The organism is Marinithermus hydrothermalis DSM 14884 (genome assembly GCF_000195335.1).
GTDB classification, from domain to species: Bacteria; Deinococcota; Deinococci; order Deinococcales; family Marinithermaceae; genus Marinithermus; species Marinithermus hydrothermalis.
In genome coordinates, this window is sequence record NC_015387.1 from 364,027 (window position 1) to 417,495 (window position 53,469).

56 protein-coding genes and 2 tRNA genes (1 of these 58 only partly in view) are annotated in these 53,469 nt (G+C 68.9%); 45 read left to right on the forward strand and 13 right to left on the reverse strand.

Annotated elements, in window-relative coordinates:
• The first annotated feature begins 33 nt into the window (after window positions 1-33).
• From MARKY_RS01925 to MARKY_RS01955, 7 genes are read left to right on the forward strand one after another with little or no spacing between them, the layout of a single operon-like run.
• A complete protein-coding gene (locus MARKY_RS01925; protein ID WP_013703187.1) occupies window positions 34-597 on the forward strand; it encodes a DJ-1/PfpI family protein in 564 nt (187 codons plus the stop codon).
• Window positions 598-606: 9 nt separating this feature from the next.
• A complete protein-coding gene (locus MARKY_RS01930) occupies window positions 607-1,224 on the forward strand; it encodes an MOSC domain-containing protein (RefSeq protein WP_013703188.1) in 618 nt (205 codons plus the stop codon).
• A gap of 26 nt (window positions 1,225-1,250) precedes the next feature.
• Window positions 1,251-2,378 carry a redox-regulated ATPase YchF gene (gene ychF / locus MARKY_RS01935; protein ID WP_013703189.1) on the forward strand — a complete coding sequence of 376 codons (1,128 nt, stop codon included), beginning with the start codon at window positions 1,251-1,253 and terminating at the stop codon, window positions 2,376-2,378.
• Between the two features lie 16 nt (window positions 2,379-2,394).
• Complete coding sequence (gene murI / locus MARKY_RS01940; RefSeq protein ID WP_013703190.1) at window positions 2,395-3,189, forward strand: glutamate racemase; 795 nt, start codon at window positions 2,395-2,397, stop codon at window positions 3,187-3,189.
• A 28-nt stretch (window positions 3,190-3,217) separates the two neighbouring features.
• A complete protein-coding gene (gene rph / locus MARKY_RS01945) occupies window positions 3,218-3,940 on the forward strand; it encodes a ribonuclease PH (protein ID WP_013703191.1) in 723 nt (240 codons plus the stop codon).
• A gap of 21 nt (window positions 3,941-3,961) precedes the next feature.
• Window positions 3,962-4,573: an XTP/dITP diphosphatase gene (locus MARKY_RS01950; RefSeq protein WP_013703192.1), complete on the forward strand. Its 612-nt coding sequence runs from the start codon at window positions 3,962-3,964 to the stop codon at window positions 4,571-4,573.
• Complete coding sequence (locus tag MARKY_RS01955; RefSeq protein WP_013703193.1) at window positions 4,570-5,616, forward strand: RMD1 family protein; 1,047 nt, start codon at window positions 4,570-4,572, stop codon at window positions 5,614-5,616. Before MARKY_RS01950 ends, MARKY_RS01955 begins: the two co-directional genes overlap by 4 nt.
• Here the strand turns inward: MARKY_RS01955 and MARKY_RS01960 are convergent.
• Complete coding sequence (locus MARKY_RS01960) at window positions 5,613-6,140, reverse strand: LOG family protein (RefSeq protein ID WP_013703194.1); 528 nt, start codon at window positions 6,138-6,140, stop codon at window positions 5,613-5,615. The two genes, MARKY_RS01955 and MARKY_RS01960, sit on opposite strands and share 4 nt — an antisense overlap.
• 49 nt (window positions 6,141-6,189) lie before the next feature.
• Here MARKY_RS01960 and MARKY_RS01965 point away from each other — a divergent pair, with 49 nt between their 5' ends.
• The 13 genes from MARKY_RS01965 (at window position 6,190) to MARKY_RS02025 (ending at window position 18,775) form a co-directional block, all read left to right on the forward strand.
• A complete protein-coding gene (locus MARKY_RS01965; protein WP_013703195.1) occupies window positions 6,190-7,074 on the forward strand; it encodes a pseudouridine-5'-phosphate glycosidase in 885 nt (294 codons plus the stop codon).
• Between the two features lie 26 nt (window positions 7,075-7,100).
• Entirely contained in the window at window positions 7,101-7,982 is an 882-nt protein-coding gene (locus tag MARKY_RS01970) for a helix-turn-helix domain-containing protein (RefSeq protein WP_013703196.1), read from the forward strand.
• A 48-nt stretch (window positions 7,983-8,030) separates the two neighbouring features.
• Window positions 8,031-9,386, forward strand: coding sequence for a 30S ribosomal protein S12 methylthiotransferase RimO (rimO, locus tag MARKY_RS01975; RefSeq protein ID WP_013703197.1), 1,356 nt, complete (start codon window positions 8,031-8,033; stop codon window positions 9,384-9,386).
• 1 nt (window position 9,387) lies between these two features.
• On the forward strand, window positions 9,388-10,734 hold the full coding sequence (gene trkA / locus MARKY_RS01980) for a Trk system potassium transporter TrkA (RefSeq protein ID WP_013703198.1): 1,347 nt from the start codon (window positions 9,388-9,390) through the stop codon (window positions 10,732-10,734).
• Window positions 10,731-12,179 carry a TrkH family potassium uptake protein gene (locus MARKY_RS01985; RefSeq protein WP_013703199.1) on the forward strand — a complete coding sequence of 483 codons (1,449 nt, stop codon included), beginning with the start codon at window positions 10,731-10,733 and terminating at the stop codon, window positions 12,177-12,179. The genes trkA and MARKY_RS01985 overlap by 4 nt, the downstream gene beginning before the upstream one ends.
• A 176-nt stretch (window positions 12,180-12,355) precedes the next feature.
• On the forward strand, window positions 12,356-13,615 hold the full coding sequence (ahcY, locus tag MARKY_RS01990; RefSeq protein WP_013703200.1) for an adenosylhomocysteinase: 1,260 nt from the start codon (window positions 12,356-12,358) through the stop codon (window positions 13,613-13,615).
• A gap of 110 nt (window positions 13,616-13,725) precedes the next feature.
• Complete coding sequence (locus tag MARKY_RS01995) at window positions 13,726-14,190, forward strand: S-ribosylhomocysteine lyase (protein ID WP_013703201.1); 465 nt, start codon at window positions 13,726-13,728, stop codon at window positions 14,188-14,190.
• The gene (locus tag MARKY_RS02000) at window positions 14,187-14,882 is read left to right on the forward strand and encodes a 5'-methylthioadenosine/adenosylhomocysteine nucleosidase (RefSeq protein ID WP_013703202.1); all 696 of its coding nucleotides are present in this window, start codon (window positions 14,187-14,189) and stop codon (window positions 14,880-14,882) included. The genes MARKY_RS01995 and MARKY_RS02000 overlap by 4 nt, the downstream gene beginning before the upstream one ends.
• Window positions 14,883-14,914: 32 nt before the next feature.
• Window positions 14,915-15,841 (forward strand): ribose-phosphate diphosphokinase, encoded by a 927-nt coding sequence (locus tag MARKY_RS02005; RefSeq protein WP_013703203.1) that lies wholly within the window; start codon window positions 14,915-14,917, stop codon window positions 15,839-15,841.
• A 27-nt stretch (window positions 15,842-15,868) separates the two neighbouring features.
• Complete coding sequence (locus MARKY_RS02010; RefSeq protein ID WP_013703204.1) at window positions 15,869-16,498, forward strand: 50S ribosomal protein L25; 630 nt, start codon at window positions 15,869-15,871, stop codon at window positions 16,496-16,498.
• 64 nt (window positions 16,499-16,562) lie between these two features.
• Window positions 16,563-17,147 (forward strand): aminoacyl-tRNA hydrolase, encoded by a 585-nt coding sequence (gene pth / locus MARKY_RS02015; RefSeq protein ID WP_013703205.1) that lies wholly within the window; start codon window positions 16,563-16,565, stop codon window positions 17,145-17,147.
• A 13-nt stretch (window positions 17,148-17,160) separates the two neighbouring features.
• Window positions 17,161-18,135 (forward strand): D-alanine--D-alanine ligase family protein, encoded by a 975-nt coding sequence (locus tag MARKY_RS02020; protein ID WP_013703206.1) that lies wholly within the window; start codon window positions 17,161-17,163, stop codon window positions 18,133-18,135.
• A 328-nt stretch (window positions 18,136-18,463) separates the two neighbouring features.
• The gene (locus MARKY_RS02025) at window positions 18,464-18,775 is read left to right on the forward strand and encodes an antibiotic biosynthesis monooxygenase family protein (protein WP_013703207.1); all 312 of its coding nucleotides are present in this window, start codon (window positions 18,464-18,466) and stop codon (window positions 18,773-18,775) included.
• A gap of 55 nt (window positions 18,776-18,830) precedes the next feature.
• Here MARKY_RS02025 and ftsH (MARKY_RS02030) read toward each other — a convergent pair whose 3' ends face one another.
• A complete protein-coding gene (gene ftsH, locus MARKY_RS02030; protein ID WP_052297193.1) occupies window positions 18,831-20,693 on the reverse strand; it encodes an ATP-dependent zinc metalloprotease FtsH in 1,863 nt (620 codons plus the stop codon).
• Between the two features lie 88 nt (window positions 20,694-20,781).
• Here ftsH (MARKY_RS02030) and MARKY_RS02035 point away from each other — a divergent pair, with 88 nt between their 5' ends.
• Together MARKY_RS02035 and MARKY_RS02040 are read left to right on the forward strand one after the other, a co-directional pair.
• A complete protein-coding gene (locus tag MARKY_RS02035) occupies window positions 20,782-22,140 on the forward strand; it encodes a tetratricopeptide repeat protein (protein ID WP_013703209.1) in 1,359 nt (452 codons plus the stop codon).
• Between the two features lie 36 nt (window positions 22,141-22,176).
• Window positions 22,177-22,253, forward strand: a tRNA-Pro gene (locus tag MARKY_RS02040).
• Window positions 22,254-22,305: 52 nt separating this feature from the next.
• Here the strand turns inward: MARKY_RS02040 and MARKY_RS02045 are convergent.
• Window positions 22,306-24,396, reverse strand: coding sequence for a heavy metal translocating P-type ATPase (locus MARKY_RS02045; protein ID WP_013703210.1), 2,091 nt, complete (start codon window positions 24,394-24,396; stop codon window positions 22,306-22,308).
• A gap of 74 nt (window positions 24,397-24,470) precedes the next feature.
• A complete protein-coding gene (locus MARKY_RS02050) occupies window positions 24,471-24,827 on the reverse strand; it encodes an ArsR/SmtB family transcription factor (RefSeq protein WP_013703211.1) in 357 nt (118 codons plus the stop codon).
• Between the two features lie 93 nt (window positions 24,828-24,920).
• On the opposite strand from MARKY_RS02050, the gene MARKY_RS02055 reads away from it, so the two are divergent.
• From MARKY_RS02055 to MARKY_RS02090, 7 genes are all read left to right on the forward strand, one after another.
• Window positions 24,921-24,997, forward strand: a tRNA-Arg gene (locus MARKY_RS02055).
• A 65-nt stretch (window positions 24,998-25,062) separates the two neighbouring features.
• Window positions 25,063-26,070 (forward strand): LptF/LptG family permease, encoded by a 1,008-nt coding sequence (locus tag MARKY_RS02060; protein WP_013703212.1) that lies wholly within the window; start codon window positions 25,063-25,065, stop codon window positions 26,068-26,070.
• Window positions 26,067-27,107: an LptF/LptG family permease gene (locus MARKY_RS02065; protein WP_013703213.1), complete on the forward strand. Its 1,041-nt coding sequence runs from the start codon at window positions 26,067-26,069 to the stop codon at window positions 27,105-27,107. The genes MARKY_RS02060 and MARKY_RS02065 overlap by 4 nt, the downstream gene beginning before the upstream one ends.
• Window positions 27,104-29,620, forward strand: a complete 2,517-nt coding sequence (locus tag MARKY_RS02070; protein WP_013703214.1) for an LPS-assembly protein LptD — start codon at window positions 27,104-27,106, stop codon at window positions 29,618-29,620. The genes MARKY_RS02065 and MARKY_RS02070 overlap by 4 nt, the downstream gene beginning before the upstream one ends.
• Entirely contained in the window at window positions 29,617-30,606 is a 990-nt protein-coding gene (locus tag MARKY_RS02080; protein WP_013703215.1) for a hypothetical protein, read from the forward strand. Before MARKY_RS02070 ends, MARKY_RS02080 begins: the two co-directional genes overlap by 4 nt.
• A gap of 4 nt (window positions 30,607-30,610) precedes the next feature.
• Window positions 30,611-31,000 carry a methylmalonyl-CoA epimerase gene (gene mce / locus MARKY_RS02085; RefSeq protein WP_013703216.1) on the forward strand — a complete coding sequence of 130 codons (390 nt, stop codon included), beginning with the start codon at window positions 30,611-30,613 and terminating at the stop codon, window positions 30,998-31,000.
• 4 nt (window positions 31,001-31,004) lie between these two features.
• A complete protein-coding gene (locus MARKY_RS02090) occupies window positions 31,005-31,328 on the forward strand; it encodes a VanZ family protein (RefSeq protein ID WP_013703217.1) in 324 nt (107 codons plus the stop codon).
• On the opposite strand, the gene MARKY_RS02095 is transcribed toward MARKY_RS02090, so the two are convergent.
• Window positions 31,309-32,310: an asparaginase gene (locus MARKY_RS02095; RefSeq protein ID WP_013703218.1), complete on the reverse strand. Its 1,002-nt coding sequence runs from the start codon at window positions 32,308-32,310 to the stop codon at window positions 31,309-31,311. The genes MARKY_RS02090 and MARKY_RS02095 overlap by 20 nt on opposite strands.
• A complete protein-coding gene (locus MARKY_RS02100) occupies window positions 32,307-32,648 on the reverse strand; it encodes a DUF309 domain-containing protein (protein ID WP_013703219.1) in 342 nt (113 codons plus the stop codon). The genes MARKY_RS02095 and MARKY_RS02100 overlap by 4 nt, the downstream gene beginning before the upstream one ends.
• A gap of 66 nt (window positions 32,649-32,714) precedes the next feature.
• Between MARKY_RS02100 and trxA the strand changes: the two genes are divergently transcribed.
• From trxA to MARKY_RS02125, 5 genes are read left to right on the forward strand one after another with little or no spacing between them, the layout of a single operon-like run.
• The gene (trxA, locus tag MARKY_RS02105; RefSeq protein WP_013703220.1) at window positions 32,715-33,044 is read left to right on the forward strand and encodes a thioredoxin; all 330 of its coding nucleotides are present in this window, start codon (window positions 32,715-32,717) and stop codon (window positions 33,042-33,044) included.
• The gene (gene plsX / locus MARKY_RS02110; RefSeq protein ID WP_013703221.1) at window positions 33,041-34,024 is read left to right on the forward strand and encodes a phosphate acyltransferase PlsX; all 984 of its coding nucleotides are present in this window, start codon (window positions 33,041-33,043) and stop codon (window positions 34,022-34,024) included. The genes trxA and plsX overlap by 4 nt, the downstream gene beginning before the upstream one ends.
• A gap of 59 nt (window positions 34,025-34,083) precedes the next feature.
• A complete protein-coding gene (locus tag MARKY_RS02115) occupies window positions 34,084-35,202 on the forward strand; it encodes a mechanosensitive ion channel family protein (protein ID WP_013703222.1) in 1,119 nt (372 codons plus the stop codon).
• Entirely contained in the window at window positions 35,199-36,749 is a 1,551-nt protein-coding gene (locus MARKY_RS02120; RefSeq protein ID WP_013703223.1) for a carboxylesterase/lipase family protein, read from the forward strand. Before MARKY_RS02115 ends, MARKY_RS02120 begins: the two co-directional genes overlap by 4 nt.
• A gap of 9 nt (window positions 36,750-36,758) precedes the next feature.
• Window positions 36,759-37,421 (forward strand): DUF5639 domain-containing protein, encoded by a 663-nt coding sequence (locus MARKY_RS02125; protein WP_013703224.1) that lies wholly within the window; start codon window positions 36,759-36,761, stop codon window positions 37,419-37,421.
• Here the strand turns inward: MARKY_RS02125 and MARKY_RS02130 are convergent.
• On the reverse strand, window positions 37,418-38,305 hold the full coding sequence (locus MARKY_RS02130; RefSeq protein WP_041657770.1) for a diacylglycerol/lipid kinase family protein: 888 nt from the start codon (window positions 38,303-38,305) through the stop codon (window positions 37,418-37,420). The two genes, MARKY_RS02125 and MARKY_RS02130, sit on opposite strands and share 4 nt — an antisense overlap.
• An 18-nt stretch (window positions 38,306-38,323) precedes the next feature.
• On the opposite strand from MARKY_RS02130, the gene MARKY_RS02135 reads away from it, so the two are divergent.
• On the forward strand, window positions 38,324-38,956 hold the full coding sequence (locus MARKY_RS02135) for a histidine phosphatase family protein (RefSeq protein WP_041657771.1): 633 nt from the start codon (window positions 38,324-38,326) through the stop codon (window positions 38,954-38,956).
• 18 nt (window positions 38,957-38,974) lie between these two features.
• Window positions 38,975-39,829 (forward strand): GNAT family N-acetyltransferase, encoded by an 855-nt coding sequence (locus MARKY_RS02140; RefSeq protein ID WP_013703227.1) that lies wholly within the window; start codon window positions 38,975-38,977, stop codon window positions 39,827-39,829.
• Here the strand turns inward: MARKY_RS02140 and MARKY_RS02145 are convergent.
• A complete protein-coding gene (locus MARKY_RS02145) occupies window positions 39,777-40,400 on the reverse strand; it encodes a hypothetical protein (protein WP_013703228.1) in 624 nt (207 codons plus the stop codon). The two genes, MARKY_RS02140 and MARKY_RS02145, sit on opposite strands and share 53 nt — an antisense overlap.
• 35 nt (window positions 40,401-40,435) lie before the next feature.
• On the reverse strand, window positions 40,436-41,320 hold the full coding sequence (locus MARKY_RS02150) for a histone deacetylase family protein (RefSeq protein ID WP_013703229.1): 885 nt from the start codon (window positions 41,318-41,320) through the stop codon (window positions 40,436-40,438).
• A 19-nt stretch (window positions 41,321-41,339) separates the two neighbouring features.
• Here MARKY_RS02150 and MARKY_RS02155 point away from each other — a divergent pair, with 19 nt between their 5' ends.
• The 4 genes from MARKY_RS02155 to MARKY_RS02170 are packed head-to-tail and all read left to right on the forward strand — an operon-like array spanning window position 41,340 to window position 44,525.
• Window positions 41,340-42,164 carry a phosphatase PAP2 family protein gene (locus tag MARKY_RS02155; RefSeq protein ID WP_013703230.1) on the forward strand — a complete coding sequence of 275 codons (825 nt, stop codon included), beginning with the start codon at window positions 41,340-41,342 and terminating at the stop codon, window positions 42,162-42,164.
• Between the two features lie 45 nt (window positions 42,165-42,209).
• Window positions 42,210-43,097 carry an SIS domain-containing protein gene (locus MARKY_RS02160; RefSeq protein WP_013703231.1) on the forward strand — a complete coding sequence of 296 codons (888 nt, stop codon included), beginning with the start codon at window positions 42,210-42,212 and terminating at the stop codon, window positions 43,095-43,097.
• Window positions 43,098-43,802 carry an endonuclease V gene (locus tag MARKY_RS02165; protein WP_013703232.1) on the forward strand — a complete coding sequence of 235 codons (705 nt, stop codon included), beginning with the start codon at window positions 43,098-43,100 and terminating at the stop codon, window positions 43,800-43,802. It abuts the gene before it with no gap.
• A 15-nt stretch (window positions 43,803-43,817) separates the two neighbouring features.
• Window positions 43,818-44,525, forward strand: a complete 708-nt coding sequence (locus MARKY_RS02170; RefSeq protein WP_013703233.1) for a lysophospholipid acyltransferase family protein — start codon at window positions 43,818-43,820, stop codon at window positions 44,523-44,525.
• A 1,100-nt stretch (window positions 44,526-45,625) separates the two neighbouring features.
• On the opposite strand, the gene MARKY_RS02180 is transcribed toward MARKY_RS02170, so the two are convergent.
• Window positions 45,626-46,726, reverse strand: a complete 1,101-nt coding sequence (locus tag MARKY_RS02180; protein WP_013703168.1) for a transposase — start codon at window positions 46,724-46,726, stop codon at window positions 45,626-45,628.
• Window positions 46,727-46,919: 193 nt separating this feature from the next.
• On the opposite strand from MARKY_RS02180, the gene MARKY_RS02185 reads away from it, so the two are divergent.
• Window positions 46,920-47,213, forward strand: coding sequence for an HU family DNA-binding protein (locus MARKY_RS02185; RefSeq protein ID WP_013703234.1), 294 nt, complete (start codon window positions 46,920-46,922; stop codon window positions 47,211-47,213).
• Between the two features lie 51 nt (window positions 47,214-47,264).
• Here MARKY_RS02185 and ftsH (MARKY_RS02190) read toward each other — a convergent pair whose 3' ends face one another.
• A complete protein-coding gene (ftsH, locus tag MARKY_RS02190) occupies window positions 47,265-49,157 on the reverse strand; it encodes an ATP-dependent zinc metalloprotease FtsH (RefSeq protein ID WP_013703235.1) in 1,893 nt (630 codons plus the stop codon).
• Window positions 49,158-49,311: 154 nt separating this feature from the next.
• On the opposite strand from ftsH (MARKY_RS02190), the gene dnaK reads away from it, so the two are divergent.
• Genes dnaK through MARKY_RS02210 form a run of 4 tightly spaced genes read left to right on the forward strand, consistent with a single transcriptional unit; the run spans window position 49,312 to window position 52,935 of the window.
• Window positions 49,312-51,183 (forward strand): molecular chaperone DnaK, encoded by a 1,872-nt coding sequence (dnaK, locus tag MARKY_RS02195; protein ID WP_013703236.1) that lies wholly within the window; start codon window positions 49,312-49,314, stop codon window positions 51,181-51,183.
• 51 nt (window positions 51,184-51,234) lie between these two features.
• The gene (locus tag MARKY_RS02200) at window positions 51,235-51,783 is read left to right on the forward strand and encodes a nucleotide exchange factor GrpE (RefSeq protein ID WP_013703237.1); all 549 of its coding nucleotides are present in this window, start codon (window positions 51,235-51,237) and stop codon (window positions 51,781-51,783) included.
• A 34-nt stretch (window positions 51,784-51,817) separates the two neighbouring features.
• Entirely contained in the window at window positions 51,818-52,693 is an 876-nt protein-coding gene (locus tag MARKY_RS02205) for a DnaJ C-terminal domain-containing protein (protein ID WP_013703238.1), read from the forward strand.
• On the forward strand, window positions 52,693-52,935 hold the full coding sequence (locus MARKY_RS02210; RefSeq protein ID WP_013703239.1) for a chaperone modulator CbpM: 243 nt from the start codon (window positions 52,693-52,695) through the stop codon (window positions 52,933-52,935). Before MARKY_RS02205 ends, MARKY_RS02210 begins: the two co-directional genes overlap by 1 nt.
• On the opposite strand, the gene MARKY_RS02215 is transcribed toward MARKY_RS02210, so the two are convergent.
• Together MARKY_RS02215 and MARKY_RS02220 are read right to left on the reverse strand one after the other, a co-directional pair.
• A complete protein-coding gene (locus MARKY_RS02215; RefSeq protein WP_052297194.1) occupies window positions 52,932-53,327 on the reverse strand; it encodes a carboxymuconolactone decarboxylase family protein in 396 nt (131 codons plus the stop codon). The two genes, MARKY_RS02210 and MARKY_RS02215, sit on opposite strands and share 4 nt — an antisense overlap.
• A 43-nt stretch (window positions 53,328-53,370) precedes the next feature.
• On the reverse strand, window positions 53,371-53,469 hold the 3' portion of the coding sequence (locus MARKY_RS02220) for an HAD family hydrolase (RefSeq protein WP_013703241.1). 564 nt of this gene lie beyond the right edge of the window; 99 of the gene's 663 nt are visible here — the last part of the coding sequence; the start codon falls outside the window, past its right edge — the gene reads right to left on this strand; it ends in the stop codon at window positions 53,371-53,373.

Below are 53,469 nucleotides of genomic sequence, written 5' to 3' on the forward strand. Positions count from 1 at the left end.
CTTGGGCCTCCCCGCGTAGGGGAGGCGTTTTTCATGCGGCATACTAAAAGCGTGCGGATCGGAGTGCTGCTCACGATGGGATTCCTCGAGGTCGAGGCCGCCGGCGTGCTCGAGCTCGTGCGGCTCGTGCGCCGCGCGGGCGGGGCGGTGGAGGCCGTGACCGTGGCGAAGGGACGGCCGGGCCTCGAGGGCGCGGCCGGGGCGGTCTGGACACCCCGGTACGCGGTGGTGGTCCGGCCCGAGCTCGAGGCGCTCGTCATCCCCGGCGGCCAAGGCATGGCCAAGGCCGGGCGGGATCCGGTGCTGGCCGCGTGGCTGCGCGAAGCCTGGCCGGCGTTGGACGCGGTTTTCCTCGGCGCGAACGCGGCGGTGCTCCTCGCGGAGGCGGGCCTCGCGCCCTCCGCGGTGGCCGCCCACCCCCGCGCGCGCCCCGCCCTCGAGGCCCAGCACCTCCGCGTGGTGGAAGCCCCCATTCACCGGGAGGGCCGGGTGGTGAGCACGCGGGGGTACGCCCACCTCCTCCGGGCCCTCGCGGAGTACCTGGAGGCGCGGGGCTTGCCCGCTCGTGAGGCGCTTGTGCACCTGGACCTCCAGTAAACTGAGGCCATGCGTCTCGTTTCGCTGAACGTGGGGCGCGCCCGGTGGTTGGACGGGGTGCGCACCGCGGTTCAGAAACGCCCGGTTTCGGGGCGGGTTTGGCTGGGGCCGGAGGGGCTCGAGGGGGACGAGCAGGCGGACCGCCACCACCACGGGGGAGCGGACCAGGCGGTCTGCGTCCACCCTCTGGAGCACTACGCCTACTGGCGCGAGCGGCTCCTGCGGCCCCTGTACCCCGGGGAGATGGGGGAGAACTTCACCACCATGGGCCTGCTCGAGCCCGAGGTGGTGGTGGGGGAGGTCTGGCGGGTGGGCACGGCCCGCCTTCAGGTCTCGGGCCCGCGTGCCCCGTGCGGCAAGCCCGGAAAGCTCCACGGCGAGCCGCGCCTTGGCGCCTGGATGGAGGCCACCGGGTACACGGGCTGGTATCTTCGCCTGCTCGAGCCGGGCTGGGTGTGGGCCGGCTGCCCCGTGGAGCGTTTGGAGGTGCCCACGCACGGCGTGACGGTGGCCGAGGTGGTGCGCGTGGCCTACCGGGACCGGGAGGACGCCGAGGCCCGCGCGCGGATCGCGCAGCTCCCGGAGCTCGCCGCGCGCTGGCGGGCCCGCCTTGGGGACGGGGGGTAATCCCTGGGTGTATACTGGTCCCTCGTATGGCGGGGCTTGGCATTGGCATCGTGGGGCTTCCCAACGTCGGGAAGTCCACCTTGTTTAACGCGATCACTAAGGCCGGGGCGCTCGCGGCGAACTACCCCTTCGCCACCATCGACAAGAACGTCGGGGTGGTGACCGTGCCCGACGAGCGACTACCCGCACTGCAGCGCGTCTTCGCCAAGGGGGAGCGCGTGCCGCCCGTTGTGCCCACGTACGTGGAGTTCGTGGACATCGCGGGGCTGGTGAAAGGCGCGCACAAAGGGGAGGGGCTCGGCAACCAGTTCCTCGCGAACATCCGCGAGGTCGCCGCGATCGCGCACGTGGTGCGCTGCTTCGAGGACCCGAACGTGGTGCACGTCGCGGGGCGCGTGGACCCCCTGGACGATATCGAGACGATCAACACCGAACTCGCCCTGGCCGACCTCGAGGTCCTCGGCCGCCGCTTGGAGAAGCTTAGCCGGAGCGCGCGGGTGCACAAGGAGGACCGGGCGCTCCTCGAGCTGCTCGAGCCACTCCACGCGCACCTCGCCGAGGGGCGGCCCGTGCGCGCGTACGATCCGGGGGATGAGGAGGCCCTGGCGCGCCTCAAGCGGGCCTACCGGGAGATGGGGCTGATCACCGCGAAGCCCGTGATCTACGTGGCGAACGTGGGGGAGGAGGACCTGCCTGATGGGGCGGGGAACCCGCACGTAGAGGCGGTGCGGGCCTACGCCGCGCGGGAGGGGGCGGAGGTCGTGGTGATCTCCGCGCGGATCGAGGCGGAGCTCTCCGAACTGCCGGAGGCGGAGGCGCGGGAGCTGCTGCAGGAGCTCGGCCTTACGGAGTCCGGGCTGGACCGGCTGGTCAAGACCGGGTACCGCGCCTTGGGCTTGATCACCTTCTTCACCGCGGGGGAGAAGGAGGTGCGCGCCTGGACGATCCGGGAAGGCACCCGGGCGCCCCAGGCCGCGGGCGAGATCCACTCGGACATGGAGCGGGGCTTCATCCGCGCGGAGGTCATCGAGTGGCACAAGCTCGTGGAGGCCGGAGGCTGGGCCCCTGCCCGAGAGAAGGGCTGGGTGCGCACCGAGGGCAAGGAGTACGTGGTGCAGGACGGGGACGTGATGTACATCCTCTTCAACGTCTAGGAAAGGCCCCTTGGCGATGACGTCCCCCGATGCAACGCTACCCATCGGCGTGTTCGACTCCGGCGTGGGCGGCCTGACCGTCCTGCGCGCCCTAAGGGCCGCCCTTCCCGGGGAGGACTTCCTATATTTTGGGGATACCGCGCGCGTACCCTACGGCTCCAAACCGCCCGCGCTGGTGCGGCAGTTCGCCTGGGAGATCAGCGGGTTTTTGCTGCGAAAAGGGGTCAAGGCCATCGTCGTGGCCTGCAACACCGCCTCCAGCGTGGCCCTACCGGACCTCGCGGCGAGCCTCTCGGTTCCGGTCTACGGGGTGCTCGAGCCCGCGGTCGCGGCTGCCCTCCGGGTCGAGGGGCGCGTCGGCCTGATCGGCACCGAGACCACCGTACAAAGCGGGGCTTACCAGGCGCGCCTCGCGCGGGCAGGCCGGGCGGTGTGGGCCAGGCCCTGCCCGCTCTTCGTGCCGCTCGTGGAGGAGGGGTTGTGGGAGGACGGGGTGGCGCGGCTGGTCGTGGCGCACTACCTGAAGGACGCGCCAAAGGACCTTTCCGCCCTGATCCTGGGGTGCACCCACTACCCGTACCTAAAACCCGTGATCGCCGAGGTGCTGCCGGGCGTGCAGCTCATCGACTCGGCCGAGGTGACCGCACGCGTGGTGGCGGAAGGGCTCGAGGCCCGAGGCCTCCGGAACCCGGAGGGCGCGGGCCGGGTGGTGCACTTCGTGACGGGCGACCCGGGGACCTACCGGGTGCTGGCGAACCGGTTGGGGGAGGCCGCGGGCGAGGTGCACAAGGTGGAGCTGGGGGAGTTGTGAGCATGCCGAACGAGGAAGGGGTACACCCATGAACCGGAAGGATGGGCGGGGCCCGCTGGAGATGCGGCCCCTGGTGATCACGCCGAACTACAACGCTTTCGCCGAGGGTTCAGCCCTGGTGGAGCTGGGCCAGACCCGGGTATTGGCCACGGTGAGCATCACCGACGGGGTGCCGCGGCACGTGCACCCGCGCCGCTCGGGCTGGCTGATGTGCGAGTACAGCCTGTTGCCGCGCGCCACCCCCACGCGCACCCAGCGCGAGCGGTTCAAGCTCGGGGGGCGCACGCAGGAGGTGCAGCGGTTTTTGGGGCGCGCCTTCCGCGCCGCGCTGGACCTCAAGGCCCTGGCGGGCAAGACCGTCATCGTGGACGCGGACGTCCTGCAGGCGGACGGCGGCACGCGCGTCGCCTCGATCCTGGGGGGGTACGCGGCCCTCTTCTTGGCCCTCGACCGCATGGTGCGGGACGGCACCCTGGACGACTGGCCCCTCCTCGAGTTCGGGGCGGTCTCCCTGGGGTGGTTTGGCGAGGACCGCGTGCTGCTCGACCTGACCGCGATCGAGGACGAGAACGCCTGGGCGGACCTCACCGTCGTCGCGACGCGCGACGGGGAGCTGATCGAGATTCACGGGGGCGGGGAGGGGCGGCCGGTGCCGCGCGCCGTGTACGAGCGCATGGTCGCGGCGGGCCTCGAGGTCATCCCGAGCCTGGTGGCCGCGGTGCACCGCGCGGTCTCAAAACCGCTATCCTAGTTTTTAGAGGCAGGGTGGAAGATGCGTGTGCTGATAGCGACCTCAAACCCCGGCAAGTTCCAAGAGCTCCGGCAGGGGCTGGAGCCCCTCGGGTGGGCGTGCGTTTCCCTCCTGGACTACCCCTTGAAGATGCCGAAGGAGGAAGGCGCGACTTTCGAGGACAACGCGCTCCTCAAAGCCGCGTTCGCCGCGAAGGAGACCGGCCTCGCGGCCCTCGCGGACGATTCGGGCCTCGAGGTGGACGCGCTGGACGGCGAGCCGGGGGTGTACTCCGCGCGGTATGGCGGGAAGACCACCGATACCGAGCGGAACATCTACCTTCTGGAGCGGCTGCGGGGCGTGCCGCCGGAGCAGCGCACCGCGCGGTTCGTGTGCGTGCTCGCGCTTGCCTACCCGGACGGGCACGTCGAGACCTACCGCGGGGAGGTCGAGGGCCGGATCCTCGAGGCCCCGCGGGGAAGCGGCGGGTTCGGGTACGACCCGCTCTTTTACCTCCCGGAGGCCGGACGCACCTTCGCTGAGATGCCCCCTGAGGAAAAGGCGCGCTACTCGCATCGGGGGCGCGCGCTGCGCGCGCTCATCGAGGCCTACAAGGACGGCCCCCCACCGCGTGAGGTGACCGAGTTGGAATGAAGGTCCTCCGCCCCCATATCGCCGTGTACCGCCTCTTTGACCTGGCCGACGAGATCGCCCTCGAGCGCCTCTCTTCCCCCCGCCTAAAGCTCTCCCGCCCCCGCAGCGGGGCGGTTCACTTCGAGAACCCCCCCACCCAGCTCGACTTGGGCCTGCGCACCCTCGAAGGGTACTCGGGCCCGCTCGTCGCGCGGCTGTATGATTTCGGGGTGGCCGCGCTGAGCTGGCGGGTGTTTCTGGGGGAGGAGGTCGAGTGGGACGCGCTCGTTGAGCAGGCGCTGCGCTTACCGGAGCACCCGGCCCTGGACGGGTTCTTCCTCGCGGAGCTCGAGGGGCTCGAGCGCTACATCGCGCCCGCCTTGCTCCGGCCGCAGGAGGAGCGGATCGAGGAAGAGTTCACCGTCATTCACCTCCTGGGGGTGCGCCCCGCGCGCCCGGCGGGCGAGCTGGTGGCGGCGTTGGACCTGGCCCCGGTGGTGCTGGGGGAGCGCGAGGCGTTCGCGCCTGAGGTGCGGAAGGAACTCTTCCGGTACACCTTCAGCTACTCGGAGGAGGACCTGGCGGTCCTCGGGTTCGACCGGGTGCTGATCGTGGACTCCGAGGGGATCTGGGACGTGGCGGAGCTCGTGGAGTTCGCGCACGCGGAGCTCGTCGAGCTCTCCTACTACGACCGGGTCCTCACCAAGGAGCTCGAGGCGGTCCCGGAGGTTTTGCGCCAGCGCGGGTGGCGGCACTTCGCGCGCTTCGATCGGCTTCGGCGCCGCCTGATGGCCCGCCACGCGGAGATCGCGGACGTGCGGGCCCGCATGGACAGCGCGCTTCGGGTCACGGAGGACCTGTACTACGCCAAGATCTACCGCGCGGCCCTCGAGCTCTACGGTGCGCACGAGATCGAACGCGCGGTCGCGGAGAAGCTCGAGGTCCTCTCCGAAACCTACTCGATGCTCACCGAGGAGATCCACAACATCCGCAGCCAGATCCTGGAGGTCGGGATCCTCACCTTGATCCTGATCGAGGTCATCCGCGCCTTCGTGGCGGACTAGGCGAGGCGGGTGAGGAACGCCTCGAGCGCGGCTTCGTCCGGCACGGGCTGGATGAGGGCCAGGTGCTCCGGTTGAATCTCGAGGCCGGGGCGCAGCCACTCGAGCCACGCCGGGTGCGCGCCGAGGGGTTTCGGGGCTTGCCCTTGGAGCCAGCGGATGTACGCGAGGTTCCACGCGACGGCCAGCTCGGTCAGGGTGCCCACGCCGCCCGGAAGCGCCAGGTACGCGCACCCCAGGTCCACAAGCCGCTCGATGCGCGCGGGCAGGCTCGGGGCGGGGAGCTCCACGTCCACGTGCGGGTTGGGGCCGCCGCGCTCCTTGAAGAGGGCCGGCGCGGTCACGCCGACCACCACCCCACCGGCCTCCTTGACCCCGCGCGACACCGCCTCCATCGCGCCGCCGTACCCCCCGGTCGCCACGCCGAACCCCAGCGTCCCGATCCGGCGGCCCCAGGCGTACGCGACCGCGTACCCGGGATCGCTAGGGGTGAGTTTAGAGGAACCGAACACCGTAACCAATCGCATCGCCTGGATTCTATACGACGCTCCGGCGCGTCCGGGGTAGGCTAGGGGCATGCGCGTGCACCCGAAGGTACGGCAAGCTCTGGATCAAGGCCGGCCGGTCGTGGCCCTCGAGTCCACCGTGATTACGCACGGCCTGCCCCGCCCCGCCAACCTCGAGACCGCCCGCCGCCTTGAGGCGGCGGTGCGCGAGGAGGGCGCGGTGCCCGCCACGATCGGGGTGCTTGCAGGGGAGGTGGTGGTGGGGCTCGAGCCTCGGGAGCTCGAGGCGCTCGCGGCACGCGAGGAGGTGGAGAAGGCGAGCGTGTGGAACCTGCCCGCCCTGTTGGCTCAGGGGCGCTGGGCCGGCACGACCGTCGCGGCGACGAGCCTGCTGGCCTACCGCGCGGGGGTGCGAGTCTTCGCTACTGGAGGGATCGGGGGGGTGCACCCGCACCCTTACGACGAGTCCGCGGACCTTACGGTCCTGAGCCGCACCCCGATCGTGGTGGTGTGCAGTGGCCCCAAGAGCATCCTCGATCTCGGCGCGACCCTGGAGCGGCTCGAGTCGTACGGGGTGGTGGTGGGCGGGTACCGCACGGACCGCCTGCCGGCCTTCCACAGTCCCGACTCGCCGTACGGGCTTCCGGCGCGGTTCGAGGCGGAGATCGAGGTGGCCCGCGCGTTTCGCGCGGCGGCGGCCCTGGGGCTTGGGGGGGCGCTCGTGGTGTTCAACCCCGTATCGGAAGGCATCCCCTTCCCGAAGGTGCTCGCCTGGGTGGAGCGGGCCAACCGCGAGGCGCGCGAGGCGGGGATCGCGGGTAAAGCCCTCACCCCCTTCTTGCTTCGGCGGCTTTCGGAGCTAAGCGGCGGAGAGACGGACCGGGTGAACCTCCGCCTTTTGGAGGAGAACGCGCGCCTCGCAGCGCGGATCGCCCGCACCTTGACCGGCGCGTAGGGCGGGGCCGTTAAAATGGGTAAGTCATGTGCGAACTGGGTGATCGGCTAAGGGCTGCACGCGAGGCGCTGGGGAAGGATCTGGGGGAGTTCTCCCGCGCCTTGGGAATAAAACGGGCGTACCTCGAAGCCCTCGAGGCGTGCCGTTTCGAGGAGTTACCTGAACCAATCCTAGCCAAAGGGTACCTCAGGCGTTACGCGCAGGCGTTGGGGTTGGATCCCGAGGAGCTGGTGGCGCTGTACCCAGCACAGGCCGCGCCGGAACCCTTCCCGCCCGCTTCGCGGCGGCGGAGGGGGTGGGGGGTGGTGCTGGCGCTCGTGCTTTTCGTGGGCGGCGCGGGGGCGGCGCTGTGGTGGTGGCAGGCTTCCCGCGCCACGCCGTCAGGCGAGCCGCAGGTGATCGTGGTGGAGCCCCTTCCCGCACCGGAGCCGGTGCGCTTGCGCGTTTTGGCCCAACCCCCGGACGCGAAGGTCTACCTGGATGGGTTTGCGCTAGGCGCGGCACCGATCGAGCTCGAGGTGGAACCGGGCAAACGGGTGCTTCGGGTGGAGGCCGAGGGGTTCCGTCCCTTTGAGGAGACGGTCGACCTCACGGAGGATCGGGAGCTGGTCGTGAACCTCGAGCCGCTCGCCCCGCCGGAGGAGGTGGTGGAGGCGACCTCCGTGGCTGCGCAGGAGGTTGTGCTGCGTTTCGAGGGGCGCAGCTGGGTGCGGGTCACGACCCCGGAGGGCGAGCGCTTGTTTGAGGGGATCCTCGAGGCAGGCGATGAGCTGAAGTACCCGCTTCCGGTGGTGGTGCGCGTGGGGAACGCCGGAGCCGTGCGGGCGGTGGTGGCTGGCGAGGACCAGGGCTTGATGGGGCGGCGCGGCGAGGTCGTCGAACGCACCTTTGCGCGCCCCAACCCTTAGGCGTATACTTCTCTGGAGTTTGGGAGCGTCCCTGGGAGGGGACCCTAGATGCCGGGAAAGATTGGCTTTGTTAGCTTGGGTTGTCCAAAAGCTTTGGTGGACTCGGAGCAGATCCTGACGCGGCTTCGCGCGGAAGGGTACGAGGTCGCGCCCACGTACGAGGAAGCGGACCTGGTGGTCGTCAACACCTGCGGCTTCATCACGCCGGCGGTAGAGGAGTCCCTGGACGCGATCGGCGAGGCCCTGCGGGAGAACGGGAAGGTCGTGGTGACCGGGTGTTTGGGGGCCCGGCCCGAGGTCATCCAGGCGCGGCACCCCGAGGTCCTCGAGGTGACCGGTCCGGGTGAGGTGGACCGGGTGCTCGAGGCGGTGCACCGCGTCCTGCCGCCGGACGAGAACCCCTTCACCGCCCTGGTACCGCGCGGGGTGAAGCTCACGCCGCGGCACTACGCGTACCTGAAGATCGCCGAGGGGTGCAACCACCGGTGCAGCTTCTGCATCATCCCCAAGCTGCGCGGCCGGCAGCGCTCGCGGGACGCGGGGGAGGTGCTGTACGAGGCGTACCGGCTCGTGAGCACCGGGACGAAGGAGTTGCTGGTGATCGCGCAGGACACCTCGGCGTACGGGGTGGACCTGCAGCACCGCACCTCTGAGTTCCAGGGACGCGCGGTGCGGGCGCACCTCACGGACCTCGTGACCGAACTCGCGGAGATGGGGGCCTGGGTGCGGCTCCACTACGTGTACCCGTACCCTCACGTGGCCGACCTGGTGGCCCTCATGGCCGAGGGCAAGCTCCTGCCGTACCTGGACGTTCCGCTGCAGCACGCGAGCCCGCGCATCCTGCGGGCGATGCGCCGCCCGGGCGGGCCGGAGGCGCATCTCGAAACGATCCGCGCTTGGCGGGAGGTTTGCCCTGAGCTCACGATCCGCTCGACCTTCATCGTGGGCTTCCCGGGAGAGACCGAGGCGGAGTTCGAGCTCCTCTTGGAGTTCCTCGCCGAGGCCCGGCTCGACCGCGTGGGGGCCTTCACCTACTCCGAGGTCGAGGGAGCCGAGGCGAACGCGCTGCCCGGCCGGGTGCCGGAGGAGGTGAAGGCCGAGCGTCTCGAGCGGTTGATGGCCCTGCAGGCCGAGATCAGCCTGGAGAAGAACCGAAAGAAGATCGGGCAGGTCCTTGAGGTGATCGTGGACGAGTACGGGGAGGAGCCCGGCCAGGTGATCGGGCGGACCAAAGGGGACGCGCCCGGGATCGACGGCCGAGTGTACGCCATGACCGACGGCACCGTAAAGATCGGGGATATCATCCGAGTGAAGGTGACGGACGCCAGCACGTACGACCTGTACGGGGACGCGGTGGGGCAGGTGTCCTGGCGGCCCAACGTGCTGATGGTGCAGGGGGCGTGAGGTGTACATCGTCGTTGCTGGTGGTGGGGAGATCGGCTCCTTGATCGCTCGAGCCTTCCACCAAAACCACGACGTGGTCATCATCGACCGCAACCCCGAGGCGCAGGAGCGTTTAAGCACGCTGGATGTTCGTGTGCTGGTAGGGAACGCCACCGACCCCGAGGTGCTACGCGAAGCGGGCGTGGACCACGCGGACGCGTTCATCGCCTGCACCGACGTGGACGAGATCAACCTGATCTCCACGATGCTCGCCAAAGGGCTTGGGGCGGCCCAGGTATTGTGCTTCGTGGGGCGCGCGTACTACGCTGAGGTGCTCACCGACCCGCGCACGATGGAGATCCTCGGCACGCGCATCGACCGGGTGCTCTGGCCCCAGCGTTCCCTCGCCGAGGAGATCCTCGAGGTCATCCTGATTCCCAAGGCGATCGACACCGAGGTCCTCGCGGGCGGGCGGTTGCGCCTCATCGAGTACCTGATCGAGGCGGACGGTCCCTACGCCCACCGTTTCCTGGCCGACATCGAGTGGCCCGAAGGGGTGCTCCTCGTGGGGGTGGTGCGCGGCACGGAGTTCTTCACCCCCGCAGAGGACAGCTTCCGCGACCTGGTGCTCGAGCCGGGCGACCACCTGCTCTTCGTCGCGACGCAGGCGAGCTTCCCCATCCTGCACGCCTACTTCGCCCAGCGCGAGCAGGTGCGCCGCGTGATGATCGTGGGGGGTGGTGCGGTCGGGTACATGATCGCCCGTTCCCTCGAGCGCACCAACGTCGAGATCGTCCTGATCGACCACAACCCCGAGCGTTGCGAGTGGCTCTCGCAGAACCTGTCGAGTTCGCGCGTGCTGGTCCTTCAAGGGGATGGCACGGACCTGAGCCTTCTCGAGTCCGAGGGGATCGAGGAGGTGGACGTGCTCGTGGCGGTGACGGACAACGACGAGAAGAACCTGTTGGTTTCGCTGCTCGCGAAGCAGATGGGGGTGGAGAAGGTCATCACTCGGGTCGGGCGGAGCGAGACGCGCAACCTGTTCGAGCGCGTGGGGGTGGATATCCCTCTCACGCCCCGTCAGGCCGCGGTGCGCGAGGTGATCAACTGGCTGAGCCCCGAGGGGATCGAGCACCTCGCGGTCATCGAGGACAAGCTCGAGCTGCTGGAGGTGACCGTTCCCGAGGCCTTTCACGGCAAGCAGATTCACGAGTGCCAGCTGCCTTTGAAGGCGGTGGTGGTCGCGGTGTTGCGCGGGGTGCAGGTGATCCTTCCGGATGAGATGACCTCGCTCCAGGCGGGGGACCACCTGTTGGTGCTGGTCTCGCGCGAGGCGTCGGAGCGGGTGGGTGAACTGATGCGGTCATGAGCGGCTTCGTCCTGTACGTCCTGGGGGTTTCGTACATCTCGGTGGCGTTGGTCCTGCTAGGGTTCGCGGGGCTGGCGCTTCTTTGGGGGGAGGACCCCCGGGGGTTTGCGTTGGCGGCCGGGGTGGGGCTCGCGTTGGGGGGGGTGTTGCGGGCGCGCGGCACCCCCAAGGCCGAACCCCGGCGGGCGGAGGGGCTGTTCACCGTTGGAGTTCTGTGGATCCTGGTGCCCTTACTGGGAGCAATCCCTTACTGGGTAAGCGGGCACCTCAACTTTCTGGATGCCTTGTTCGAGTCCGTCTCCGGGTTCACCACGACCGGCGCGACGATCCTCGACGATTTCGGGAAGTTCAACAAGAGCCTCTTCCTCTGGCGGGGCCTCACGCAGTGGTTCGGGGGCATCGGGATCATCGTCCTCTTCATCGCGGTGCTGCCGCACTTTGCCGTGGCTGGACGACAGCTGTTTTTTGCGGAGGCCACGGGCGTGCAAAAGGACAAGCTCACCCCGCGCCTCAGGCACACGGCGGAAGCCGTGCTCCGCGTTTACCTGCTGCTCACAGCCCTGGCTGTGCTCGGGTACGCTCTCGCGGGCATGCCGCTCTACGACGCCCTAGCGAACGCGCTCGCGACCGTTCCGGCGGGGGGATTCAGCCCCAGCCCCACGAGTTTTGCGGCCTACCCCGCGGCGGCCCAGTGGGTGGCGGTCCTCTTCATGTACTTTGCCGGGGCGAACTTCCTGCTGATGTACAAGCTGATCTTCGGGCGGGAGATCCGACCGCTGTTGAAAGATCCGGAGTTTAAGGTCTACACCCTCGTGGTCCTGGCGGCCTCCGCCGGGTTTGGGTTTTACCACTTCGTACACCACGATTACGACCTCGAGGCGTCGTTCCGCCACTCCTTCTTCCAGGCCACCTCGATCCTGACCAGTACCGGCTTCGCTTCGGTGGATTACGAGACCTGGGTGGTGCCCGCCCAGATCATCCTCTTCTTCCTGATGTTCATCTCCGGCAGCGCGGGTTCTGCCGCTGGGGGACCTAAGCTCATCCGTTGGCTCGTGGTGTTTGCGCATATGAGCCGGGAGCTTAGGCGGACGCTGCACCCGAACGCGGTGCTACCGCTCCGGACCGGAGGGAAGACGGTCGGGGAGGAGGTGCTGCGCTCGGTTTTCGCTTTCATGGCCTTTTACTTCCTCCTCTTCGGTTTGGGGGTCTTGCTCATCACCACGGCGGAGGGGGATTTCATCGTGGGGTTCACGGCCTCCGCGGCAGCCATCGGAAACGTGGGGCCGGGGCTTGGGTCGGTCGGGCCCATGGGGTCTTACGCAGCCCTCGCGCCGGTGAGCAAACTCGTAATGATCTTCCAGATGTGGGCGGGCCGGATCGAGCTCATCCCGGTGCTGCTCCTCTTTAATCCCGAAACCTGGCGGGCGGTGCGGCGCGGCCGGTAGCCTGTTGGGTGGACACCCGGCGGGGGAACGGTGCGGTAAGCTAGAAGAGTACCCGTGGCGTTGCTTGGTTCGGGAGGGTTGCGTGTGGCGTGAACCCGGTGCGGGAGTCGGGCAGGACACGCCCTGCAACCCGAGCGAAGGGCAAGAAGCGTTCGGGTTGGGAAAGGGGCTATGGAATGACCGAGTACGACGTTAAAGACCTCGATCTCGCCGAGGTAGGGCGTTCGCGCATCGAGTGGGCGGCCCAGGAGATGCCGGTCTTGCGGCAGATCGCGGAGCGTTTCGCGCGGGAACGGCCGTTGGAAGGGATCCGCATCGCGGCGTGCCTGCACGTGACCACCGAGACCGCGAACCTCGTGCGGGCCCTGGTCGCGGGAGGCGCCGAGGTGGTGCTCACCGCGTCCAACCCGCTCTCCACCCAGGACGACGTGGCCGCCGCCTTGGTCAAGTACGACGGGGTTCCGGTCTACGCGATCAAGGGAGAGGATAAGGAAACCTACTACCGGCACCTGCACGCCGCCTTGGATCACCGGCCTCACCTCACCATGGACGACGGCTGCGATCTGGTGACCCTCCTCCACAAGGAACGGCGGGAGGAGCTGCGCGAAGCCTTCGGCGGCACGGAGGAGACCACCACCGGCGTGATCCGCCTGCGGGCCATGGCCGCCGCGGGGGTGCTGGCCTACCCGGTGATCGCAGTGAACGACGCCAAGACCAAGCACCTCTTCGACAATCGGTACGGCACGGGGCAGAGCACCCTGGACGGCATCCTCCGGGCGACCAACGTCCTCCTCGCAGGCAAGACCGTAGTGGTGATCGGGTACGGCTGGTGCGGTCGCGGCATCGCCTCGCGGGCCCGGGGGCTCGGCGCGAACGTGGTGGTTACCGAGGTGGACCCCTTGCGGGCCCTCGAGGCGGTCATGGAGGGGTTTAGCGTCACCTCCATGCGGGAGGCGGCCCGCGTCGGGGACGTGTTCATCACCGCGACGGGCAACCAGCACGTGATCGACCGGGAGCACCTCGAGGTGATGAAGGACGGCGCGATCCTCGCGAACGCAGGGCACTTCAACGTCGAGATCAACATCCCCGCTCTCGAGGCCCTCGCTGTGGAGAAGCGCGAGCCGCGGCCGTTCGTCACCCAGTACCTGCTCGCGGACGGGCGGCGCCTCCACCTTTTGGGGGAGGGGCGGTTGATCAACCTCGCCGCGGCCGAGGGGCACCCCAGCGCGGTGATGGACATGAGCTTCGCGAACCAGGCGCTGTCCGTCGAGTACCTGGTGCGGCACCGGGACGCGCTCGAGCCGCGGGTGTACGGGGTGCCGGAGGAGATCGATCGCCGGGTGGCGCGCCTCAAGCTCGAGGCGATGGGCGTGGCGATCGACGCCCTCACCCCGGAGCAGGAGCGGTACCTGGCCTCTTGGGAAGCGGGGACGTGAGACCGGGCCTTACCGGTTCTACTGGTTCCGGCGGGGACTCGGGGCGCGCTTTGGGGGAACTGAGAGCCAGCTGACCGACACCCCCCACTTGTGACGATATACTCAAGAGCGTGAGCGAGGTCGAGTCCTTCCGCCTAGACCACACCAAAGTCCGCGCGCCTTACGTGCGCCTGGCCGGGAAGAAGCGCACGCCGAGCGGGGACTGGATCGAAAAATACGACCTAAGGCTGGCCCAACCCAACCGGGCCGTGGTGCCCACCGACGCGCTGCACACCCTCGAGCACCTCCTCGCCGGGTACCTGCGCGACCACCTCGAGGGCCTCGTGGACCTCAGCCCCATGGGGTGCCGCACCGGGTTTTACGCGGTGGTGCTGGGCACGCCGGGGACCGAGGCCGTCCGCCAGGCCTTTGAGGCGGCGCTGCGCGACGTGATCGAGCACACGGGCGCGGTGCCGGGCGCAAGCGCGCTGGAGTGCGGCAACTACCGGGACCATAACCTCAAGGCGGCCCAGGAATGGGCCCGGAGGGTACTGGACCAGGGCCTCATCGTGCAGGAGACCGTCGAGATCCAATGATCGCGCTGTTCGCTGCGGAAGGGGCGGAGGCCCAGGCCCTGGTGGAGCGGCTGGTTGAGCCGAAACGGATCGAGGGACCCTGGGTGGCGCACCGCGGCCGCTTGGCCGGGGTGGAGGCGCTGGTGGTCGAGACCGGTGTGGGGAAGGCCGCGGCGGCGGCGGCGGTGGGGTATGTGGCCGCGCGGTTCGCGCCGGAAGGCGCGATCTGGGGTGGCGTGGCGGGGGCGCTGGACCCTGCGCTCGAGCCGGGCAGCGTGCTGATCGCGCGGGACGCGGTGCAGTGGGATGTGGACATCACCGCGTTCGGCCGCGCGCCGGGGGAGCTCGCGACCGGGGAGCGCTTCGTTCAGGCGGACCCGGAGCTGACCGCGCGGCTGGAGGAAGCCGCGCGGGCGCTGGGGATTAAGGTGCGCGTGGGGCGGGTGGCGAGCGCGGACGCGTTTCTTGCGGATCCCGCACGGGCCCGCTGGGTGCGGGAGGCGTTCGCCGCGGACGCGGTCGAGATGGAAGGAGCGGCGGCGCTATGGGCGGCGCGGCGGTTGAGGTTGCCCATGGCCTTGGTGCGCGTGGTGACCGACGGGGCGGACGACAGCGCGCCGGGGTCCTTTGAGCGCTTTTTGGAGGAGGCGTCAACCCGCATGGCCCGTTTGCTCGAGGCCACCCTTCGCCGGGGTGTGCTCGAGCGTGTATAATACGTTGGCCGCGTTCGCGGCGGGGGTGCGGGATGAACGTGAAGCTCTTTGCCGGGAACGCTAACCGCCCGCTGGCAGCTGCGATCGCTCAGGCGCTGGGGGTGCCTTTGGGGGAGGCGCTCGTGGAGCGCTTCCCGGATGGGGAGGTGCGCTTGCGCTTGGGGGAGAGCGTGCGCGGGGCGGACGTGTACGTCATCCAACCCACCTCACCCCCGGTGAACGACCACTTGATGGAGCTGCTGCTCTTCGCGGACGCGCTGCGCAGGAGTTCCGCGAGTCGGATTAACGCCGTGATCCCGTACTTCGGGTACGCCCGCCAGGACAAGCAGAATCACGGGCGGGAGCCGGTGAGCGCCAAACTGGTAGCGGACCTGATCGAACGGGCGGGGTATCACCGCGTGATCGCGGTGGACCTGCACGCCCCGCAGATCCAGGGGTTTTTTAACATCCCGGTGGACCACCTCTCGGCGGTGCGCTTGATGGCCGAGTACCTCAAGCGGGAGGGACTGCACGAGGATGCGGTCGTGGTGAGCCCGGACGCGGGGCGTGCCGAGACGGCGCGGAAGCTGGCGAACCTCCTCGGGTTGGACATGGCCATGCTGGCCAAGCGGCGCACCGGCCCGACCGAGACGGAGGTCACCTACGTCATCGGTGAGGTGCGGGGGAAACGCCCCTTGCTCCTGGACGATATCGTCTCCACTGGGGGAACGATACGCCGGGCGGTGGAGGCGCTGGTGGAGGCGGGGGCGAGACCTGAGGCGGTGGTGATGGCGACCCACTCGGTGCTGGTGGGCGACGCGCGGCGGAACCTGGCCCACCCGGCGATCGCCCGGGTGGTCTTCACCGACACGATTCACCTGGAGGACCGGTCGGGGTGCACGGTGCTTTCGATCGCTCCCCTGTTGGCGAACGCCATCCGGCGGGTGCACACCCACCAGTCGGTCAGCGCGTTGATGTAAATTGGTGAGTTGTTTGAGGAGGAAGAGATGGAATACCGGCTGAAGGCCTACACCCGAGAGAACGAGAACCCCAAGCAGCTGCGCGCCCAGGGTAAGCTCCCCGGTGTGCTGTACAACAAGGAGATCAACCGGAAGATCTACGTCGAGCTGAACGAGTTCGATAAGGTCTTCCGGAAAGCCTCGATCCACCACGTCATCACCCTCGAGCTGCCCGACGGAACCACGTACGACACGCTGGTGCGCCAGCTGAACCTGGACAAGCGCCGCCGCCGTCCCGAGCACGTGGACTTTTTCGTCCTCTCCGACGAGCCGGTCGAGATGTACGTCCCGCTGAAGTTCGTGGGGACGGCCGAAGGGGTGCGCTTGGGTGGGGTGCTCGAGCAGGTGCTGCACGACGTGCTGGTGCGGGTGGCACCGCGGAACATCCCCGAGTTCATCGAGGTGGATGTCTCGGGCCTGGGGATCGGCCAGTCGCTGCACTTGGCGGACATCACGCTGCCCGAGGGCGTGGAGCTCGCCATGAGCCCGGAGGAGACGGTGGTGACGGTGGTGCCGCCGGAGGACGTGGAGGCCCTCGAGGCCGCCGAGGTGACGGAAGGCGAGATGGAGGAGCCCGAGGTCATCCGGCGCGGCAAGGCCGAGGAGGCCGAGGAGTAACGGCCCGCTTGCGCTGGAACTTGGGGAGGCTGGGGGTGCGGGCTGGCCCCTGGCCTCTGGCGTTATGGACGCGTTTTTGATCGTTGGACTCGGGAATCCGGGGCCGCGCTACGCGCGGACGCGGCACAACGTGGGGTTCATGATCCTGGACCGCTTGGACCAGGACCTTGGCTTGGACTGGCGCACGCGGGGGAACGCCCTCGTAGCGCGTTGGGGGGCGGGTTGGTTGATGAAGCCCCTGACCTACATGAACCTTTCCGGTGAGGCGGTCGCGCCGTTCGTGCGGTACTACCGGATTCCCCTGGCGCGCCTGCTGGTGGTGCACGATGACCTGGACCTGCCCTTGGGGCGCTTGCGTTTTCGCGCCCGGGGGTCGAGTGGCGGGCAACGCGGGGTGGCCTCGATCATCGCGCATTTGGGGAGCGAGGCCTTTCCCCGGTTGAAGGTAGGGATCGGCCGGCCGCCCGCGGGCTGGTCCGCACCGGACTGGGTGCTCTCGCCCTTTAATCCGGAGGAACTCCCTCTGGTGACACGGGTCGTGGACCGGGCGGCGGAGGGGGTGCGGGTCTGGCTCGAGGAGGGGCTGGCGCGGGCGCAGCAGCGCTATAACGGGCTGGACCTGGCCCAGGAGGCTGACCTGGACGTGTAGTATTATAAGCAATATGAGTAAATTACGTATATTACTCATCGCCGGGGGGCGTTCGGGGGAGCACGAGGTCTCCCTCGCCTCGGCGCGGGGGGTGTTGGAGGCCATGCCCCACCCCACCGACCTCGCGGTGATCGCGAAGGACGGGCGGTGGCTTACGGGAACTGCCGCCCGGGCGGCGCTCGAGGCGGGCCGGGCGCAGCGCGGCGAGCACCCCTTCCCGCCGCCCCTTTCCTGGCATCGTTACGACGTGGCCTTCCCCTTGCTGCACGGCCGTTGGGGGGAGGACGGCACGATCCAGGGGTTTTTGGAGATGCTGGGGCTGCCCTACGTAGGAGCCGGGGTGGGGGCCGCCGCGCTATGCATGGACAAGGAGCTTACGAAACGCACCCTGGCGCACGCGGGCATCCCCGTGGTGCCTTGGGTGAGCCTGTGGCGAGGCGAGGGCCTGCCCGAGCTGCCCTTTTCCCCGCCGTACTTCGTCAAGCCCGCGAACACTGGCTCGTCCGTAGGGATCTCCAAGGTGCGCACCCGCGAGGCGCTCGGACCGGCCCTCGAGGAGGCCTTCCGCTGGGACGACCGGGTCCTGGTGGAGCAGGGGCTGGAGGGGGTGCGCGAGCTCGAGGTGGCCCTTTTGGGCAACGTGACGGCCGAGGCGAGCGTGGTGGGGGAGGTCCGTTACCAGAGCGAGTTCTACGATTACGCGACCAAGTACACCCCGGGACGGGCCGAGCTCCTGATTCCCGCGCCTGTAGACGCGGACGTGGCGCGCCGCCTTCAGGAGGTCGCCCGGACGGCCTACCGCCTTCTCGGGGTGCGCGGCCTGGCGCGCGTGGACTTCTTCCTCGCCCCGGATGGGGCGCTCTACCTCAACGAGCTCAACACCATGCCCGGGTTCACCCCGACGAGCATGTACCCCAAGCTCTGGCAGGCCTCGGGGCTGGAGTACGAAGCGTTGCTCGAGCGGCTCGTACGCCTCGCGCTTGAGTGAGCCCCGAGACCTTTCGCGTGCGCGAAAGTGCGTCTTTTGGGGCGAGCACCGCACCCTAGAGGCGGTAGAATCAGGGCGTTGCTGCCTTACACGCTCCGGCGGGAAGGCCGTGCGGGTGGGTGTGGCGCGCGTGCTGGTGCAATCGCCTCTCCTGGACGGGCTGACCAACCACCTGGATCCCCAGTACCAGTTCGCGGCTCCCCATGCCGATTGGGTAGGACGGCTTGAAGACGGTTGGGTTACGGCTGGAGGAGAGGCTGCCTCTGGAGTGGCTCGAGCGGGTGCCGTAGCGCTGGGGCCCGTTGTGTAGTGCGGGAGGTGAGCTGTAGTGTACGTGGTGATGAACCGGATCTACGTGAACCCCGAGTACCGGGAGGCTTTCGAGGCGCGGTTTCAGGGCCGGGCGCGGGAGATCGATCGGATGCCGGGGTTTATCCGGAACCTCGTGTTGCGTCCCGACCGGCCGGGGGCGCCTTACGTCGTCATGACCTTCTGGCGCTCCAAGCAGGACTTCGAGGCGTGGGTGGACTCGGAGGCTTTCCGGAAGGGGCACGCCCGGAGCGGCACCCTGCCCAAGGAGGCCTTTTCGCGCCGGAACGAGCTCGAGACCTTCGAGGCCTTCCTGGACAGCGAGGCGTAAACCCAAGAAGGCGCGGGCGGCCTCGAGGCCGCCCGCGCGCGTAGCGGGCCGGGGGTCAGGCTTCCGCTTCGGGGGTGGGGGCTTCCTGCCCGGTGGTTTCGCGCGCTTCGGCTAGAATCTCCCGCACGCGGTCCCCGGGGATGGTCTCCCGTTCCAGGAGCTCCTCGGCGATCCGATGCATGGCCGGTGCGTGGGCCTCCAGGATGTCCCGGGCGCGCTGGTAGGCCTCGTCCAGGATCTTGCGGATGTCCTGGTCCACCAGGCGCGCGGTCTCCTCGGAGTGGTCCTTCTTGCGGGCGATCTCTTCACCCAGGAAGACCGGGCCGCTGTCCGAGCCCCACGCGATGTGCTGGAAGTGCTCGCCCATTCCCCAGTCCAGCACCATGCGCTTTGCGATCTGGGTGGCCCGCTTGAAGTCGTCCGCCGCACCCGTGGTGACCGTACCGGTAAAGAGCTCCTCCGCGGCGCGTCCGCCCATGATGACCGCGAGCTCGTCCATCAGGTGCTCCTTGGAGACCAGGACCCGTTCCTCGGGGCGGGCCCACCGCACGCCGAGCGCCATCCCGCGCGGCACGATCGAGACCTTTGCGGTCTTGTCCGCGTGCGGCAGCACCTCGCTCACCACCGCGTGCCCCGCCTCGTGGTAGGCCACAGCCCGCCGCTCCTCAGGGGATAGCTTGAGCGTGCCCCGCTCGAGGCCCAGGACGATCTTGTCCAGCGCGGTGAGGAAGTGATCCCGCCGGATCTTTTGGGCGTTCTCCCGCGCGGCTTGGAGCGCGGCCTCGTTCACCAGGTTCTTGAGGTCCGCGCCGGAGAAGCCCGAGGTCATGTGCGCGAGCTCCTCTACGTCCACATCGTTTTCGATGGGTTTGTTACGCATGTGTACCTTGAGGATCTCCCGGCGTTCTTCTTGGCTGGGCAGGCCCACCACGACCTGCCGGTCGAACCGGCCGGGGCGCAAAAGGGCGGGGTCGAGGATATCGGGGCGGTTGGTCGCGGCCATGACGATGACCGAGGTGTCCTTCTCGAACCCGTCCATCTCCGAGAGGATCTGGTTCAGGGTCTGCTCGCGCTCGTCGTGCCCTCCGCCGATCCCCGCGCCGCGCTTGCGCCCGATCGAGTCCAGCTCGTCGATGAAGATGATCGCGGGGGCGTTTTTACGGGCCTCGTCGAATAAGGTACGCACGCGGCTGGCGCCCACCCCGACGAACATCTCCATGAACTCGGAGGCGCTTACGGAAAAGAACGGCACCCCGGCCTCCCCGGCCACCGCCCGGGCCAGCAGGGTCTTTCCGGTACCGGGCGGGCCCACGAGGAGCACGCCCTTAGGGATCTCCGCGCCGATCGCGATGTACTTCTGCGGGTTCTTCAGGAAGTCCACGACCTCCATAAGTTCGCGCTTGACCTCCTCGTGCCCCGCCACGTCCCTGAACGTCGTGGGCACGCGCTTCTCCCGCCCGTACACGCGCGCGCGGGACTGACCGAACTGCATGACCTGTCCCGCCCCGCCTTGGCTGCGCATGAAGAAGTACCAGAAGAACGCGATCAACAGCAAGGTGGGCGCGAAGTAGATCAAGAACTGAGGCCAGAACGAAGGACTTTTGATCGCGACCTGCACCCCGTTTTCCTCGAGGAAGTTCAGCAGATCCGGGTCCCCTACCTGGGGTGGCGGCAAGGTCACCACGAACCGCTTGGTGGTTGTGGTCGTGCCTCCGCGCTCGAGGCGCTCCGGGGTCTTGAAGACCCCCACGATCCGGGTGTCCTCGACCACCACCTCAGCGACTTTACCTTCGGCCACGAAGCGCCTGAACTCGGTATACGTAAGCTTGGGCTGCGTGCTCCCGTTGACCGCGGTGAACAGCCAGTAGCCGAGAATCACCAGCAGAACGATGGTCCACGGGTTGATGCGATTCGGCAACATCTACCTCCTAAGGATCATGGTACTTTAGGCGGGTGTGAGATTGAGCAGTTCTGCGCACGCTTCGCATGGTATCCTCACTCAGCAGATGCAGCAGGTTCTCAAGGCCCTACACCACGCCGACTATGATACCGCCTTCGAGCTCCTGGTTCGGACGATGACCCTCAGCACCCGGAACGAGGAGGTCCGCGAAGCCGCGCTTTGGCTCGCGGAAGTGTACAGCCTGTATGGGGCGGACGGCCTGGAAGGCGCGTACCGCGCCCTCGAGGCCGCCTTCGAAGCGGATCCTGAGGTGCAGCACACCGAGCTGTACCGAGCGCTTTCGATCGAGCTGAGAGCTGTGGAGGGGGAGGCCTCGCCTTCCGTTGTGCTGGAGGAGTTTCGTGACCCGCGGGCCCGCTACCACCTGGCGCAGGCCCTGGTCTACCTCGGGCGGTTGGAGGACGCCCTCGCCCTGCTCGAGGCGCCGGAGCGCTTGCCGGCCTTCCTCGAGTGGCGGGCCTGGGCGCTCAAGGGCAAGGCCTACGAGACGCTCGGCATGCCGCGCGAGGCCGCGGAGGCCTACCGCGCCGCTGCCCGCGTCGCGGTGGGGCTGGAGCGTTACTGGAACCTCCTGGACGCCGCAGCGATGTACGTGGAGGATGGGCAGGCCGAGGCGGCCCTGGAGGCTCTTGCTCAGGCCCAAGACGCGGTGGGCGAGGAGGCCCCGGAGGACGCGGCCACCCGGCACTACCTGACCGCCCGCGCCGAGCTGTTGCGCGGCAACCCCACGCTGGCCCTCGAGGAGATCCAGCAGGCCGAAGCCCTGGAGAACGAGGCGGCCGAGCCCACGCACGGCACCCCCTTGGTGAAGGGGCAGGTGCTCATGGCGCTCGAGCGGTACCCTGAGGCCCGCGAGGCCTACCGAGAGGCGGTGCGGCGCGCCGAGGGGAGCGAGCGCACCTACGCGCTGCACGAGCTGGCCGTGGCCACCCTCGAGGCGGGGGACCTGCTCGAGGCGGAGGGGTTGCTGCGCGAGGTGGCGGCGGACGAGGAGTACGAGTACCGCGCGCAGGCCACCGGGGATCTGGCGGAGGCGCTGTATCGGTTGGGGCGCTATGACGAGGCGGGGCAGGCGGCCCGCGAGGCGATCGAGCGCGGCGCGCCGGAGATCGGCCACCTCGTCCTGGGCAACATCGCCTACGACGTGATGCACCTTGAGGAGGCCCTGGAGCACTACCGCGAGGCGGCGCGGTGGGCGCCGGAGGGGAGCCGGGACTGGGTGGTGGCCCAGGAGATGGTGGTGGACACCCTGGCCCAACTGGGGTACCCGGAGCCCCGGGAGGTGATCGAGCGAGTCCAGGCGACGCTGCCGTACCTGGCGCCGTCGGACGAGTGGCGGGACACCCTCGAGATGTACGCGGCCCGGGCGCGGGCGCTGTTGGGGGGGAACCGGACCCTAAATTGACAAAACCGCGTCCCCTGGATAAACTAGGGACTGCTGCGGGGCGTAGCGCAGCCTGGGAGCGCACCTGAATGGGGTTCAGGTGGTCGGAGGTTCAAATCCTCTCGCCCCGACCAGCAACGCGCCCGCCTCCCCAACTGGGGAGGCGGGTTGTTGATTGGTTCGGGGTTAGGCGCGCAGGCGCGGCGGGGTAAAGCGCAAAAGGCGCAGGGCGTTCGCGGTCACGATCAGGGTCGCGCCGGTGTCGGCTAGAATCGCCAGCCAGAGCCCCGTCAGGCCGGCGAGGGTCGTGACCAGGAAGACGGCCTTGAGGCCGAGGGCGACGGCGATGTTCTGACGGATGTTGCTGAGGGCGGCGCGGGAGAGCCCGATGAGGTCGGCGATGCGCGTGATGCGCGGCTCGACGAGGGCGGCGTCGGCGCTTTCCAGCGCGGCGTCCGTTCCGCCCCCCATCGCGATCCCCACGTCGGCAGCCGCCAGGGCCGGTGCGTCATTGATCCCGTCCCCGACGAAGGCCACCGGACCTTCGGCCTTAAGCTCCTGCAGAATGCGGAGCTTGTCCTCCGGCAGCAGCTCGGCGCGGTAGTCCATCCCTAGCTCCCGAGCCACGTGCTGCGCGGCGGCGGTGTGGTCGCCCGTGAGCATTACGGGATGGATCCCCAGGGCTTTCATCCGCGCGATCCCCTGGCGGGCGTCCGGGCGGAGCTGGTCGCGCAGCACGATCAATCCGCTGTACTTCCCGTCCACGAACACCGCGACGGCGGTGCCGTCGGTGCGATCCGGTACCGGGGCGGGGGCGTAGCGCGGGCTGCCCAGCCAGACGTGGCGGCCTTCGACCTGGCCCTCGATGAACTTCCCCGCGGTGGTCCGCACCTCGGAGGCTGGAGGGGGCTGGATCCCCTCCTCCTGGGCTTTGCGCACGATCGCGGCGGCCAGGGGGTGGGTCGAGTACTGCTCCACGGCGGCGGCGAGTCGCAGGAGCTCGCGGGGGTTGGGGGCCTGGATGGCCTCAACCGCGGGCGTGCCTTGGGTGAGGGTGCCGGTCTTGTCCAGCGCCACCACCCGCACCTGCCCGATGCGCTCGAGCGCCGCGCCTCCCTTGATCAACAGCCCCATGCGGGCCGCGCGGGCCAGACCGCTGGTGATCGCGGCGGGAGCCGAGAGGACCAGGGCACAGGGGCAGCCGATGAGGAGGAGGGCGAGGGCGCGGTAGGTCCAGACCTCCCACGGCGCGTTGAAGAGGAGGGGCGGCAGAAGGGCCACGAGCAGGGCGATGCCCACGATGGCCGGGGTGTAGTACCGGGAGAAGCGGTCGATGAAGCGGACGGTCGGGGATTTGGTGGCCTCAGCCTCCTCGATCAGCCGGAGGATCCGGGCGGCGAGGTGGTCCTCAGGCCCTCGCTCCACTCGCACCACCATCGCCCCTTCGGTGTTGACGGTACCGGCGTAGACGGAGTCCCCGGGACCCTTCGGCACCGGGATGGGCTCCCCGGTGAGCATGGACTCGTCCACCGCGCTCTCCCCTTCGAGGATCGTGCCGTCCGCGGGGACGCGCATGCCGGGCAGCACCCGGACCCGGTGCCCCGGCCGGAGCTCGGACGCGGGTACCTCGATCTCCTGCCCGTCTTGGATCAGGCGGGCGGTTTCGGGAATCAGCTGGGTGAGGGCCTTGACGGAGGCCCGGGCGCGTTCGGCCGCGATGGACTCCAGGAGCTCACCGACCAGGAAGAGGAAGACGACGATCAGGGCCTCCACTTCCGCCTCGATGAACAGGGCGCCGACGGCCGCCAGGGTGACGAGCACGTTGATGTCGAAGAAGCCGCCCTGACGAAGATTGGCCCACCCCTTGCGGGCCAGGGGCAGCACGCCGATCAGCGTGCCCAGGGTGTAGGCCAGGCGAGATTCCGCAAGCCCTAGAATATCGGTGAGGATCCCTACGGCGAGGAGGGTCCCGGCGAGGAGGACGCTTTTGCCCTTGGGCGTCCGGTACCAGGGGGTGGGTTTGGGCATGGAGGCCTCGGGGTCGCGGACCCGGTAGCCGAGGGGAGAAAGGAGTTGGTTGAGCGTGTCGGTCCCCAGGGAGCCGTCCGTGCTCGTGACGGTGAGCCGTTCCGTGGCGAGGGAGACCCGGGCTTCCTGGACCCCGGGGAGCCGCTGTACGGCATCCTCGATCTTGCGGGCGCAGTCGGCGCAGTCCAGACCTTCAATGACGTATGTGCGTGTTGTGACAGGGGGAGGGGTCTTGGTCTCCGTCTTCATGCCCCCAGAATACCAACTATTGAGCAATTGTTCAATAGTTGGTTGGGGGTGCCCCTCCTGCTGATCAAGCGCCCTTACTCCCGGGCGTGCTCGAGCGCACAGTCCAGGATCGCCTCCACGTGCTGGTCCGCCAGGCGGTAGTAGACCTGGCGCCCCTCCTTGCGGTACGCGACAAGGCGCGTGGTGCGCAGTAACCGCAGCTGATGACTCACCGCGGACTCGCTCATGCCGAGCGCGGCGGCCAGGTCACACACGCAAAGCTCGGTTTCGCGCAGGGCGGAGAGGATCTTGATGCGCGTGGGGTCGCTGAGCGCCTTGAGGAGGACGCTCGCCCCGAGCAGCACCTCCCCCTTAGGCAGCGCGGCCTTAGCCTTCTCCACCGCTTCCTCGTGCACAACCCTTATCTGACAGACCTCGTTCGTCCGACCCACCTCGCCTCCACTTTACACCTGCCCGCCGCGAGGGGGTCCGTGACCCCTGGGGTTGATTCGAGGGGGGAAGAGATGCGAAAATCCTGTGTGCGTGCGCCCGTAGCTCAGTCGGATAGAGCAGGGGCCTCCTAAGCTCCAGGTCGCAGGTTCGATTCCTGCCGGGCGCACCATTGTTTATGAGGTCTCACCCCTGGCTTTCCCGTTTCTCATCGCTGGAGCTTCTATAATTACCGCGATGCTTGGGCGTTACCTGCTGCGTGAGGTGCTGCCGCCCTACCTTCTGGGGACGCTGCTGTTCATCGCCCTAATCACCACGGACCTTCTGGCCTCGCTTTCCGGGGTGTTTCTGCGGCAGGGCACCCCGCTTGTCGAGGTTCTTCAGATCGTCTTGTACCGCATGCCCTTCACCCTCGGGATCGCCCTCCCCCTCGGCCTGGTCTTCGCCATCCTGATCGGGCTGGCCCGCTGGGTACGCGACTCTGAACTCAAGGCCATGTACGCCAGCGGCGTCTCACCCCTGCGCCTTCTGCCGGTCCTGCTAGGTTTGAGCGCCGTCGTGGCGGGGGGGGTGTTGTTCAACGCGGCGTGGCTCAAACCCGAGGCGCACGCCCGCTACGAGCAGCTGCTCTACCGCGTGTACTACGGCACGGTGCCCAGCGGCGTGCTCTCCAACCAAGCCTACGCTCCCGAGGGGCTCGGCGTGTACTTCGCCGCACGCATCTATCCCGACGGCCAAGGCGGCGGCCGCCTCGAGAACGTGCGCGTCGTGGAGCCGAGCGGCGCACTTTGGAGCGCGGCACGCGGCGTCTGGCAAGACGCCCGCTGGGTGCTGGAGGACGCGTACCGCATCAACCCGGACGGCACGGTGGAGACCCGGTCGCGGGTACCGCTGCCCTTCCCCGCCCAGTTCGTGCCCCCGACCACCTCGTACGAGGCCCTGCCGCTCGGGGAGCTGCGCGAGCTCGCCCGCGTGGATCCCGAGGCCCGCTTCCCCTTGCAGCGCCGGTACGCGGACGCGTTCGGCGTGATCGCGCTCGCCTGGCTCGCGGGCGTGGTCGGGCTGGGACTGCGTGAAGCCGCCTGGGCCTTCGTCGCGGTGGTGCTGCTCATCTTCGGGTACTTCGTGCTCTGGACCCTGGCCGCGCAGCTGGCGCGGTTCGCGCTGGTGGGCGCGTACGGGGCGTGGCTGCCGAACGCGGTCTACTTCCTGCTCGCGGCCTGGGGAACGAGGAGGCTCGCGTGACCACGCTCGAGCGGTACCTCTTGCGTGAGGTCGGCGCTTACCTGCTGGGAGGGTTGACGGTCGTGGTCCTGTTGCTGCTCGGGGGGGTCTTGTTCGAGGTGTTCGCCCCCCTCCTCGCACGCGGCGCCGATCCCCTGGCGGTCGGGCAGTACCTCGCGCACCGGGTGCCGGAGGCCCTGGTGCGGGGGTTGCCGATCGCCTACCTGTTCGCGCTGCTCCTCGCACTCTCCCGCATGGCGGAGGACTCCGAGCTGAAGGTCCTCCTCGCCTCGGGCATCTCCAGAGAACGGGTGTTGCTCGCGCTCGTGTGGTTCGCGGCCCTGCTCGCCCTCATGGGGTTCGTGGCCGGGGAGTCCTGGGTGCCGCAACAACTACAGAAAGCGCGGCAGGTTCTTCGCCAAGCGATCCTGGCCAAGCCGCGGGCCCTGCTGCAGCCAGGCACCTTCTTCACAGACGCGTACGGCCGGTTGGTGTACGTGGGCCGCGTCAAGGACGACGGCATCGCCGAGATCCGCGTGCTCGCGCCCGGCGAGGTGCTCACCGCCGCCTCCGGGGCGTTCGTCGAGGGCCGGTTGTTCCTAGAGGACGGCATGCGCGTGACCTTCGAAGGCGCGCGTCCCCGCACCATCGCCCGCTTCGCGCGTGGCACGATGCCCCTGAACGAGCTGGCCTTCGAGCCCCCCGCCTCCGTCGCGAACCTTACGCTGGCCGAACTCAGGGCGCGGATCCAGGAGTTCAAGCGGAGCGGGCTGCCCTACCACGCCGAAGCCACCGCGTACTGGCGCAAGTGGGCCGAGCCCGCCGCGACGATCTCCTTCGCGCTCTTCGCGGTGGGGCTCGCTTTTTGGATGCTCGGGGGGAGCCGCAGCCTGGGCATGGTGGGGGTGGTCACGCTGACCTTCGCGTACTACGCGACCTGGAGCGTCTTCCGCATCATGGGGGAGCAAGGCGCCCTTCCCCCAGTGATCGCCGCGTGGGGGCCGAACCTCCTCTACGCCCTCGCCGCCGGGGTCCTCTTGGGGGTGGGGCGGCGGTGAACGCCTGGACGCGCCTGCTCTTCGGGGTGTGCCTCTGGGGCTTAGGACTATTCGCGCAGGCCGCGACCCTCGAGGTCCTCGCCGCTGACCGCCTCGAGCTGCGCCGCGAAGCGGGCGCGGAACTCGTGATCCTGATTGGGAGCCCCGTGGAGATGCGCCTGGACGACCAGGTGCTGCGGGCCGAGCGGGTGGAGTACAGCCGCGCGGCACGCCGGCTCGTTTTGATGGGTTCGGTCTTCTTCCAGGACGAGGAAGGGCGCGTCATCCAGGGGGAGTACCTCGAGCTGCACCTGGAGGACGAGACCCTCGAGGCGCTTAAGGTCGAGGTGCAAGCCGGGGAGTTCGACCTCACCGGTCCGGTGGCGCAGCGCGTCGCGGGGCAGATCCTGCTGCAGGAAGGGTACTTCACCCCCTGCGGACGTTGCGGCCAACCGGTCCCAGACTACGCCTTCACCGCCCGCAAGGTCGTCCTGTACCCGGGGGACCGCCTCATCGCCTACGACGCGTGGGTGCTCTCGCGGGATGCGCCGGTGTTGTTCCTGCCGGTCCTCATGCTGCACCTCTCCGAGCGCCGCCCGCGCCTCGAGGTGGGGTTGGACGAGACCGATGGCCTCACGGTCTTCGCGGACCTCCCATACGTGACCGCGGGCGGGCTGGGGTTCACCCTCCTCCGCTACTTTGAGCGCCGCGGGTTGGGGATTGGGTTCGACCACTTCGGGGCAGGGGAGGCCTTCGAGCGCTACCGTTTCCTGTACCTACCGCCTGAGGTAGGCGAGACGAAGGGTTTGGTGAGCTACGACCTCGAGTACCGCCTGGAGGACAAGGCCTTCCGGCAGGAGGCCCGCATCGTGCGGGACGACGCGGTGCAGCCAGGGATCACGACGTACACCCTGGAAGCCACGCGTCGCGAGCGTACAGACCCCTTTGTGCGCTTCACGCTGGACGGGGTGCTCGACCACGACCCCAGCACCCCCGCCCCGGTCCGGATCCAAAAACTCCCGGAGCTGGAGCTCGCCTGGCGCCGCGGGGTGCAGACGCGCGCATTTCGCCTCACGGGCCGGCTGGTCTTCACCGGGTTTCAAGCCCCCACCAACGAGCTGAACCGCAGCGCGCGCGCCCTGGGTCGGGAGGCGCTCGTGGGGCGGACGTTGGTGGAGCACGCGGCGACCCTCCGGCCCCCCGCCCCCTGGCCGGGCCTCGGCCTGAGCCTCGAGAACCGGTTCCGGGGCTTTTACTACTCGACCGCCGAGCGGCAGGTGGACTGGACGACCCGCTTCAGCCTGCGTCAAGCGTGGGGGCCCTTCTCGCTCGCCCTCACGGGCAGCCGCGCGGTGCAGGAAGGCGAGACCCCCTTGCGGCTCGACCGCCTTCCCGAACGGAGAAGCGAGCGCCTCGAGGGCAGCCTCGCGCTACGCCCCGTCCCGGAGTTCAGCGTCTCCGCACGGTTGCCGCGCGATTTGCTCGAGGGAACGTTCGACCCCCTGGCCCTCTCCCTGACCGCTACACCCCGGCCGCTTTCGCTGCGCCTCGACCACACCCGGGACCTGGAGGCTGACCGGCCCCTCACGACGCGCGCCCAGCTTCAGTTCGCGCCGCGCCCTTGGAGTTTTCGCGTGACCGCCGGGTTTAACCACCCAGAAGCGCGCTACGACCCGATGGTGGCCACCCTCGCCTACGCGCTCGTGGGCGGCAACCTCTTCGTCTCGCACCGCCGCGACCTCAACAGCGGGGTGGGCCTCGACACGAGCGTGAGCGCGACCCTCCGCCGGGAGGCCTTCGCCTTCACCCTGACGGAACGCCTGGACGAACGGCGGGCGGTGCTCGTGGGGCGCGTCCAGACCGTCCTAGGTCCGCAAAGCCTCTCATTCACGCACACCGCGTACTTCAAGGACGCCCAGCCGGAGCCGGAGGACGCCCTCGAGGGCACAGCGGACCTGAGCCTCGCGTATACCGTGGGCCGCCAGAGCGTGGTCTTGACGGCCCGCTGGTTGGGGGACGAAGCGCGGTTTATCGACCCCACCCTGCGGCTTCGCCTGAGCCGCGCCACCCTCGAGCAGGCCTGGCAGGCCGAGGCGGTCTGGCACCTTCCGGAGGCGGAGGACCAGCGGGTGTTCCTCGAGCGTTTCACGGCGCGCGGGGGGCTGGATCTTTGGCCCGACGTCTCGCTCCAGGGAGGGCTCGCCTACCAGCGTACGGGGGAAGGGCGGTACACGCTGAGCCTGGACGGGTTCGGCGTGACCGTGGCCTTCCGGGCCGAGCCCAAGACCAACCTGTTCGTGAGCGGTTTCGTCAGCCAAACCTTTAACCACCCGGAGGGTGTGCCGCCCCTCGCGCCGAAGTTCGTGATCACGCTGGACCGCTGCTGCTGGGGGGCGCGCCTCACGCTGGACGCGGCGCGGCGGGAGGCCCGGCTCGCGTTCTTGTTTGGGGGGCAGGCGGCGAGCTTCCTCTTCCGTGAGGAGGGGATCGAGCTGCCCGGGGGACTGACGCTGCCCGCACTGGAGGGACGATGAAACGCTGGTGGTGGCTGGTTTTTGTACTTGCGGGGTGCACTGGCACCCAGGAGCCCGCCCTCCCGGGACTGGTGGGGGTGGTGCACGGCAGCGAGCTTACCTTCTTCGTGGCGAAGGACTTGCAGCCCGGTGGAGGGCTGGCCGCGCCGGCCCCGGTCGGCCCGGCTTCTTGGGACCTGGGGGGGGCTGGCGTGGACGCGGTGCGGCCTGTGGGGCGGGACGAGGTTTGGGTGTTGCGCCCGGATGCGCTGGTGCGTTTCTCGACCGCGGGGCTTTCCACCACCGCCGCGCCACAACCCGCGGGCGAGGTGGTGCTGGACCTTGCGGCGGAGGGGGTGGACTGCACGGGGGGGTACCTGCGCCCCGGTACGGCAGCGCTGTTGGTCGTGTGTGCGGTGGGGGACGTGTGGAAGGTGCCCTACACGGGACAGCCCCCCGAGCGCGTGGGGACCGTGGGGGACCCCTCGGAGACCCGGTACGCCCTAGGCCCGGGGGACGAGGTGGTGCGCCTGGACGCCCGACAGATCTGCCGCGCGGACTGCGGAGCCGACCAGACCCACGCCCTCAGCCCGATCGGGGATCCTGTGGATCTAGTCTTTGATGCGGAGACCGGTCGCCTGTACGCCCTATTCCGCGATCCCTTCCGCGTCCAGGCCCTGGTCTGGGAACCGGCGAGCGCGCCGCGGCTTGGCTCCCCGGTGGACGCGGACGCGCTGGATCCGGTGTTGGGGTTGGTGGTCGGCCAGGGGCGGGCCGTGGCCTTTGGGGACGATCTGTTCACGGTGGACGCGGAGGCGCGGGTCACTCCGGAGGAGCGTCTGGCCTTCGGACGCTACACGGCCGGATTGATCAGCCCCGACGCCTTCCTCTACCTAGGGCGCGCGGGCAGCGTGGACGTGTACGACCTGCTCGCCCTCAGCACCCGGCAGGCGCGGCCGGTCGGCCTCGAGCCTCAGGCCCTCGTCTTCGTGCCCGTGCAAGAATAGGCGTATGGAACTGCACCACGTGGGTATCGCCGTGACGGACCTGGAGGCGGCTGCCCGGCCGTACCTCGAGCTCGGGTACGTGCGCGAGGCGGAAGGTACCGTCGAGTCGCAGGGCGTGCGCGTCGTGATGCTGAGAAGCGGCTCGAGCCGCGTCGAGCTCCTCGAGGCCCTGCGGCCGGACTCGGCGGTGGCACGGTTCATCGAAAAGCGAGGGCCGGGTGTGCACCACCTGGCCTTCCACACCCCGGACATCCGCGCGGCGCTCGCGCGGCTCGAGGCCCAGGGGGCGCCCCTCGTGGACCGCGAGCCGCGCCCGGGGTTCGGGGGGCATCTGGTGGCCTTCGTGCACCCGAGGTGGGCGGGCGGGGTGCTGGTGGAGCTGGTCCAGGAGTAACGAGATGCGCCGGAGCACGTACCTGGGCGCTGCCCTGGCCTACATGGCTCTCATCTACTGGGTCTCGGACCGGCCGGGAAGCGCGGTAGGGATCCCCGCCCCCTGGGACAAGCTCGCGCACGCCCTCGCCTACGCGGGGTTGGGTTGGCTTCTTGGCCGGGGCACGGGCCGCGCCGGTTGGGCCTGGGGGATCGCCGCGGCTTACGGGGTGCTGGACGAACTCCACCAGGCCCGGGTGCCTGGGCGCGAAGCCGATCTTTGGGACGGGGTCGCGGACGCCCTCGGCGCGGGGTTGGGGGTGTGGTGGGCTAGACCCAGGCGAGGCTGAGCTCGGCCTCGAGGCGGCCCACCTCGAGGCCCCGGTGGTTTTTGAGGACCGGCTGGCGGAAGGCCGCGAGGGCCTCCCCATCGGCTCCCTTGACGCCGAGGGCCTCCAGGAGCTGGACGACGACAGGAGCGCGCGCGGCGTTCTGCCCGTCCTCCACCTTGAGCGCGACCCCGAGCGGGCCGTGGGGCGTGTCGCGCAGGGCGAGGCCGTAGTACCCGTCCGCGCCGCGCTTGGCCACCACGCCGGGGAGGGTTTGCATCAAGACCGTGTCCAGCGCGCCCTCACCCGCGACCAGGTCCGGGTGCTGCCGCATGGCCTGGAAGACGCGCTCGAGCCCCTCCCGGTACGCCTCAGGCGCGGCCTCGGGGGCGGCGAGCTGGGCCATGAGGCGCGCGGCGCGCGTGAGGGGGAGGGCGAAGGTGGGAACGCTGCACCCGTCGGTGGCGTGGGGGATCTCCTCGAGGCCCGTGAGGGCGGTGAGGATCCGGCGGATCTCCTGCTGCACGGGGTGCTCGGGGCGCTCGTACCCTTCGGGGCTGGCCCCGAGCGCGAGGGCTGCGGCGAGCATGCCTGCGTGCTTCCCGGAGCAGTTGTGGTGCAGAGGGGTGGGCTCCTGACCGGCTTCTTTTAGCGCCTGACGGGCCGCGCGCGAGAACGGGGGGTGCGTGCCGCACGCGAGGTGCGCCGGACCTAGGCCGAGCTTACGCAAAAACCCCGCTGCGACCTCGACGTGCTTGGGGGTTCCGTCGTGCGAAGCGGTGGCGAGGGCGATCTCCTCCGCGCTGAGGCTAAAGCGTTCGGCCGCGCCCGTAGTGAATAGGGCGAGGGCCTGGAAGGGCTTCGCGGTGGAGCGCAGGTACCCCACCCGCCCCGGCTCGCCCGCGTACGCGAGCAGGGTGCCGTTCGGGCGGGCGACGACGAGCGAGACCGCGTGACGGTTTTCGATCAGAGAACCGCGGTAAGCGTACACGATCGCCTTCACGACGGAAAGTCTACCGTAGGCAGGCAGGGGGTGTAGCCGGGGTCGAGCAGGGCACGGTGCACCTCGAGCTCGAGCGCCCGCACCTGCACCCCGTGGAACACGTCCGGTAAGGGGGCCAGGTGCCTGAGGGCCTTGGCGTAGTTGCGCCGGCCGCCCGTAGGGCTGGTGCGGGCCTTGTGGAGGGCGGCGGCGAGGAGGATCACCCCCTGGAGGAAGGCTCGCTCGGCGCCTTGGGCCTCGTGCCACAGGGGCTCGAGGGCCTCGTGCACCTCCCAGTAACGCCCGGCCCGCCACAGGGCTTGCGCCTCGCGCCAGGCGGGCGTGTCAGTGAAGGCCATGTGTATAGGGTACCGTGGTGGGCTGGCTTACGTCTTGGCGCGATCGGGGTGATAGAGTGGGGGCGTATGGCGGAGCCCATTGTCGTGACGGATCAGAACTTTGACGAGGTGATCAAGGAAGGGTTGGTCCTGGTGGACTTCTGGGCTGAGTGGTGCGGCCCGTGCCGCATGGTGGCTCCGGTGATGGAGGAGCTCGCCCGGGAGTACGCGGGGAAGCTGACCGTGGCGAAGCTGGATGTGGACGCGAACCCGAACACCGCGATGCGCTACCGCGTGATGAGCATCCCCACCATCATCCTCTTCAAGGACGGGGAGCCGGTCGAGGTGATGATCGGCGCGCAGCCGAAGCGGAACTTCGAGGCGCGGATCCAGAAATACCTGCCCCAGGAGGCATGAAACCGGTTGCACTCGACGCGATGGGGGGGGACCACGCCCCCCACGCGACCGTTGCGGGAGCCCTTTCAGCCCACCGGGCGGGGGTGCCCGTGGTGCTGGTGGGCGACGCGCACGTGTTGAAGGAGGAGCTCGAGCGCCAGGGAGGGGACCTCCCGATCGTGCACGCGCCCGAGGTCATCCGCATGGAGGAGCACGCCACCGAGGTGCGCAGGAAGCGCGGCGCCTCGATCAACGTGGCGGTGCGTTTGGTGAAGGACGGCGAGGCTAGCGGCGTGGTCAGCATGGGGCACTCGGGCGCGACGATGGCCGCGGCGCTGTTCGGGTTGGGCCGGATCCGCGGCGTAGACCGGCCGGCTATTCTGGCGGAGATCCCCTCCGAGCGCGGCAAGACCTACCTGATCGACGCGGGGGCGAACGCGGACTGCCGGCCGGGGTTCCTGGTGCAGTTCGCGGTCATGGGGACGGCCTACGCGGAGGCGGTGGACCGCGTTATGGAGCCCACCGTGGGCTTGCTTTCCATCGGGGAGGAGGCCGAAAAAGGGAACGAGCTGGTGCTCGCAGCGCATCCGTTACTGCGCGCCCACTCCGGCCTGCGTTTCTACGGGAACGTCGAGGGGCGCGACGTGACCCGCGGGACCGTGGACGTGATCGTCACGGACGGGTTCACCGGGAACGTGGTCCTCAAGCTCGCGGAGGGGGAGGCCCGCACCATCTTCCGCTGGGTGCGCGAGGCGCTCACGAGCTCGCTTCGGGCCCGGCTCGGTGCCCTCCTCGTTAAGGACGCGCTTCGAGCGCTCGCGCGGCGGATGGACCCGGCCGAGTACGGCGCGATGCCCCTGATGGGCGTGACGGGCCCCGTGTTCATCGGGCACGGCGCCTCCGACGCGCGCGCGGTGGAGAACGCGTTAAAGCGCGCCTTCCAGATGGGCCAGGTGCACCTGGTGGAGCGCGTCAAGGATCGCCTCGAGCAGCCCGCCTGACCCTGCGTACGTGACGCGCCCCGCGGCAGGGCCGGGGGCGCGTTTTCTATACTCGATGTATGGAGAATGGCATCGGGGTGCTCGGTAGCTTGGTCCCGCCGACCTGGTGGAAGGCCGTGCTGGCCCTCTCGGTCGCCCTTCTGGCCGTTTTCGTGGGGCGGTTCGGGGGGCGTTTCCTCTCCTGGGCGGCAGCGTTGGCCCTGAAGGACCGCGAGCGCCGCTACGCCGTTTGGGCCCAGCGGATCTGGTGGGGGGTCGTGGGGGTCGCGGCCTTCTCCTTCCTCGTGCACGCCTACGGGTGGGCGCTCGAGCCGTTCCGCACCTGGGGCGGACGGCTTGCGGCCTGGGCGGGGGGGAACGGGCTGAGCGTCTTGTTCATCCTGGCCTTGACCTACCTGGGGTATCGCCTGGTCGAGCAGTTCATGGAGCGCCTCGAGCTTCCCGTGGGGGAGGAACACACCCGGCAGGCCGTGCGGGCGCAGACCCTGAAGACCGTCATCGAGTCCACGCTGAAGGTCGTCGTGGTTCTGATCGGAGTGCTGCTCGCCCTGGCGAACCTCAACCTGAACATCACCGCCCTGATCGCCGGGGTCGGGGTGGCGGGGCTCGCGGTTTCGTTCGCGGCGCAGAACCTGATCCGCGACGTGATCAACGGGTTTTTCATCATCCTGGAGGACCAGTACGGCGTGGGGGACATCATCCAGGTGGGGAGCACCGCCGGGCTGGTAGAGAAGATGAACCTGCGCCTCACCGTGCTGCGCGACCTCGAGGGACGCGTGCACTTCATCCCCAACGGCCAGGTGGATCAGGTGACCGTGTTCAGCCATCGGTGGGCCCGCGCGGTGGTGGATATCGGCGTGGCGTACAAGGAAAACATCGACCGCGCGCTCGAGGTCATCGGGGACGAGGCGCGGCGGTTTTACGAGGACCCCGCGTGGCGGGATCGCTTCACCGACGAGCCCCCGCAGGTGCTGGGGGTGAACGAGCTCGCGGACTCGGCGGTGGTGGTGCGGGTCTTGTTCAACACCAAGCCCCGGGAGCAGTGGGGGGTGGCGCGTGAGTTCCGCCGCCGCATCAAGAACCGCCTGGACGCCGAAGGGATCGAGATTCCTTACCCGCACCTCACGGTGTACTGGGGCGCGCCGCTCGTCACGCAGGAGGAGGTGCCGCGCGCGTGAAACGGTTCGGGTGGGGGGTGGCGTGCCTGGTTTTGGGGTGGGCCGCGGCGGGGCCGGGGTTGTTCGTCGCGACCACCGAAGGCCCCGTGCGGGGCGGGTATGATCCCGCGCATAACGTCTTGTACTTCCGGGGGATCCCCTACGCCAAGGCGGAGCGGTGGAAGCCGCCCGCGCCGCCTCCGGTGCACGAACGCCCGCTCGACGCCCGCGCCCCGGGACCGGCCTGCCCGCAGCGCGGTGTGATCACCGCGCGGCTGGGAGGGTTTCTCCCGGAACAGAGCGAGGACTGCCTCAACCTGAACATCTGGACGCCCGCCCTACCCCCTCCGCCCGAGGGGTGGCCGGTCATGGTCTTCCTCCACGGGGGCAGCTTCACCGGGGGCAGCGGGAGCGAGGCCGTCTACGACGGGACGCAACTCGCTGCGCATGGGGTGGTGGTGGTCACGCTGAACTACCGCCTCGGCCCCCTGGGCTTCCTGGCCCTGCCCGCCCTCGCGGCGGAGGACCCTCATGGCAGCACCGGAAACTACGGGCTGCTGGACCAGATCGCGGCCCTAAGGTGGGTGCAGCGGAACATCCGCGCGTTCGGGGGGAACCCCGAGAACGTCACGCTGTTCGGTCAGTCCGCCGGCGGCATGTCGGTGTGCAGCCTCATGGCGAGCCCCCTCGCAAAGGGCCTGTTCCACAAGGCCATCATCCAGTCCGGCGGGTGCGTGTACGTGCGTACCCTCGAGGAGGGGTACCGGGACGCGGCGCGCCTCGCCGAGGCGGTGGGGTGCGCGCTGGAGGACCTCGCGTGCTGGCGGAGCCTGCCCGTGCAGGCGCTGTTGGAGATGGTGCCGGAGGAGACCGCGGGTGAGGTCTTCCTCCAAAGCCCTTATAAACCGCACCTGGACGGGTACGTCCTGGACCGACCGCCTCTCGAGGCCCTACGCGCGGGGCGCGCGGCGGGCGTGCCTTTGCTCGCGGGCGCGAACGCGGACGAGTGGCGGCTCGAGCTCTTCTCCTTCGTCTTCGGGCCCCGCGCGTGGTCCGCTCTTCAAGATCGGTTGCGCGCTAATCTGCCGGAGGGATGGGCGGAGCTGCTCGCCCGTTACCGCGCGCGGTTCGAGGACCCCCTCGACGCGTACTTCGCCTACCAGACCGAACGCGTCCTGTTCTGTCCCAGCCTCGAGGCCGCGCGACTGCAAGCCGCGCACGCCCCCAGCTACGCGTATGTTCTGACCTATCGCTCCCCCTTGTTCACGGAGATGGGCAGCTTCCACGGGCTGGATCTGCCCCTGCTCTTCGGCACGCACCAGGTCTGGCCGTTCTGGTCCTTGTTCGCGACGGCGGACGCGTACCGGCAGGCGCGGCGCGTGACCGAGACGATGCAGCGGCTTTGGGTGAACTTCGCGCGCACCGGGGTGCCCCGCTCGGGATGGCTCGAGGCGCCCCGCGTGGGTTCGGGGTTCGCGTTGCGCCTCGACACCCGGAGCGGGTGGATGCCGGATCCGTACCCTGAGCGCTGCTTTTGGAGACAGTCGCAGCAAGGTGGGATTCGTTAGCCTAAGGGCATGCCGGTACTCGAGCTGAACGCGGCGGACCAGTACGTGGTGGTGACGGGCGACACCCCGCTCCTTGAGGTGTACGCTGCACTGCCCGAGGGGCTTGTGCCGCCCTTCCCTCCGGTGGAGCTGCCGGGTGGGGTGGGGGGGCTTGTGCTTCGAGGGGGGTTCGCGCAGACCTTCTTCTTTCCCGCTGAGGTGCTGGGCCTCGTGTTGTGCACCCCGGACGGACGGGAGGTGCGGGCCGGGGGGCGCGTGGTGAAGAACGTGCAAGGGTACGACCTCGTGCGGCCGGTCGTGGGAAGTTTCGGGCTGCTGGGTGAGGTGCGGGAGGTCGTGTTGCGCTTGCGTCCGGCGCGCGCGCGGGGGTTAGCCCGCCGGGAGGGCCGCCTCGAGGACCTTTCCGAGCCCCTCCCGCGGTTTGTGTGGCAGGACGCGGCGTGGGTGTACGTGTTTCACTATGGCCACCCGCGCGAGGTCGAGCGTTTCGCGGAGGCTTTCGGCGGCGAGGCCCTGGCGGAAGGGCTGGATTACACGCCCCGCTTTCCGAACGGGATGGGGGTGGGGGAAGGGCCGCTCCGCGACCGGCGGTTCGCTTGGACGGACGGAGGCGAGCGCCCCCCGGTACCCGAGGTGTTTTGGCGCCTTGCGCGGGCGCTGGGCCTTGCTTAGTCGAGGGGGGGCGCGCACGCCACCCGGACCCCGCGGGGCTCGAGCCGCACCGCGTAGGTGCGCTGGGGTTCCAGGAGCTCCCCGTCCGCGTGTGCGGGCACTGGCCGGTCGAACCGCACGGTGAAGTCCGTTCCGGAGAAGTGCCGCACCTCGGGGTGGTTTAGGTGCCGGCCCTTGAGGAGCCGCGGCAGAATCCCCAGAACCCCGGGCCGACTGAACCGCCCGGCGAGGACCGCCTCGAGCCGCCCGTCGTTGGGGGCGGCCATGGGTGCGATGGGGATGCCGCCCCCGTAGGTGGGGGCGTTCATCACCGCGGCTAACAGGGCCGGTCCTTCGTACAGGCGTTGGCCCTCCACCTCGAGGGCCATCCGGGGTAGGTCGAGGGCTTGAAGCTCGAGGAAGAGCGCGTACAGGTATCGGGGCATGCCGCGCAGAAAGCGCGGGGCGCGCAGGGCGCGGCGGGCGACGCTAGCGTCGAACCCGAGGCCGAGGCTGCCCCCGAACACCGCGTGGTTCACGAGGCCTAGGTCTACCTCCCGCTCAAGGCCCCGCGCCGCGATCCAGAGCGCTTCCTCCAAGGAACGGCCCTTGAGCCCCAGCGCGCGGGCGAAGTCGTTCCCGCTCCCGATCGGGACCACGCCAAGCGTTTTGTTCGCGTGCAGGAGGCCCTGGAGCACCTCGTGCACGGTCCCATCCCCTCCAACCGCCACGACCCGCGCGCCTGCAGGGGCCGCGCGCGCAGCCTGTTCCGCCTCTCCAGGGGCGCGGGTCACCACGAGTTCCGCCTCGAGTTTGAGCCGCTGGATGGCCGCCCGGATCGCGTCGATCCGGCGGCCCACCTGGCCGCGCCCGGCCTCCGGGTTCACCACGATCACGGTATGCACGTCGGTATTCTATTAACCATGGGGATGCTGGCGCATTTCCTCGCGGGGCCGCACCCGAAGACCACCCTCCTCCTCACGCGGGCCGGTCCCGTGGAGAACCCCGAGCACCTCCTCTACAGCCACCCGGGCCTGCCCCTCGCGGCGGAGGGACGGCAGGCGGCGCGAGCGCTCGCCCGGCGCCTGGCGGACTACCCTGTGCGGGCCGTGTACACCGCGGACTCCCGCGCCGAGCTCGAGTTCGCCCGCCTGGTCGCGGAGGCTTTGGGCGTGCCCCTTGAGGTGCGGCCAGCCCTGCGCGAGCGCGCCTGGGGGGCCTGGGAGGGGTTGGCCTTCGGCGAGGTGGAGGCCCGCTGGCCGGAGCTCGTGCGGGACTGGGTCCAGGACGAGGCGGGGTTCCGCCCGCCGGGCGGGGAGAGCGTGCGGGACGTGTGGGCGCGGGCCTGCCCGTGCCTTGAGGCGGTGCTCGCGGCGCACCGCGGCCAGGGTGTGCTCGTGGTGGGGAACTGCACCGTGAACCGCGCGGCGCTCGCGCTGGCCCTGCCCTGCCTGCCCCCGGAGGAGGGGCTTCGGCTGGAGCAGGACTACGCCCGGCTCACGGTAATCGAGTTTTACGGGAGCGAAGGGGTGGTTAAGGCCCTGAACCTCGGGTGATACAATAAGGACCAAGCCATGGTACGGCCGGTAGCCCAGGGGGACCTCCCCCAAATCCTGGACCTGCTCCGCTGGATGGACCGCGATCCCGCGCGGCGGGTTCTGGTGCCGGACGCGCGGGTGCTGGAGGAGCTGTTCTGGGAGGTGGAGGGCGGCTGGGTGCTGGCCAACGGTGCGCGCCTCGAGGGGTACGCGGCCCTCTACCCCTTCTGGGAGGGCGGCGCGCTCGAGGGACCCTTGGTGCGCGGAGCGGGAGGGGAGGCGCTCGTGGAGGCGCTGGTGCGCGAGGCGGAGCGCCGCGGGTACCGCGTACTGTACGCCTTCCCGGCCGAGGCGAACGCCCCGACGCGGGCCTTGCTGGAGCGGTGCGGGTTCAGCGCCCTGCACACCACGTACTTCTTCGTGACGGGCCCCCGCGAGTTGGGGTTCGCGCCCCCGGAAGGCGTGCGCCTCGAGCACGTGCGGGCGGTGGACCCGGAGGTGTACCGGGCGCTGTACCGCCAGTGCGAGGACGGGTGGAGCCTGCGTTTGTCCTGGAGCGACGCGGAGCTGCTCGCGCACTTCGCGCGGGAGGACGTGGCCCTTTGGATCGCGTACCGCGACCAGCATCCCGTGGGGATGGTCGAGCTCGAGGTCGCCCCGCAGGAGGCGGAGGTGGCCTACATCGGGGTGGTGCCGGAGGCACGCGGGAGCGGGATCGGGCGGGCGCTCCTCGCCTGCGCGGCCCGGCACGCGTTCGCGCAGGCGGGGGTGACGGCGCTGCGGGTGCGGGCGCACGACCACGAGAAATCCGCGATCGAGCTATACGAGCGGCTGGGGTTCACCCTCGAGGAGGCCGTCGTGACCTACGCCAGAGAACTGGAAGCGCGATGATCCCCAGGGCGGCCAGGATGCGTTCCGGGAAGTACCGGCGGTACCGGATCGAGAGGTCGTAGGTATCGGTCAGGCTGCCCCGCCACACGTAGGTGCGGTCTTCCCGCTCCGGCGCGTTCGCCTCGAGGGCGGGCCACGGGGCCTGCACCTTAAGGCTGAAGGGCGGTGCGAGCAGGGCTGCGGCCTGGGGGAGGCCCAGCGCCCGGATGGGCACGAGCTCGCCCTCCAGGCCGTAATCCTCGAAGAACACGTAGCTGGATCGGTACACCGTCAGGCCGGTGGTGGGTTCGACGAACGTGACGCGCCCCGGCCAAAGGCCCGAGACGCGGTCCCACCCGGCGGGCTTTAAAAGCCGCGTGGCCTCGATCCGGTCCCCGGAGACCACGACCTGGTAAAACCCGTTCGCCTCGAGGCGCTCGAGAACGAGCCGCGCCCGGTTCTCGAGCCCTTCCCCCTGCACGATGAGCTTGAGGTCGAGGCGGCCGTCCGGGTGCCAGGTCAGCACGGCCTCGGTCTCAACGCAACCGGTCAGGAACAAGGCGAGAAAGGGCAGAACGAGGAGTTTGCGCATCGCCTGCACGATAACAGATCCGCGTGAAGCCGCGCTTAGCCCAGGGCCGCGAGGGCCAGCCGGTAGGTCTGGGCGTGTGCCGCGACCGTGAGGTCCGGGTTCCGGTTGTACCCGCCGCCCATCACCACCACGAGCCGCGCTCCGACCTGCCGAACCCGCGCAAGCACCGCCTGATCGCGCGCCCGCACCCCCTCCAGGGAGAGGGCGAGCCGCCCGAAGCGGTCCCCGGCGAGGACGTCCACGCCCGCGTTGTAGAACACGAGTTCGGGCCGGAAGGCGAAGGCTTCCTCCAGGGCCGGCTCGAGCGCCTCGAGGTAAGCCGCGTCCGGCGTGCGGTCCGGGAGGGGCACGTCCAGGTCGCTTTGCTCCTTGTGCCGCGGGTAGTTGTTCGCCGCGTGGACCGAGAGGGTGAAGACCGTGGGGTCATCCTGAAAGAAGACCGCGGTGCCGTTCCCCTGGTGGGCATCCAGGTCCACCACGAGCACCCGGCCCCGGAACCCCTGGGCGCGAAGCCAGCGTACCGCGACCGCCACGTCGTTGAACAGGCTGTACCCCTCGGCCCGGTCCGGGTAGGCGTGGTGCGTGCCGCCGGCGAGGTTGAGGCCGAGCCCGTGGATGAGCGCGTCCTGCGTTGCGGCGAGCGTGCCGCCCACCGAGCGCCGCGCCCGCTCGAGGAGGGCGGGGGTGTAGCGCAGCCCCAGCCTAAGCTCCTCCTGGCGCTGAAGTCCTTCCTGGCGCAGGCGCATGAGGTACGCGGGGCGGTGCGCCAGGGCCAGCGTGCCCCAGTCCACGGCGGGCGGGGTGCGGATGGCGAGCCGGTCCCGGAGGGCTTCGGCGACGCCCGGGTACTTGTAGAGGGGGAAGGGGTGGTGCGGGGGCAGCTCGAGGGGAAAAGGGGCCGTGGTATACGCGGGGTGCATCCCTTACCAGGATGACATAATGAACGCAATGGAGACCGTAGTGTTTTTGCAGAGCCTGCTGGGCCCGGGGGCGGAGGGGGTGATGCTCCTCGTGACCCACCTGGGCTCGGAGTACGCGTACGTCGTCTTCCTCGCGCTTTACTTTTGGTTGGTGGATCCGCACGTAGGGCGGCGGCTCGGGATTTTGATGGGCCTTACCTTCGGCCTGAATGCGGTGTTGAAGTTTCTCTTCGCCGCGCCGCGCCCGTTCCACCTGGACCCCGCCGTGGCTTCCGCGGCCGCAAAGGCCACGGCGGGCGGGCCGGGCTTTCCGAGCGGGCACGCCCAGGGTTCGGCGACGCTTTGGGGGTTCCTTGCGCTTTGGCACCGGCGAGCGTGGCTTGCGTGGATTGCGGGGCTCGTGATCGTGCTGGTGGGGGTTTCGCGGGTGTACCTCGGGGTGCATTTCCCGCTGGACGTGGTTGGGGGCACGCTGCTCGGCCTGGCGCTTGCGGCGGCCGGGGTGGCCTTCCCCTCTTACCCGATCTGGCCGCTGGGAGCGCGGTTGGGGGTTGTGGGCGGCGCGTTCCTCCTGGGGGTTTTGTGGCCCCTGCTGGCGCGGGAGCTTGCGGTAATCGCCGGGTTTTTCTTCTCCCGGCCGCGCTTCACGCCACCCGCGACCTGGCCGGCGCGCCTCGCGTTCGCCGGGGCCGGGATCGCCCTCGTGCTCGCGGTGTACGTGGGGCTGGGCGTGTTGCTCGGCGAGGCGCGCCATGCGGGCTGGGGGGCGTTCGTGCGGTATCTCGGGCTGGTTATCTTCGCGACCGAGGTTTGGCCGCGCGTGCTGCCGCAGCGAGCGCGATGAGGCGTGGGGGTGTTTTGGGCGGCGGTGTTTGTTAGGCTGAAGGGTATGCGTGACCTCGACGCACACGAGACGTACCACCCCGACAAGAACCGCCTGCACGAGGACCTGCGGAACCTGGCGGACGCGCCGCTCGCGCTTGCGGAGGTGTACCCCGGACCGTACGGCGTGGTGGGGTTTGGGGAGGGCTGGTGGCCCGCGGAGCTCGCGCGCGAATGGATTCCGGCCGCGCTGGTGCAGGAAGGCACCCAGTTCGTTTTGCAGGGCGGGTACGACCTGGGTGAGGCCATGGGGGCGGGCCTCTTCGCGGAGGCGGGCGGGGCCCGCGTGGTGCGGATCGGGTTTGGCGACGGAGCGGACGTGGAGATCCCCCCTCACCCCCTCGCGGCCTACCGCTACCTCCAGTACCTGCTCCACGCGACCGGCCAGCACGCGGAGGCCGAAAAGGTCCGGCAGGCCGTAGCCCGCGAGAAAGAGCACCTGGTTCCGGAGGTGCCCACGGAGCAAAACCCGGCGAAACTGACCGCCTGGAACCTGGTGGAGCGCACCCCGGTCTGGGTGGTCTCGGACCGCTACCCGGAACTGGCGCGCGCGGCGCAGCAGGTCTTCGCCCGCGTGGCGAAGAGCCTCTCGATCAGCCCGCCCCCTGCAGGGCTCGAGTTCTTCATCACCGCCCTCGAGGCGCGTCACGAGCAGGGGGACCCGCTCGTGGCCGTGGTGCTGGGGGACGACGAACGCACGCGGCTCGCGGTCGAGATCCTGGGCACGCGGGTGGACACGATCGTTGAGCTGCCGCCCCCCCAGGCGGAGGGGCTGATCGCGGAGACCATGGCGTACTGGTACCGCCTCGCGTGGGTCAGCTACTACCTGGCCCTGATGTACGGGCAGGACCCCGGAGATCAGGAGGTCCTCTCCCGCCTGCGCGACGCGACCTAGATGCCGACCTTCCCGCCGTTCCCGAAGCCGAGCTCGCTCGAGGCGGCCCGCCGTTTGCAGGAGGCGCTGGCTGCGCGCGTGGTGCTGGAGGGTGACCCCCGCGGCGTGCGGTTCGTGGGGGCGCTCGACGCTTCGGTGCGGCGGGGGGAGGACCTAGTGGCCGCCGCGGTCTTGTGGGACCTCGAGGCCGGGGACGTGCTCGAGGTGGGGCTGGCCCGCGTGCCGGCGGGGGCGGTCTTCCCGTACGTGCCGGGCTTCCTCTCCTTCCGCGAGGCGCCCGTGTACCTCGAGGCGCTGGCCTGCCTTTCGCGGGGGCCGGACCTGCTTTTGGTGGACGGGCAGGGCATCGCGCACCCGCGCGGCCTGGGGATCGCGGCGCATCTGGGTGTGCACCTGGATCTCCCGTCCGTTGGGGTGGCGAAAAGCCGGCTGTGCGGTGCGCCCCAGGGGGCGCTCGCGCTGGAGAAGGGCAGTGCGGTGCCGCTGGTGGACGGCGCGCGCCAGATCGGGTGGGTGTACCGCTCGCGCACCGGGGTGAAGCCCCTCTACGTCTCGCCCGGCCACCGGGTGGGGATGCGGGAGGCACTCGAGTTCGTGCGGGGCCTGCCCGGGCGGACGCGGCTGCCCGAGCCGCTCCGGACGGCGCACCTTTGGGCGGGGCGGGCGCGCCGGGAGGGTGTGGTGGGTCGCGTGGTCCTGGGGTAAAACAGGAGCGTGGACGTGAAACCCAACTGGACCTACCGGATCTGCAAGTGGTTGGCGTACGGGTTGTTGCGGTTGTTGTTCCGTATCGAGATCCAGGGGGCTGAGCGGGTGCCGCGCGAGGGGCCGGTCGTGGTAGCGGCGAACCACCTTTCGTTTTTGGATCCGCTCGCGGTGGGGGTGGGGATGCCCCGGCCTACGGCGTTCATCGCACGGGCGGACCTTTTCCGCATGCCGCTGCTTTCCTGGTTGTTGCCGCGGTTGTACGCGATCCCCGTGGAGCGCGGGGCGGGGGATCTTGCCGCGGTGAAGGCTGCGATTCGGGCGTTACGAGAGGGGTTGGCCTTTGGCATCTTTCCCGAGGGGGCGCGGACGCGCACGGGACGCTTGCAACCCTTCAAGACCGGGGTGGCGGCGATCGCGATCCGTACGGGAGCGAAGGTGGTGCCGGTCGCGGTGATCGGAACGGATGCGGCCTGGCCGGTGGGGCGTGGGCCCCGGCCGTTCCGGAAGATCAAGGTGGTGTTCGGGGAGCCGATCGACCTGGCGGACTACGCCCGGCGCTTGGACAAGCGGGCGCTCGTGGAGGCCACCGAGGGGATTCAGGCCGTGGTGCAGCGGTTGCTCCCGGAGAAGTACCATCCTGAAGAATCCTTTCCCAAGTTAGAGCCAGGGTATAAAAACGAAGAATCTAGCCGGGGTCATGTAAAAAACTCGGTTGAGTAAGAGGGGAGCCCTTAGTCTGGTTCTGCCATGAAGCCGACTGAGGACTCCCCGAGCTCCATCGTACCCTGTCCCCACTGCGGAGCCACCCGTGAGGAGAGCGGGGGCTACCGCAGACGCAAGCTGCGCACCTTTCGGGGCATCCAGGAAGTCAGAGTCAAACGGATCCGCTGCGCCCAATGCAAGCGCCAGAAACGAGCTCTCTACCCGGAGGACTGCCCTAGAAGCCGCTGGTACGCGATCTCCATCCAGGAGCACTTCCTCATCCTCGCAAGCCATCGCGCCCCTGAAAGCGTCCAAAACGATCTCGCCAAGAACCTGGGCTTCCCCCTCACCCGTCCCACCCGCCTCCGCTGGCTCAGGTCCGCGGGGGCCAGGGCCAAACGGCTCCTTCAGCGGGAGAACCGTCTTCTCCGAGGGCGGGTGTACTGGGGGAGTGTGGATGAATGGGCCTTTGGCCGGGGCCCCAAGGGGTACGGGTACCTTTACTTTGAGGCTTGGACGGGTTGCCCGCTGTGGGGAGACCTTGGCCATCGGCGGCGTTACGAGCGGGTGCGGGAGCTCCTTTGGAGGTTACCTCCAAGGCTGGGGGTGGTTTCGGACGGGGCGCAGGAGGTAGGGGAGGCGTTGGGCTGGTTGGGGCGGAGGCTGCTTTGGGCCCGGTGCGCTTTCCACCTGATGCGGGAGGTACGGGCCAAGGTGGACCGGAAGGCGTGGGGGGAGATACGGGAGGGTCTGAGGGTGCTGCGGGGGCTTGGGCCTGGGGAGAGGGAGGCGTTCTTTTGGAAGGAGCTTCTGCCCCGGTGGGGTAAGGCCTTGGAGGGCTGGGTGCGGGCTTGGGAGGGGTTGCAGGAGGCTTGGGGGGCCGAGGTACCGCCTCCTTGGACAAACAACGTGGCGGAGGTAGGGCATGGGCGATTGTGGCGGCGGCGCAGGCGGAGGGTGTTGCGGAGCCTGGAGGTGGGGGAATCCTGGTTGATGGTGGGGCTTTACCGGATGCGGCATCGGCGGATTGGGGAAAAGAGCCCCTGGGAAAGGCTTACGGGAACTCTTTCCCCAGAGTGCTGGTGGAGGCCCCTGGTGGGGAGGATAAAAGGGTCAACTCAAAACTTGCACCTCCCGCATATCCCGCATAAACCTTCACCCCCTCCCCCCGGCGGCCAGAGACCCAGGGCATAGAGCTCCCGCAGGGCGACCTGCACCACGAGCTCAGGCAAGAGAACCCGCGCCGCCCGCTCCCTGGCCTCCCGCCAGCTTCCTTCCCCCTCCATGCCCACCCAGTGGGCCAACAGGTAGGCCAGAAGGGAAAGCACCAGAAAACGGTGCACCCCCAAAGCCGTCCGCTGCCCAAACTGCCCCAGGGAGAACTCGCTTTTCGCGGCGCGGAAGAAGTGCTCTATGGCAAACCGCCTCTTTCCCCAAGTGAGCGCCGTCCGGGGCGTGGCGGGAAAGGTGGCCACCACGTACCGCCACTCCCAGCCCCCTTGGGGCAGGGGGTAGCGGTACCAGGCCACCCAGACCGGGAAGGAAAGCCCCCAAAGGTAGACCCGGCTCCCCTGCCGCCTGAGGTCCCCAAGCCTCCCCCCTTCCCGCAGCCTCCGGTCCCGCCGCATCCCCACCACCGCTTCAAAACCCAACCGCTTCACCCCGAAAAGGAACCGGGTGGTGCCAAAGGCCGCATCCGCGGCCACCCGTATCCGGAAGGCCCGGCGCATCCAGGGGGGCAGAGAGGCCAGGAGGCTTAGGGCCAGGCGGGAGAGGGCCTTCTCCCCCTTGCCCCGCCAGAGGCGGTAGGCCCAAGGGATGCGGAGGTCTCCGTAGACGAGGTAGAGGACCACCAGATGGAGTCCCCACTTGCCGTGAAAAAAGGAGAGGGGCAGGGCCTGGAAACGGCCCCGCTTCTCCAGAGTGACTAGGTCCAGGACCACCAGGAGACGGGGCTTGGGGCCTTTTTTCTTTCTGGCCCGGTCCAGGGCTTTCTCGGCCTCTTTTCTTGCCAGGCGGATGAGAGCGCGGGTGGGCCAGGGGTAGCGGTTGAGGAAGCGAGAGAGGGCGGAGGGGGACTTGACCTGGCTGTGCTGGGGTCTGGCCTTGCCGTGGCCGTGGAGGAGGAGCAAGAGCAGGGCCTTGAGGGATTCCTGGAGGTGGGGGCTTGGCAAAAGGGCCAGGAGGGTCCAAAGTAGGGACAGGGCCGCTTGGGTCATGGCACCCGTCATCAGACGGGAAACCAGCGGCCCCTTTCAAGTGGTCCTGGCGCATAGGTATCCCCAGGGTGCATAAGTGCAAGTTTTGAGTCAACCGACTTTTTTACATGAGTCATCTAGCCGCTAGCCTTGCAAAACAAGGGTTCGGCGTGGTATAGTCCGTGGGGAAGGGAAATTATAGGGAGGTGAAGGTATGGCTAATAAGAAGACCGTTACGAAGGCCGACCTCGTCAACCATGTGGCGGAGACCACCGGACTGAAGAAAAAGGACGTGAAGGCCGTGGTGGACGCCTTCTTGAGCGAGGTGGCCGATATGTTGGACCGGGACTACAAGGTCCAGCTTACCGGTTTCGGTACCTTCGAGGTGCGCAAGCGCAAGGCCCGCACCGGCGTGAAGCCCGGCACCACCGAGAAGATCAAGATCCCGGCCTCGAAGTACCCGGCCTTCAAGCCCGGTAAGGCCTTGAAGGAGAAGGTCAAGGTCTAAACCCCTCAGGCGGTATCGCGGGGCGGGTTCTTCCCGCCCCGCGATGTTATGTTACGCGCCGCCAAGCGCCCCGCCGGGTGTGGAGCCGCCCGGCTTTGGTTTTACCTTGGGCACCACCCGCAGCGCCTGCCGTTCCTCCTCGTTCTCCAGGGCGGGGGCCTCGAGCGGCTGGCCCTCCACCACCCGCACGAACTCTTCAGCCGTGAGGGTCTCCCGCTCCAAGAGGGCGGTCGCCACCCGCTCGAGCACCTCCTTGTGCTCGAGGAGGAGGCTCCGCACCCGCTCGTACTGCTCGTCAATGAGTTGTTTGACCGCTTCGTCGATGCGGCGGGCGGTTTCTTCGGAGTACTGTCGGGTCTCGTATCCGCCCAGGTAGGTGTCCTCGCGGATCTGGTAGGCCACGTACCCGAAGGCGGGGTGCATGCCCCATTCGGTGATCATGCGTCGCGCCAGGGCCGTGGCCTGGCGGAAATCGTTTTCCGCGCCGGTGGTCACGTCGTCAAAGACGATCTCCTCCGCGGCGCGGCCGCCCAGGGCGACCGCGATCTGGTCGAGGAGGCGTTTGCGGCTCCAGTGGAGCACATCCTCCCGGCGGGGCATCATGAACCCGAGGGCCCGTCCACGCGGCACGATCGTGATCTTGTGGACGGGGTCCGCGTAGGGGAAGAAGTGGGCTGCGAGGGCATGGCCGGCCTCGTGGTAGGCGGTGATGCGCTTGTCGCGTTCGTTGAGCACCATGCTTTTCCGGGCGGGGCCCATGGCCACGCGGTCCGCGGCCTCGTCCAGGTCCTTCATCGTGATCTTCTTGCGGCCCTCACGCGCGGCGAGCAGGGCGGCTTCGTTCAGGAGGTTCTCGAGGTCCGCCCCGACGAATCCGGGGGTGCGTTTGGCGACCAGGGCGAGGTCCACGTCCTCGGCTAGGGGTTTGCCTCGCGCGTGGATGCGCAGGATCTGTTCGCGCCCTTTGACGTCGGGGGCGTCGATGGGGACCTGCCGGTCGAACCGGCCGGGGCGCAAAAGGGCGGGGTCGAGGATATCGGGGCGGTTGGTCGCGGCCATGACGATGACCGAGGTGTCCTTCTCGAACCCGTCCATCTCCACCAGGAGCTGGTTCAGGGTCTGTTCGCGCTCGTCGTTCCCGCCGCCGATGCCGCTGCCGCGCTTGCGGCCTACGGCGTCGATCTCGTCGATGAAGATGATGCAGGGGGCGTGGCGTTTCGCGGTTTCGAAGAGGTCGCGCACCCGGGCCGCGCCCACGCCGACGAACATCTCCACGAAATCCGAGCCGCTGGCAGTGATGAAGGGCACCCGGGCTTCGCCGGCTACCGCTCGGGCGATATGGGTTTTGCCGGAGCCGGGGGGGCCGACGAGGAGCACGCCGCGGGGGATGCGGGCGCCCATCTCGAAGAAGCGGTTGGGGTTTTTGAGGAACTCCACGATCTCCGAGAGCTCTTCCTTAGCTTCCTCTGCGCCGGCCACGTCCTTGAAGGTGACCTTGGGGGCTTCGGCGAGGATACGGGCTCGGCTTTTGGTGAAGTTGAAGGTGTTGTCCGAGGAACCCCCCCGGTAGTTTCGGGAGAAGTACCAGAACGCAGCGAAGACCAGGGCGATTACGACGAGGGGGAGAAGGATGCTCGCGTAGGGGTTGTCCCGGGGTGGGGGCAGGACCTCGACGGTGATGCCGCGGTTGTGCCAGGCCTCCGCGGTGGCGGTGTCGATGGGGCTGGGAGCGTAGGTCACGAACTCGCTGCCGTCCTTGAGCCGGCCGATGATCTGGCTTCCTTGGATGGACAGCTCTTGAACCCGGCCGGCTTGGATCTCGCTGAGAAAGGTGGAGTACTTCAGGGTTTTGGAAGTGCTTTGCGGGCTGCCGAGGCTGATGGCCCACGCGATGAGGATCGCCCCGAACAGGATGATCCAGAGGTTTAACGGAAGTCGTCGCATTGCTCCCCCTATCTATACCTCAGGGTACACCCTGGCCGGACGGGGAAGGTGGCGAAGGGCACAGCCGGTACTTGATATGAATATACTCAATTCTATTGACAAGGATGTTCGACAGTGATATCCTGTCAGGGGAGTTAGGAAAGGGGTGTTGCGCATGGCTAAAGCCGTAGGAATCGACCTGGGAACGACCAACAGCGTGATCGCGGTGATGGAGGGGGGAAAGCCGGTCGTCCTGGAAAACGCGGAGGGCGAACGGACGACCCCCTCGGTCGTCGCCTTCAAGGAAGGGGAGACCCTCGTAGGCCGCATGGCCAAGCGCCAGGCCGTCCTGAACCCGCTGGGCACGATCTTTGAGGTCAAACGCTTCATCGGACGGCGCTGGGACGAGGTCAAGGAAGAAGCGGCCCGGGTGCCCTACAACGTCGAGGAAGGACCGGACGGGGGCGTGCGCATCCGCGTGGGGGACAAGCGGTACACCCCCGAAGAGATCAGCGCCATGGTGCTGCGCAAGCTCGTGGACGACGCCTCCGCCAAGCTCGGGCAGAAGGTCACCAAAGCGGTGATCACCGTGCCCGCCTACTTCAACAACAGCCAGCGTGAAGCCACCGCGAACGCTGGCCGCATCGCGGGCCTCGAGGTCCTCCGCATCATCAACGAACCCACTGCGGCCTCGCTCGCCTACGGCCTCGACAAGAAGGAGAGCGAGACCGTTCTGGTCTTCGACCTGGGCGGAGGGACGTTCGACGTGACCGTCCTCGAGATCGGCGAGGGGGTGTTCGAGGTCAAGTCCACCTCCGGGGATACCCACCTCGGCGGTTCGGATATGGACCACGCCATCGTGAACTGGCTTGCCGAGGAGTTCAAGCGGGAGCACGGCGTGGACCTCAAGGCCGACCGCCAGGCGCTCCAGCGATTGATTGAAGCGGCGGAGAAGGCCAAGATCGAGCTCTCCTCCACCACCGAGACCACGATCAGCCTGCCCTTCATCGCGCTGGACCCGGCCTCCAAGACGCCGCTGCACCTGGAGAAGAAGCTGACCCGCGCGAAGTTCGAGGAGCTCATCCAGCCGCTCCTGCACCGCTTGCGGACCCCGGTGGAGCAGGCCCTTAAGGACGCGGGGCTCAGCGCCAACCAGATCGACGAGGTCATCCTGGTGGGGGGCGCCACCCGCGTGCCCGCCGTGCAGCGCGTCGTGAAGGAGATCATCGGGAAGGAACCCAACCGCTCGGTGAACCCCGATGAGGTTGTGGCGCTTGGCGCGGCCGTGCAGGCCGGCGTACTGATGGGCGAGGTGGAGGACGTGGTGTTGCTCGACGTGACGCCCCTCTCCCTCGGGGTGGAGACCAAAGGGGGCGTGATGACCGTCCTCATCCCGCGGAACACCACCATCCCCACCCGCAAGACCGAGGTCTTCACCACCGCGGAGCACAACCAGACGGCGGTCGAGATCCACGTCCTCCAAGGTGAGCGGCCCATGGCCCAGGACAACAAGTCCCTTGGCCGCTTCCGCTTGGAAGGCATCCCGCCCATGCCCGCCGGCGTCCCGCAGATCGAGGTGACCTTCGACATCGACGCGAACGGCATCCTGCACGTTACTGCCAAGGAGAAATCCACCGGCAAGGAGGCCTCGATCCGCATCGAGAACACCACCACCCTCTCCGAGGAAGAGATCCAGCGCATGATCGAGGAGGCCCAAAAACACGCGGAGGAGGACCGGCGCCGCAAGGAGCATATCGAGCTCAAGAACAACCTGGACACCGCACGCATCCAGGCCGAACGGATCATGCAGGAGAAGGAGGCCAGCCCCGAGGTCAAGTCCCGCCTCGAGGCCGCCGTGCAGAAGGCTAAGGAGCTGGTGGAGAAGGACGCGGAGGACGCCGAGCTTCGTCAGGCCACCGAGGAACTCCTCTCGGCCCTGCAGGCCTACGAGCAGGCTGCGCAAGGGCAAGGCGCGACCGCAGCCTCCGGCGCGTCCGACAAGAAGGACGACGACGTGATCGACGCAGACTACAAGCCGGCGGAGTAACGCCCTGGGGGCCGGCACGCCGGCCCCCACCCCCCTGACAGGAGGTCATTCATGGCGAACGAGAAGGACCTGACCCAGCCGGAGCAAGAACCGGACGTTCAACCGGAGGGCGAGGCGCAGCCGGACCGGGAAGCGCTCGAGGCGGAGCTGCAAGCCGCCCGCGCGGAGCTGCAAGCCCTCAAGGACAAGTACGTGCGCTTGCTCGCGGACTTCGATAACTACCGCAAGCGCACCGCAGCCGAGGTGGAGGCCGCCCGCAAGGACGGCGAGCTGCGCGTGCTGCGCGCGTTGTTGCCGGTCCTCGACGACCTCTCCCGCGCCCTCGAGCACGCCCAGGCCAGCCCCGAGGCGATCATCGAGGGGATCAAGGCCGTGCGGGACGGTTTCCGCCGCATCCTTTCCGGTATGGGGGTGGAGGCGGTGCCGGGCAAGGGCGCGGCCTTTGACCCCCGGTACCACGAGGCCATCGGGGTGCTGGAGGGCGAGGAGGACGGGCGGATCGCCGAGGTCTTCCAGGAGGGATTCACGTACCAAGGGGCTTTGGTTCGTCCGGCCCGGGTGGCGGTGACGAAGAAGAAGGACGAGGATCCCGAGGCGTGACCCTCGCCTGGCGCGGGCTCTTGGGGAGGTGTGCATGAGCTACAAGGACTACTACGCGATCCTTGGTGTTCCCCGCACGGCAAGTCAAGAGGAAATCAAGCGGGCATACAAAAAGCTCGCGCGGAAGTACCACCCCGACGTCAACAAAGAGCCCGGTGCCGAGGAGAAGTTCAAGGAGATTAACGAGGCCTACGCGGTCCTGTCCGACCCGGAGAAACGCCGGGTATACGACGCGTACGGCACGACGCAGACCCCGCCACCCCCGCCCCCGGGTGGGTGGCGCTGGGAAGGCACGGTGGACCCCGGGGAGTTCTCCGACTTCTTCCAAGAGTTGTTCGGTGAGGGCCTGTTCGGTGGCCTGTTCGGAACCTCCCGGGGGGGCCGCCGCAGCGCGAGGGGCGGGGTGAACTACGAGCTGGAGTTCCCGCTCTCCCTCGAGCAGGCGTACCGAGGCGGGGAGCAGCGCATCGAGGTGAACGGCGAACCCATCGTGGTGCGGATCCCGGCTGGGGTGCGCGAAGGGAGCCGGATCCGCCTCGCGGGCAAAGGCGGACCTGGCGTGCCCCCGGGGGACCTGTACCTCACCGTGCGCCTCAAGCCGCACCCCACCTTCCGCCTCGAGGGGGACGACGTGCACGTCACCGTGGATGTCCCAGCCCCTGTCGCGGTGGTGGGCGGCACGGTCCGCGTGCCCACCCTGGACGGCCCCGTTGAGCTCACCCTCCCGCCCCGCACGCAGACGGGCCGTAAGTTGCGGTTGCGTGGGAAAGGCTGGCCCAAGCGCGGCGGCGGTCGCGGGGACCAGTACGTCACGGTGCGGGTGGTGATTCCGGAGCACCCCTCCCCGGAGGAGGAACGGTTGTACCGGGAGCTGGCGCGCCTGTTGAAACGTCAGGGGGTGATCCGCTGATGCTGGTGCGCAGCGAACGCTACGGGATGGGGTTCCTGGAAGCCCAAGGCCTCTCCCGCGCGGCGCTCGAGGCTTACGTTGAGCTCGGGTTCGTGGAGCCGCTCGAGTGGTGCGGCGAGTGGTACTTTAGCCGCGAGGATGTCGAGCGGTTATTCCGCGCCGAGCGGATTCGGAGGGATCTCGGGGTGAACCTGGTGGGTTCGGTCCTCGTCGTGGAGATCCTGGAGCGTTTCGGGGCTTAGCCCGTCGCGTTCTCGTCCGGCTCACGCCGCGGTGGTGCGCCATCGCGGGCGTTTTGTTTGTGCAGCAGGGCGTGGAGGGCCTTCATCGCCCCGAGCGCGCGCGGAAACCCCATAAAGATCGCGGCCTGCAGGATCGTCTCCCGCACCTCCCGTACCGTCGCACCGGCCCGCAGGGCGCCCTCGAGGTGCGTGGCGAGCTCGGGGGGGTTCCCCAGCGCGATCAGGCTGGTGATGGCCAAAAGCTCGCGCGTTTTTAGGTCCAGCCCTTCCCGCGCCAGCACCTCCTCGTACGCGAACTCCGTGATGTACCGGTGCAGGTCCGGGTCCAGCTCCGCCAGCATGCGGTCGATCACCTCGAAACGCTCTCCCCACAACGTTTCACGAACGCTCATCGGCATCCCCCCAGGTGCCCCGGGCCCGGCCCGGGGGCTTCCCCTATGCTACCCGCTCCAGCACGCCCCGCAGATCCCCCAAGGCCTCCCGGTGCTGGCCGTAATGATCCACCCACACCGTTCCCAGGCCCAGAGCCTGGGC

Excerpts from the sequence above, each read along its gene's own strand:
- MARKY_RS01925 (WP_013703187.1), top strand. The coding sequence starts at position 34 with ATGCGGCATACTAAAAGCGTGCGGATCGGAGTGCTGCTCACGATGGGA.
- MARKY_RS01930 (WP_013703188.1), top strand. The coding sequence starts at position 607 with ATGCGTCTCGTTTCGCTGAACGTGGGGCGCGCCCGGTGGTTGGACGGG.
- ychF (WP_013703189.1), top strand. The coding sequence starts at position 1,251 with ATGGCGGGGCTTGGCATTGGCATCGTGGGGCTTCCCAACGTCGGGAAG.
- murI (WP_013703190.1), top strand. The coding sequence starts at position 2,395 with ATGACGTCCCCCGATGCAACGCTACCCATCGGCGTGTTCGACTCCGGC.
- rph (WP_013703191.1), top strand. The coding sequence starts at position 3,218 with ATGAACCGGAAGGATGGGCGGGGCCCGCTGGAGATGCGGCCCCTGGTG.
- MARKY_RS01950 (WP_013703192.1), top strand. The coding sequence starts at position 3,962 with ATGCGTGTGCTGATAGCGACCTCAAACCCCGGCAAGTTCCAAGAGCTC.
- MARKY_RS01955 (WP_013703193.1), top strand. The coding sequence starts at position 4,570 with ATGAAGGTCCTCCGCCCCCATATCGCCGTGTACCGCCTCTTTGACCTG.
- MARKY_RS01960 (WP_013703194.1), bottom strand. The coding sequence starts at position 6,140 with ATGCGATTGGTTACGGTGTTCGGTTCCTCTAAACTCACCCCTAGCGAT.
- MARKY_RS01965 (WP_013703195.1), top strand. The coding sequence starts at position 6,190 with ATGCGCGTGCACCCGAAGGTACGGCAAGCTCTGGATCAAGGCCGGCCG.
- MARKY_RS01970 (WP_013703196.1), top strand. The coding sequence starts at position 7,101 with ATGTGCGAACTGGGTGATCGGCTAAGGGCTGCACGCGAGGCGCTGGGG.
- rimO (WP_013703197.1), top strand. The coding sequence starts at position 8,031 with ATGCCGGGAAAGATTGGCTTTGTTAGCTTGGGTTGTCCAAAAGCTTTG.
- MARKY_RS01985 (WP_013703199.1), top strand. The coding sequence starts at position 10,731 with ATGAGCGGCTTCGTCCTGTACGTCCTGGGGGTTTCGTACATCTCGGTG.
- ahcY (WP_013703200.1), top strand. The coding sequence starts at position 12,356 with ATGACCGAGTACGACGTTAAAGACCTCGATCTCGCCGAGGTAGGGCGT.
- MARKY_RS02000 (WP_013703202.1), top strand. The coding sequence starts at position 14,187 with ATGATCGCGCTGTTCGCTGCGGAAGGGGCGGAGGCCCAGGCCCTGGTG.
- MARKY_RS02005 (WP_013703203.1), top strand. The coding sequence starts at position 14,915 with ATGAACGTGAAGCTCTTTGCCGGGAACGCTAACCGCCCGCTGGCAGCT.
- MARKY_RS02010 (WP_013703204.1), top strand. The coding sequence starts at position 15,869 with ATGGAATACCGGCTGAAGGCCTACACCCGAGAGAACGAGAACCCCAAG.
- pth (WP_013703205.1), top strand. The coding sequence starts at position 16,563 with ATGGACGCGTTTTTGATCGTTGGACTCGGGAATCCGGGGCCGCGCTAC.
- MARKY_RS02020 (WP_013703206.1), top strand. The coding sequence starts at position 17,161 with ATGAGTAAATTACGTATATTACTCATCGCCGGGGGGCGTTCGGGGGAG.
- MARKY_RS02035 (WP_013703209.1), top strand. The coding sequence starts at position 20,782 with ATGCAGCAGGTTCTCAAGGCCCTACACCACGCCGACTATGATACCGCC.
- MARKY_RS02045 (WP_013703210.1), bottom strand. The coding sequence starts at position 24,396 with ATGAAGACGGAGACCAAGACCCCTCCCCCTGTCACAACACGCACATAC.
- MARKY_RS02060 (WP_013703212.1), top strand. The coding sequence starts at position 25,063 with ATGCTTGGGCGTTACCTGCTGCGTGAGGTGCTGCCGCCCTACCTTCTG.
- MARKY_RS02080 (WP_013703215.1), top strand. The coding sequence starts at position 29,617 with ATGAAACGCTGGTGGTGGCTGGTTTTTGTACTTGCGGGGTGCACTGGC.
- mce (WP_013703216.1), top strand. The coding sequence starts at position 30,611 with ATGGAACTGCACCACGTGGGTATCGCCGTGACGGACCTGGAGGCGGCT.
- MARKY_RS02090 (WP_013703217.1), top strand. The coding sequence starts at position 31,005 with ATGCGCCGGAGCACGTACCTGGGCGCTGCCCTGGCCTACATGGCTCTC.
- MARKY_RS02100 (WP_013703219.1), bottom strand. The coding sequence starts at position 32,648 with ATGGCCTTCACTGACACGCCCGCCTGGCGCGAGGCGCAAGCCCTGTGG.
- trxA (WP_013703220.1), top strand. The coding sequence starts at position 32,715 with ATGGCGGAGCCCATTGTCGTGACGGATCAGAACTTTGACGAGGTGATC.
- plsX (WP_013703221.1), top strand. The coding sequence starts at position 33,041 with ATGAAACCGGTTGCACTCGACGCGATGGGGGGGGACCACGCCCCCCAC.
- MARKY_RS02115 (WP_013703222.1), top strand. The coding sequence starts at position 34,084 with ATGGAGAATGGCATCGGGGTGCTCGGTAGCTTGGTCCCGCCGACCTGG.
- MARKY_RS02125 (WP_013703224.1), top strand. The coding sequence starts at position 36,759 with ATGCCGGTACTCGAGCTGAACGCGGCGGACCAGTACGTGGTGGTGACG.
- MARKY_RS02135 (WP_041657771.1), top strand. The coding sequence starts at position 38,324 with ATGGGGATGCTGGCGCATTTCCTCGCGGGGCCGCACCCGAAGACCACC.
- MARKY_RS02140 (WP_013703227.1), top strand. The coding sequence starts at position 38,975 with ATGGTACGGCCGGTAGCCCAGGGGGACCTCCCCCAAATCCTGGACCTG.
- MARKY_RS02145 (WP_013703228.1), bottom strand. The coding sequence starts at position 40,400 with ATGCGCAAACTCCTCGTTCTGCCCTTTCTCGCCTTGTTCCTGACCGGT.
- MARKY_RS02150 (WP_013703229.1), bottom strand. The coding sequence starts at position 41,320 with ATGCACCCCGCGTATACCACGGCCCCTTTTCCCCTCGAGCTGCCCCCG.
- MARKY_RS02155 (WP_013703230.1), top strand. The coding sequence starts at position 41,340 with ATGAACGCAATGGAGACCGTAGTGTTTTTGCAGAGCCTGCTGGGCCCG.
- MARKY_RS02160 (WP_013703231.1), top strand. The coding sequence starts at position 42,210 with ATGCGTGACCTCGACGCACACGAGACGTACCACCCCGACAAGAACCGC.
- MARKY_RS02165 (WP_013703232.1), top strand. The coding sequence starts at position 43,098 with ATGCCGACCTTCCCGCCGTTCCCGAAGCCGAGCTCGCTCGAGGCGGCC.
- MARKY_RS02180 (WP_013703168.1), bottom strand. The coding sequence starts at position 46,726 with ATGACCCAAGCGGCCCTGTCCCTACTTTGGACCCTCCTGGCCCTTTTG.
- MARKY_RS02185 (WP_013703234.1), top strand. The coding sequence starts at position 46,920 with ATGGCTAATAAGAAGACCGTTACGAAGGCCGACCTCGTCAACCATGTG.
- ftsH (WP_013703235.1), bottom strand. The coding sequence starts at position 49,157 with ATGCGACGACTTCCGTTAAACCTCTGGATCATCCTGTTCGGGGCGATC.
- dnaK (WP_013703236.1), top strand. The coding sequence starts at position 49,312 with ATGGCTAAAGCCGTAGGAATCGACCTGGGAACGACCAACAGCGTGATC.
- MARKY_RS02200 (WP_013703237.1), top strand. The coding sequence starts at position 51,235 with ATGGCGAACGAGAAGGACCTGACCCAGCCGGAGCAAGAACCGGACGTT.
- MARKY_RS02205 (WP_013703238.1), top strand. The coding sequence starts at position 51,818 with ATGAGCTACAAGGACTACTACGCGATCCTTGGTGTTCCCCGCACGGCA.
- MARKY_RS02210 (WP_013703239.1), top strand. The coding sequence starts at position 52,693 with ATGCTGGTGCGCAGCGAACGCTACGGGATGGGGTTCCTGGAAGCCCAA.
- MARKY_RS02215 (WP_052297194.1), bottom strand. The coding sequence starts at position 53,327 with ATGAGCGTTCGTGAAACGTTGTGGGGAGAGCGTTTCGAGGTGATCGAC.